At 70.2% G+C, this 56080-nt stretch carries 55 protein-coding genes (2 of these 55 only partly in view); 31 read left to right on the top strand and 24 right to left on the bottom strand.

What is annotated here, in order from left to right; all coding sequences use genetic code 11:
* From STRCI_RS01315 to STRCI_RS01300, 4 genes are all read left to right on the top strand, one after another.
* Positions 1-86, top strand: the end of a protein-coding gene (locus STRCI_RS01315; RefSeq protein WP_269656912.1) for an oxygenase MpaB family protein. 1150 nt of this gene lie to the left of the window's left edge; 86 of the gene's 1236 nt are visible here — the last part of the coding sequence; its start codon lies beyond the left edge, outside the window; it ends in the stop codon at positions 84-86.
* A gap of 25 nt (positions 87-111) precedes the next feature.
* Positions 112-1359, top strand: a complete 1248-nt coding sequence (locus STRCI_RS01310; protein ID WP_269656911.1) for an oxygenase MpaB family protein — start codon at positions 112-114, stop codon at positions 1357-1359.
* 145 nt (positions 1360-1504) lie between these two features.
* Positions 1505-3811 (top strand): molybdopterin cofactor-binding domain-containing protein, encoded by a 2307-nt coding sequence (locus STRCI_RS01305; RefSeq protein WP_269656910.1) that lies wholly within the window; start codon positions 1505-1507, stop codon positions 3809-3811.
* Positions 3812-3825: 14 nt separating this feature from the next.
* Positions 3826-4302, top strand: coding sequence for a (2Fe-2S)-binding protein (locus STRCI_RS01300; protein ID WP_269656909.1), 477 nt, complete (start codon positions 3826-3828; stop codon positions 4300-4302).
* A gap of 53 nt (positions 4303-4355) precedes the next feature.
* On the opposite strand, the gene STRCI_RS01295 is transcribed toward STRCI_RS01300, so the two are convergent.
* Positions 4356-5393, bottom strand: coding sequence for a porin PorA family protein (locus STRCI_RS01295; RefSeq protein ID WP_269656908.1), 1038 nt, complete (start codon positions 5391-5393; stop codon positions 4356-4358).
* Positions 5394-5607: 214 nt separating this feature from the next.
* On the opposite strand from STRCI_RS01295, the gene STRCI_RS01290 reads away from it, so the two are divergent.
* Positions 5608-6243, top strand: coding sequence for a TetR/AcrR family transcriptional regulator (locus STRCI_RS01290; protein WP_269656907.1), 636 nt, complete (start codon positions 5608-5610; stop codon positions 6241-6243).
* 22 nt (positions 6244-6265) lie between these two features.
* On the opposite strand, the gene STRCI_RS01285 is transcribed toward STRCI_RS01290, so the two are convergent.
* Positions 6266-7399, bottom strand: coding sequence for a helix-turn-helix domain-containing protein (locus STRCI_RS01285; RefSeq protein ID WP_269656906.1), 1134 nt, complete (start codon positions 7397-7399; stop codon positions 6266-6268).
* 169 nt (positions 7400-7568) lie between these two features.
* Here STRCI_RS01285 and STRCI_RS01280 point away from each other — a divergent pair, with 169 nt between their 5' ends.
* Positions 7569-9005: an FAD/NAD(P)-binding protein gene (locus STRCI_RS01280; RefSeq protein ID WP_269656905.1), complete on the top strand. Its 1437-nt coding sequence runs from the start codon at positions 7569-7571 to the stop codon at positions 9003-9005.
* A 36-nt stretch (positions 9006-9041) separates the two neighbouring features.
* Here the strand turns inward: STRCI_RS01280 and STRCI_RS01275 are convergent, their stop codons facing one another.
* The 7 genes from STRCI_RS01275 to STRCI_RS01245 form a co-directional block, all read right to left on the bottom strand.
* Positions 9042-9356: a hypothetical protein gene (locus tag STRCI_RS01275; protein ID WP_269656904.1), complete on the bottom strand. Its 315-nt coding sequence runs from the start codon at positions 9354-9356 to the stop codon at positions 9042-9044.
* Positions 9337-9783, bottom strand: coding sequence for a MerR family transcriptional regulator (locus tag STRCI_RS01270; RefSeq protein ID WP_269656903.1), 447 nt, complete (start codon positions 9781-9783; stop codon positions 9337-9339). Before STRCI_RS01270 ends, STRCI_RS01275 begins: the two co-directional genes overlap by 20 nt.
* On the bottom strand, positions 9780-10112 hold the full coding sequence (locus STRCI_RS01265; RefSeq protein WP_269656902.1) for a hypothetical protein: 333 nt from the start codon (positions 10110-10112) through the stop codon (positions 9780-9782). Before STRCI_RS01265 ends, STRCI_RS01270 begins: the two co-directional genes overlap by 4 nt.
* A 481-nt stretch (positions 10113-10593) precedes the next feature.
* On the bottom strand, positions 10594-10725 hold the full coding sequence (locus tag STRCI_RS01260; protein ID WP_269656901.1) for a hypothetical protein: 132 nt from the start codon (positions 10723-10725) through the stop codon (positions 10594-10596).
* A 143-nt stretch (positions 10726-10868) separates the two neighbouring features.
* A complete protein-coding gene (locus tag STRCI_RS01255) occupies positions 10869-11303 on the bottom strand; it encodes a DUF2637 domain-containing protein (RefSeq protein ID WP_269656900.1) in 435 nt (144 codons plus the stop codon).
* A gap of 1053 nt (positions 11304-12356) precedes the next feature.
* Positions 12357-12671 (bottom strand): DUF6980 family protein, encoded by a 315-nt coding sequence (locus STRCI_RS01250; protein WP_269656899.1) that lies wholly within the window; start codon positions 12669-12671, stop codon positions 12357-12359.
* Between the two features lie 64 nt (positions 12672-12735).
* Entirely contained in the window at positions 12736-13143 is a 408-nt protein-coding gene (locus STRCI_RS01245) for a MerR family transcriptional regulator (RefSeq protein ID WP_269656898.1), read from the bottom strand.
* A gap of 49 nt (positions 13144-13192) precedes the next feature.
* On the opposite strand from STRCI_RS01245, the gene STRCI_RS01240 reads away from it, so the two are divergent.
* On the top strand, positions 13193-14077 hold the full coding sequence (locus STRCI_RS01240; protein WP_269656897.1) for an NAD(P)-dependent oxidoreductase: 885 nt from the start codon (positions 13193-13195) through the stop codon (positions 14075-14077).
* On the opposite strand, the gene STRCI_RS01235 is transcribed toward STRCI_RS01240, so the two are convergent.
* The gene (locus tag STRCI_RS01235) at positions 14055-14666 is read right to left on the bottom strand and encodes an RBBP9/YdeN family alpha/beta hydrolase (protein WP_269656896.1); all 612 of its coding nucleotides are present in this window, start codon (positions 14664-14666) and stop codon (positions 14055-14057) included. The genes STRCI_RS01240 and STRCI_RS01235 overlap by 23 nt on opposite strands.
* A gap of 61 nt (positions 14667-14727) precedes the next feature.
* On the opposite strand from STRCI_RS01235, the gene STRCI_RS01230 reads away from it, so the two are divergent.
* On the top strand, positions 14728-15072 hold the full coding sequence (locus tag STRCI_RS01230; RefSeq protein WP_269656895.1) for a MerR family transcriptional regulator: 345 nt from the start codon (positions 14728-14730) through the stop codon (positions 15070-15072).
* 340 nt (positions 15073-15412) lie between these two features.
* Here the strand turns inward: STRCI_RS01230 and STRCI_RS01225 are convergent, their stop codons facing one another.
* Together STRCI_RS01225 and STRCI_RS01220 are read right to left on the bottom strand one after the other, a co-directional pair.
* Entirely contained in the window at positions 15413-15634 is a 222-nt protein-coding gene (locus STRCI_RS01225; RefSeq protein ID WP_269656894.1) for a hypothetical protein, read from the bottom strand.
* A gap of 217 nt (positions 15635-15851) precedes the next feature.
* Positions 15852-16718 carry an AraC family transcriptional regulator gene (locus STRCI_RS01220; protein ID WP_269664463.1) on the bottom strand — a complete coding sequence of 289 codons (867 nt, stop codon included), beginning with the start codon at positions 16716-16718 and terminating at the stop codon, positions 15852-15854.
* Positions 16719-16947: 229 nt separating this feature from the next.
* Between STRCI_RS01220 and STRCI_RS01215 the strand changes: the two genes are divergently transcribed.
* From STRCI_RS01215 to STRCI_RS01165, 11 genes are all read left to right on the top strand, one after another.
* Positions 16948-18210, top strand: a complete 1263-nt coding sequence (locus STRCI_RS01215) for a hypothetical protein (protein ID WP_269656893.1) — start codon at positions 16948-16950, stop codon at positions 18208-18210.
* Positions 18207-19436, top strand: a complete 1230-nt coding sequence (locus STRCI_RS01210; protein WP_269656892.1) for a Dyp-type peroxidase — start codon at positions 18207-18209, stop codon at positions 19434-19436. Before STRCI_RS01215 ends, STRCI_RS01210 begins: the two co-directional genes overlap by 4 nt.
* 37 nt (positions 19437-19473) lie before the next feature.
* Complete coding sequence (locus STRCI_RS01205) at positions 19474-20886, top strand: hypothetical protein (RefSeq protein ID WP_269656891.1); 1413 nt, start codon at positions 19474-19476, stop codon at positions 20884-20886.
* On the top strand, positions 20883-22331 hold the full coding sequence (locus STRCI_RS01200) for a radical SAM/SPASM domain-containing protein (RefSeq protein ID WP_269656890.1): 1449 nt from the start codon (positions 20883-20885) through the stop codon (positions 22329-22331). The genes STRCI_RS01205 and STRCI_RS01200 overlap by 4 nt, the downstream gene beginning before the upstream one ends.
* 37 nt (positions 22332-22368) lie before the next feature.
* Entirely contained in the window at positions 22369-24273 is a 1905-nt protein-coding gene (locus tag STRCI_RS01195; protein ID WP_269656889.1) for a ferritin-like domain-containing protein, read from the top strand.
* Positions 24274-24280: 7 nt separating this feature from the next.
* Entirely contained in the window at positions 24281-25375 is a 1095-nt protein-coding gene (locus STRCI_RS01190) for a hypothetical protein (protein ID WP_269656888.1), read from the top strand.
* A complete protein-coding gene (locus STRCI_RS01185; protein WP_269656887.1) occupies positions 25318-26103 on the top strand; it encodes a class I SAM-dependent methyltransferase in 786 nt (261 codons plus the stop codon). Before STRCI_RS01190 ends, STRCI_RS01185 begins: the two co-directional genes overlap by 58 nt.
* A gap of 162 nt (positions 26104-26265) precedes the next feature.
* Complete coding sequence (locus STRCI_RS01180; protein ID WP_269656886.1) at positions 26266-27606, top strand: ferredoxin reductase family protein; 1341 nt, start codon at positions 26266-26268, stop codon at positions 27604-27606.
* A 76-nt stretch (positions 27607-27682) separates the two neighbouring features.
* Positions 27683-28120: a VOC family protein gene (locus STRCI_RS01175; RefSeq protein ID WP_269656885.1), complete on the top strand. Its 438-nt coding sequence runs from the start codon at positions 27683-27685 to the stop codon at positions 28118-28120.
* 108 nt (positions 28121-28228) lie between these two features.
* Positions 28229-28540: a CU044_2847 family protein gene (locus STRCI_RS01170; protein ID WP_269656884.1), complete on the top strand. Its 312-nt coding sequence runs from the start codon at positions 28229-28231 to the stop codon at positions 28538-28540.
* The gene (locus tag STRCI_RS01165) at positions 28537-33018 is read left to right on the top strand and encodes a trypsin-like peptidase domain-containing protein (protein ID WP_269656883.1); all 4482 of its coding nucleotides are present in this window, start codon (positions 28537-28539) and stop codon (positions 33016-33018) included. Before STRCI_RS01170 ends, STRCI_RS01165 begins: the two co-directional genes overlap by 4 nt.
* 133 nt (positions 33019-33151) lie before the next feature.
* Here STRCI_RS01165 and STRCI_RS01160 read toward each other — a convergent pair whose 3' ends face one another.
* Genes STRCI_RS01160 through STRCI_RS01150 form a run of 3 tightly spaced genes read right to left on the bottom strand, consistent with a single transcriptional unit; the run spans position 33152 to position 35347 of the window.
* Positions 33152-34111, bottom strand: coding sequence for an AraC-like ligand-binding domain-containing protein (locus STRCI_RS01160; RefSeq protein ID WP_269656882.1), 960 nt, complete (start codon positions 34109-34111; stop codon positions 33152-33154).
* A gap of 59 nt (positions 34112-34170) precedes the next feature.
* Positions 34171-34914, bottom strand: coding sequence for a VOC family protein (locus tag STRCI_RS01155; RefSeq protein ID WP_269656881.1), 744 nt, complete (start codon positions 34912-34914; stop codon positions 34171-34173).
* A gap of 37 nt (positions 34915-34951) precedes the next feature.
* Positions 34952-35347, bottom strand: a complete 396-nt coding sequence (locus STRCI_RS01150; protein WP_269656880.1) for a RidA family protein — start codon at positions 35345-35347, stop codon at positions 34952-34954.
* 132 nt (positions 35348-35479) lie between these two features.
* Between STRCI_RS01150 and STRCI_RS01145 the strand changes: the two genes are divergently transcribed.
* The gene (locus tag STRCI_RS01145) at positions 35480-36454 is read left to right on the top strand and encodes a helix-turn-helix transcriptional regulator (RefSeq protein WP_269656879.1); all 975 of its coding nucleotides are present in this window, start codon (positions 35480-35482) and stop codon (positions 36452-36454) included.
* Between the two features lie 7 nt (positions 36455-36461).
* Here the strand turns inward: STRCI_RS01145 and STRCI_RS01140 are convergent, their stop codons facing one another.
* On the bottom strand, positions 36462-37370 hold the full coding sequence (locus tag STRCI_RS01140) for a phytoene/squalene synthase family protein (protein ID WP_269656878.1): 909 nt from the start codon (positions 37368-37370) through the stop codon (positions 36462-36464).
* Positions 37371-37449: 79 nt separating this feature from the next.
* On the opposite strand from STRCI_RS01140, the gene STRCI_RS01135 reads away from it, so the two are divergent.
* From STRCI_RS01135 to STRCI_RS01115, 5 genes are all read left to right on the top strand, one after another.
* Complete coding sequence (locus tag STRCI_RS01135) at positions 37450-38034, top strand: hypothetical protein (protein WP_269656877.1); 585 nt, start codon at positions 37450-37452, stop codon at positions 38032-38034.
* A 177-nt stretch (positions 38035-38211) separates the two neighbouring features.
* On the top strand, positions 38212-38796 hold the full coding sequence (locus STRCI_RS01130) for a hypothetical protein (protein WP_269656876.1): 585 nt from the start codon (positions 38212-38214) through the stop codon (positions 38794-38796).
* An 8-nt stretch (positions 38797-38804) separates the two neighbouring features.
* Positions 38805-39218: a hypothetical protein gene (locus tag STRCI_RS01125; protein ID WP_269656875.1), complete on the top strand. Its 414-nt coding sequence runs from the start codon at positions 38805-38807 to the stop codon at positions 39216-39218.
* Between the two features lie 258 nt (positions 39219-39476).
* A complete protein-coding gene (locus STRCI_RS01120; RefSeq protein ID WP_269656874.1) occupies positions 39477-39716 on the top strand; it encodes a hypothetical protein in 240 nt (79 codons plus the stop codon).
* Complete coding sequence (locus STRCI_RS01115) at positions 39716-40093, top strand: toxin Doc (protein ID WP_269656873.1); 378 nt, start codon at positions 39716-39718, stop codon at positions 40091-40093. Before STRCI_RS01120 ends, STRCI_RS01115 begins: the two co-directional genes overlap by 1 nt.
* Positions 40094-40114: 21 nt before the next feature.
* Here STRCI_RS01115 and STRCI_RS01110 read toward each other — a convergent pair whose 3' ends face one another.
* Genes STRCI_RS01110 through STRCI_RS01100 form a run of 3 tightly spaced genes read right to left on the bottom strand, consistent with a single transcriptional unit; the run spans position 40115 to position 42522 of the window.
* Positions 40115-41023, bottom strand: a complete 909-nt coding sequence (locus STRCI_RS01110; RefSeq protein WP_269656872.1) for an SDR family NAD(P)-dependent oxidoreductase — start codon at positions 41021-41023, stop codon at positions 40115-40117.
* A gap of 58 nt (positions 41024-41081) precedes the next feature.
* The gene (locus STRCI_RS01105) at positions 41082-41828 is read right to left on the bottom strand and encodes an SDR family oxidoreductase (protein ID WP_418953448.1); all 747 of its coding nucleotides are present in this window, start codon (positions 41826-41828) and stop codon (positions 41082-41084) included.
* Between the two features lie 13 nt (positions 41829-41841).
* Positions 41842-42522 (bottom strand): TetR/AcrR family transcriptional regulator, encoded by a 681-nt coding sequence (locus tag STRCI_RS01100; protein ID WP_269656870.1) that lies wholly within the window; start codon positions 42520-42522, stop codon positions 41842-41844.
* Between the two features lie 130 nt (positions 42523-42652).
* On the opposite strand from STRCI_RS01100, the gene STRCI_RS01095 reads away from it, so the two are divergent.
* From STRCI_RS01095 to STRCI_RS01085, 3 genes are all read left to right on the top strand, one after another.
* Positions 42653-43354, top strand: coding sequence for a 2-phosphosulfolactate phosphatase (locus tag STRCI_RS01095; RefSeq protein ID WP_269656869.1), 702 nt, complete (start codon positions 42653-42655; stop codon positions 43352-43354).
* 42 nt (positions 43355-43396) lie between these two features.
* Positions 43397-44389, top strand: coding sequence for a hypothetical protein (locus tag STRCI_RS01090; protein ID WP_269656868.1), 993 nt, complete (start codon positions 43397-43399; stop codon positions 44387-44389).
* A gap of 88 nt (positions 44390-44477) precedes the next feature.
* Positions 44478-45326 carry a PhzF family phenazine biosynthesis protein gene (locus tag STRCI_RS01085; RefSeq protein ID WP_269656867.1) on the top strand — a complete coding sequence of 283 codons (849 nt, stop codon included), beginning with the start codon at positions 44478-44480 and terminating at the stop codon, positions 45324-45326.
* Between the two features lie 12 nt (positions 45327-45338).
* Here the strand turns inward: STRCI_RS01085 and STRCI_RS01080 are convergent, their stop codons facing one another.
* Together STRCI_RS01080 and STRCI_RS01075 are read right to left on the bottom strand one after the other, a co-directional pair.
* Complete coding sequence (locus tag STRCI_RS01080; RefSeq protein ID WP_269656866.1) at positions 45339-45524, bottom strand: Lrp/AsnC ligand binding domain-containing protein; 186 nt, start codon at positions 45522-45524, stop codon at positions 45339-45341.
* 48 nt (positions 45525-45572) lie between these two features.
* Positions 45573-46739 carry an NAD(P)/FAD-dependent oxidoreductase gene (locus STRCI_RS01075; RefSeq protein ID WP_269656865.1) on the bottom strand — a complete coding sequence of 389 codons (1167 nt, stop codon included), beginning with the start codon at positions 46737-46739 and terminating at the stop codon, positions 45573-45575.
* Positions 46740-46773: 34 nt separating this feature from the next.
* On the opposite strand from STRCI_RS01075, the gene STRCI_RS01070 reads away from it, so the two are divergent.
* Entirely contained in the window at positions 46774-47754 is a 981-nt protein-coding gene (locus tag STRCI_RS01070; RefSeq protein WP_269656864.1) for a threonine ammonia-lyase, read from the top strand.
* A gap of 33 nt (positions 47755-47787) precedes the next feature.
* On the opposite strand, the gene STRCI_RS01065 is transcribed toward STRCI_RS01070, so the two are convergent.
* From STRCI_RS01065 to STRCI_RS01055, 3 genes are all read right to left on the bottom strand, one after another.
* Positions 47788-48333: a hypothetical protein gene (locus STRCI_RS01065; RefSeq protein WP_269656863.1), complete on the bottom strand. Its 546-nt coding sequence runs from the start codon at positions 48331-48333 to the stop codon at positions 47788-47790.
* A gap of 382 nt (positions 48334-48715) precedes the next feature.
* The gene (locus tag STRCI_RS01060; protein ID WP_269656862.1) at positions 48716-49726 is read right to left on the bottom strand and encodes a LacI family DNA-binding transcriptional regulator; all 1011 of its coding nucleotides are present in this window, start codon (positions 49724-49726) and stop codon (positions 48716-48718) included.
* 200 nt (positions 49727-49926) lie between these two features.
* The gene (locus STRCI_RS01055; RefSeq protein WP_418953299.1) at positions 49927-51873 is read right to left on the bottom strand and encodes a glycosyl hydrolase family 28-related protein; all 1947 of its coding nucleotides are present in this window, start codon (positions 51871-51873) and stop codon (positions 49927-49929) included.
* Between the two features lie 454 nt (positions 51874-52327).
* Here STRCI_RS01055 and STRCI_RS01050 point away from each other — a divergent pair, with 454 nt between their 5' ends.
* Positions 52328-55705 (top strand): CARDB domain-containing protein, encoded by a 3378-nt coding sequence (locus tag STRCI_RS01050; protein ID WP_269656860.1) that lies wholly within the window; start codon positions 52328-52330, stop codon positions 55703-55705.
* Between the two features lie 81 nt (positions 55706-55786).
* A protein-coding gene (locus tag STRCI_RS01045; RefSeq protein ID WP_269656859.1) for a discoidin domain-containing protein crosses the window boundary here: on the top strand, positions 55787-56080 show its 5' portion. The gene runs 3984 nt beyond the window's last position; only the first 294 of its 4278 coding nucleotides appear in the window; it begins with the start codon at positions 55787-55789; its stop codon lies beyond the right edge, outside the window.

Genomic DNA, 56080 nt, shown 5'->3' with positions numbered 1-56080 from the left:
CACGCCAGTACATCCTGTTCTACCTCACCAAGGGGCAAGGCACCGCGATCGAGATCCCCGACACCAACCGGCCTGTTTCCAACTGATCCGATCCAAGGAGGAGTTCACGCGATGAACGGGTTCAGCAGTCGATCCGGACACGAGGTCGGCAGGCGCAAGCTGCTGCTGACGGGCGGCGCCCTGGGCGCCTTCGGGGCGATCGCCGCGGCCTCTCCCGCGGCCGCGCGCTCCCTGTGGACGTGGTCGCCGAGCGCGTCGGTGGCGGGCGCGGGAGCGGGCATCGACCCGGAATGGGTCTGGGACGAGGAGGCGGACCCGGTGCTCGCCGCCGTGCTCGACCGGGGCGATGTGCCGAGGATCAACGAACTGCTGCGGCAGTGGACCCGCAACGATCAGGCCCTGCCCGACGGACTCCCCTCGGATCTGCGGGAGTTCATGGAACACGCCCGCCGAATGCCGTCCTGGGCGGACCGGGCGAAGCTCGACCGCGGCGCACAGTTCAGCAAGACCAAGGGAATCTACGTCGGCGCCCTCTACGGACTCGGCAGCGGCCTGATGAGCACCGCCATCCCCCGCGAGTCGCGCGCCGTGTACTACTCCAAGGGCGGCGCCGACATGAAGGACCGCGTTGCCAAGACCGCGAAACTCGGCTACGACATCGGCGACCTGGACGCCTACCAGCCGCACGGCTCGATGATCGTGACCGCCGTGAAGACCCGGATGGTGCACGCGGCCGTACGGCACCTGCTGCCTCAGTCCCCGGACTGGACCCGCACCAGCGGCGGTCAGACCATTCCCATCAGCCAGGCGGACGTCCTCGTCACCTGGCACAGCCTGGCCACGTTTGTCATGCGCAAGCTAGTCGAGTGGAAGGTCCGGATCAGTGCCGCCGACGCGGAGGCGTACCTGCACGTGTGGCAGGTCAGTGCGGCCATGCTCGGCGTCAACGACGAGTACATTCCAGCCACTTGGGACGCGGCGAACGCCCAGTCCAGGCAGGTCCTGGTCCCGATCCTGGCCCACACCCGTGAGGGCGAGGCGCTGGCCGAGGTCCTCCTCGACATCGTGGCCGAACTCGACGCCGGCGTGACGCGTCCCCTGATCAGCGCGTTCTCCAGGTACACGCTCGGTGACCGGGTCGGCGACATGATCGGCCTGTCGCAGGAACCGGTTCTGAAGCCCGTGATCGCCGCCGCCTGGCCGCTCCTCGTCGCCTTCCGCGAGGGCCTGATCCCCCTCCCCGGCATCCCGACGGTCGCCTGGACCCTGGAGGAGGCCCTGCGCCGGTTCGTCCTGCTCTTTCTCGCCGAAGGGCAGCGGATCGCCATCGACATCCCGGACATGAACCGCCCATCATGACCCGTGGCGCGCCAGGGGCGATGACCGTCACCCCTGGCACCCTCCCGCCGAGCCCCCACTCATCGGAGCCGAGCCGCCTCATGCACCTACCGAACAGACCGCGCAGCAGCACGACGACACGGCAGGGCGACGGGGGGAACCGCCCATGAACGGAGCCGAGGCAGAGCAGGGCCCCACCGTCGGCAGACGGCGCTTCCTGGGCTACGTACTGGCGGCCCCCACCCTGGTGTCCGCGGCCCACCTCCTCCCCGCCCCGCAGGCCGCCGCCGACACCTCCGCGACCGGCGTTCCGTCCGCGGACATCACCGAACTGGTGGCCCTCAACGACGTCATGACCGCCGCCGCGCTGCCGACCTCCGGCCTGATCACGATCCAGGTCGACAGCGACGGCACCGTCTCCTTCGCCCTGCCCCGCGCCGAAGTGGGCCAGGGCATCACCACCTCCACGGCCATGCTCATCGCCGAGGAAATGGACGTACCCCTGGACCGGGTGCGGGTGACGCTGGCCGACGCCCGCCCGGAACTGGTCTTCAACCAGCTCACCGGCGCCTCCAACACCACCGTCTCGACCTACACCCCGGTCCGGGTCGCCGCCGCCGTCGCGCGCGGACGGCTGCTCCGGGCCGCGGCGAGCGAACTCGGTGCCGCCGAAGGCGAACTCACCCTCGAGGCGGGAGTGATCACCGGCCCAGGAGGCAGGACGATCGGCATCGGCGTGCTCGCCGAGAAGGCCGCGGGCCAGCGGACCGAGCAGGTGTCGGTGGAGCTGAAGCCGCGGGAGAGCTTCTCCGTCATCGGCACCCCGCGCGGCCGTATCGACGCGCTCGCCGCGGTCACCGGGCGCAAGAAGTTCACGATGGACCTCGACATACCCGGCGCGCTGCCGACCATGGTCTGCCGCCCGCCGACCATCAACGGCAAGGTCGGCTCGGTGGCCAATCCGGCCGAGGTCCGTGCCATGCCCGGCGTCACGGACGTGGTGGTGATCTCCACCGGGGTGGCCGTCCGCGCGGAGACGTTCGGGCAGTGCATCGACGCCGTACGCGCCCTGCAGGTGACGTGGCGGGCCGGTACCGCGGAAGGGCAGTCCGACGAGTCGGTGCTCCAGGACCTGCGGTCCGCCGAACTGCCCATGGGCCTGCCGCCGTTGACGCCGAGGGTGGAGGGAAAGTTCACTTTCCACTTCCGTGGCAACAGCGCGCTGGAGCCCAACTGCGCGATAGCCGACGTACGTTCTGACCGTGCCGAGATCTGGTCCAGCCTCAAAGCTCCCATCGTCGCCAAGGAGATGATCGCCGCCGCGCTGAAGCTGCCGCTCGACGCGGTCGAGGTGCATGTCACCGAGGGCGGCGGCTCGTTCGGGCGCAAGCTGTTCTTCGACGCGGCGCTGGAGGCCGCCGAAGTGTCGAAGAAGATCGGCAAGCCGGTCAAGCTGCTGTGGCACCGCGCCGACGACGCCCGCCAGGGCCGCGTCCACCCCATGGCCACCTCACGGGTCCGCGTCACCCACCTCGGCGGCACCGTCCTCAGCTACCAGCAACGGCACACCAGCGTCGCCACCGACCTGAGCCACGGTTTCGGCGAACTCCTCACCGCCATGGCCGCCAGGCTTCCGGTGGCCGACCTCGGCTTCTCGGAGACCTTTTTCCAGCTCTCCCAGTCGATGCCCTACGACTTCGGCGTCGGCAGCCGGCTGCTCAACGAGACGAACAAGAGCTTCAACACTGGCAGCATGCGCAACGTGTACTCGCCCGACACGACCTGCGCTCGCGAGCTGATCGTCGACCAGGTCGCGTCCAGGACGGGCAAGGACCCCTACCGCTTCCGGCGTGACGTCCTGCGCGACGACCGCTCGAAGGCGGTGCTGGAGAAGGTCGCCGAGGCCGGCGAGTGGGGCCGGACCATGCCCGAGGGAACCGCGCAGGGCATCGCCTTCCACTCCGAGTACCACTCGGTCAGCGCCGCGCTGGTGGAGATCGACTGCCGCCCGGAGACCGTGAACCGGCCCGTCCGCGACGGTGTGACCGGGCCCCGCGTCACCAAGGCCGTGTTCGCCGTGGACGTCGGCCTCGCCGTCAACCCCCGTGGCCTCGAAGCCCAGATGATGGGCTGCGTGATGGACGGCATCGCACTGGCCCTGACCTCCAGCCTGCACCTGCGCGACGGCCACTTCCTCGAAGCGAGCTGGGACAACTATTTCTACACCCGGCAGTGGAACACCCCGCCGGAGCTCCGGATCATCGTCGTGCCGACGAGCACCGGCGAACCGGGCGGGGCGGGTGAGTTGGGCGTCGCCGCGTCGATGGCCGCGGTCGCCTGCGCCTACGGCCGGGCGACCGGCACCATGCCCACCACCTTCCCCATCAACCACGGCACGCTCTCCTTCACCCCCAAGCCCACCGTCCCACCGGTCCCGCCGTCCCCGACCGACGGCCTGGACCACGCCCGCTGACCCGAGGAGACCTCGTGCCCGAGCACACCTTCCGCCTCAACGGCGAGCAGGTCACCGTCGAAGTGGCCGACGACGTACGACTGTTGTGGGTACTGCGTGACCTCCTCGGCGTCACCGGCCCCAAGTACGGCTGCGGCATCAACGTCTGCAAGGCCTGCACCAGCCATCTCAACGGCAAGGCCGTCAACCCCTGCGCGATCCCGGTGAAGGACCTGAAGGAGACCGACGAGGTCACCACCATCGAGGGGCTCGCGGCCACGGTGGACGCGGAACTGCACCCGATGCAGCAGGCGTGGCTGGAGCAGGACGTGGCCCAGTGCGGCTACTGCCAGCCGGGCCAGATCATGGCCGCGGTCGCCCTGGTCCGCCGGGTCGCGGAGGAGGGCCGCGAGATCACCGACGCCGACCTCGACGCCATCCGCAACGTCTGCCGCTGCGGGACGTACTTCCGGATCCGTGCGGCGATCAGGGCCGGCGCCGAGCGCATGTGACGGAGCCTGGCCGTGCGGCCTCCGCCGGGGTGCCGACGGAGGCCGCAGGGCGTTCACGCGGCCGGTGCGGTGACGTTCTCGCCCTCGTCCGCCGGGCTGGGCTCGGCCGCCCGGCGCCGCGTGAGCCAGACCGCGAGGACCGTCAGCAGGATGGCGGCCCCGAGCAGGCCGAGCGGACCGGCCGTCCTGAGCAGCCACAGCAGGCGCTCCGTGGTGGCGGCATCGGCGGCCTGGCCGTCCACCGAGGCGTCCGTGCCCTTGACGTCGACGTCGGTCACGGGGAACAGCGCCACCGGGCCGTCGGGGCCCTGGGTCCGGGCGACGACGGTCTGGTGCAGGGCACCGTTCAGGGACAGGCCGGTGTCCGCGTCGACCCAGCCGCGCCGCTCGGTGGTGGAGGTGTAGGTGAGCGGCACGGTCTCGGGCAGGGCGGCGAGCACGGACTGCTCCGGGCGCTGGTCCGCGGGCAGCGCGGCGGAGAGTCCGGCCACTGCCTCGCGCGGCAGGGCCTTGGGCAGGGACCGCAAGGTGGCGGGGTCGGAGAGCGGGCCGTCGGCCTCGACGGCGTACACATAGGCGCTGCGGTCGGCCACGGTTGTCCTGCCCTCGTACCGGGCGGGTACCGCCCGCTGGGTGGCGGTGTCCCAGAACCGGTAGTCGCGCGGTTCGGGTTCCAGGGGCCAGGCGATGACCAGCCCGTGGTGCTGCGTGGCGCCGGAGCCCTCGGGGACCGGGCGGTCGGCGAGCGTCCGCCGGTCCACCGCCCAGACCTGCCGGGAAGCGGACAGCTTCTTGCCCCCGGGCCCGCGCATCACGGCCTCGTCGGAGACGACGGCGGTACGGCCGTGGGTGTCCCGCACCTCGACACGGCGGTCCAGGGTGATGGGGACGTCGCGGAGGTAGGGGTCGGCGCCCTCACCTGCCTGGAGGGCGGACGCGTTGAGCAGGGTGGCGGTGCCCTGGTAGCGGAACGTGCTCTCGGAGTCGGCCGGTACCTGATGCAGGGCCGGGTAGACGGTGAACCGGGTGAGGGCCGAGGCGGCCACCAGCACCACCGCTGATCCGCTCAGAACCCAACTGCTGTTGCGCATGGCCTCTCCTCGGGGCGGGAGTCGGCAGGTTCGCCGCTCGATACTTAGCGAGCGCTAGATAAGCTAAAGGCGGTCGAAGTAGGGGTCAATACTGCCGAGTTGGCGATTCCGTGCCGGATTGCTTCCTTGGCGGAACTGATCGCGTACGCCCACCGCCGAGCACGCACGAGTGATCGATAGACTCGCCGCCAGGAGCGGGCGGAGGGCAGAGGTCATGGCGGAGGTTGCGGCGGCACTGCGCGCGGACGGGCACGAGGACTGGCGGGTGTACGGGCCGCTGGAGCTGCCGCCCATACTCGACGCCGCCCTGACGGCGTTCGACGAGCACGGCTACCACGGCACCAGCGTGCGGGACATCGCGCGGCGCATCGGGGTCACCGTGCCGACCCTCTACTACCACTTCGAGAACAAGCAGGCGATGCTGGTCGAGCTGCTCATGGGCTCGATGCGGGCGGTGCTCGGCCGCTGCCGCGATGCGATCGGGGACGCGGACACCGACCCGGTGGTCCGCTTCAGGGCGCTGGTCGAGTGCATCGTTCTGTACATGGCCCAGCGGGCGCCGCTGGCCTTCCTGGACACCGAGATCCGCAGCCTGGAGGCGGACAACCGGGAGCGCTACGTCGCCCTGCGCGACGAGTTGGAGGCACTGCTCCGGCACAGCGTGCGCGACGCCGTGGACGTGGGCGCCTTCACCACTCCCTACCCGGTGGACGCCGCGCGTGCCGTGCTGACCATGTGTCAGGGAGTGGCGAACTGGTATCGCGCCGACGGCCCTTTGACCCCGTCCGCCCTGGCCGACCGGTACGTGGAGATCGCCCTTTCCACCGTCGGCCACCGCGCGCGGGTTTGAGGGCCGTACGCGAGGCTGTCCGCTAGGAGGGAACCCGGACCTGAGCCGGGAGTCCACCGGGGTGCTGGACCTGGGTCGGCTCCGGCAGTGCGGGCCAGTAGTGCTCGGTGAACAGACGGGCGACCAGTTCGCCCCGGCTGGAGACGTGCGCCTTGGCGAAGACGGTCTTGAGGTGGTCCCGGACGGTGTGCGGGGAGATGAACAGCGTCGTGGCGATCTCGGCGGTGGTCATCCCGCGTGCGATGAGCTGAGTGATCTGAAGCTCTCGTGAGGTCAGTCCGTACGCCTCGGCGACCAGCACCGCCAGGTCCGTCGGGGTGGCGGGCTCGATGACGAGAGCCACCGGGCCCGGCCGGCCGGCAGGTCCGGTGAGGGAGGAGGCGTGGCAGTTGAGCCAGCGGCCCTCGGTGGTCCGGATGCGCATCCGGGCGTTGCCGTGGTCACGGCCGTCGGCGATCGCGCGCGCCTGGAGGACGGTTCCGATCACCCAGATCGGCAGCGCCAGCCCCAGCGGCGAGGGGAAGGACGGCCCTTCCGGCAGCGACGCGAGGTGCTGACGTGCCTCGTCGTTGACCGACATGGCTTCGCCTGATTCGTCGAAGAGGATCAGGCCGGGCGCGGGGGAGTCCGGCTGGGGTGCGGACTTGGGCGGTCTGGCGAACCCGCGCAGCCGCGAGGCCAGCGGTCCGGACAGGTCGGCGAGCAACGCGACCTCGTCCGGACGGAAGGCGTCGGTGGTGCGGAACAGGCTCACCAGCCCCCAAGGCCGGCTGCCGATCCGCAGTACCGCGCGCAGTTCGTCGTGCACGCCCTGGCTGCGCAGCAGGCGCCGGAAGCGGGCACTGCGGGCGGGCAGCCCGTCGGTGACCGCGCGCAGCCCGGCCGCCGGCACGGGCGCGCGGGCCAACTCGCGGAAGGGTACGACGTTCTCCTCCAGCAGCTCGCTCTCCCAGTACGTGGCACAGCCCTCGCCGGAGCCGAGGTTCTCGACCAGCATCGGGGCCGTGATCAGGCCGGTCTCGGGGTCGGCGGCCGTCCACACGGCGGAGTGGAACGGCACCAGCCGGCGTAGCCCGGCCGAGGCCCGGCTGAACAACTCGGCGGCATCGGCGGCCTGTTCGGCGGCCGACAGCAGCGGCCGGCACGGTTCGGTCATGCGTATCCCCTCCGTGGATCAGCCTGCCCGACCCCTCCGCACGGCGCCAACCCCTCAATCGAGGGGGTTCGTTCCGGGCCGTTCGCCCCAGGCGGGGGATGGGGATCCGGGGCGGCTTCGACGAAGGTCGATGACACACGATCACCGGACAGGAAGACCGAGGAAGATCATGGACATCGCGATCGTCGGAGGAGGTTCGGCCGCGGTCGGACTGCTGGACGCGCTGGCCGCCCCGGACGGCGTCACCACGGCCGGGGGCGAGACCGGCACGATCACGGTCTTCGAGCCGTCCCCGCACCTGTGGCGGGGGCGGCCGTACGGCCCGGACCTGGACACCGTGCTGGTGAACTCGCCCCCGGCCCTGATGTCGATCCGCAGCGGCGACTTCGGCCACTACGCGGCCTGGCTGGGAGAGCGGGGCGCCGAGCACGTCGACGAACTCCTGGGCCGGCCGCTCGTCCCGCGTGCGCTCTACGGCGACTACCTGGTGCACACCGCCGAGAAGGCCATCGCGGCTCTGGGCGAGCGGGGTTGGCTCGTACGCGTCGTGCCCGCCGGGGTGGACGGGGTCGCCCGCCCCGGAGCCCGTCTCGTGCTGCGCACGAACGGCGGCGAGGAGCACGAGGCCACCCACGTGGCGCTGTGCGTGGGCGGAGGAACACCCCCCGACCTGTACGGTCTCGCCGGCCACCCGGGCTTCACCGGCGACCCCTACCCGATGGCCGGCACACTCGACCGCATACCGGCCGAGGCCGATGTTGCGATCATCGGCAGCGGTCTGACCGCCGTGGACGTCGTCGTGTCCCTCGCCGCGCACGGGCACCGGGGCCGGATCACGCTCCTGTCCCGCAGCGGAGTGCTGCCCTATGTCTGGCAGCGCCCGCACGACCTGCGCCCGCGGCATGTGACCGCCGACCGGGTGGCGGTGCTTCACCAGGCACGGGGGTTTGTCACGCTCGACGACCTCACGGGGCTGCTGCGTGCGGAGTTGGCGGACGCGGCGGAGGATTTCGACGAGCTCATGGCGGAACTGCGGGACACGGAGACCGAGGACCCGGTGCGGCGGCTCCGCCGGCAGCTCGACGCCGTCGACGACCCCCGGATCGGCCGACGCGTGCTCCAGCAGACGGCACACACCGTCGGACCGTACGCCTGGCGGCTGTTGCCCGCATCCGACCGAGCGTGGCTGCGGAGCCACCGCCGCACGGCCACCAGCGTGGCCTCGCCCATGGTTCCGGTGAACGCGGCAGTCCTGATGCGGCTGTTGGACTCCGGCCAACTCGACATCACGTCCGGCGTCCACGCGGTCGAGCCGGTCAACGGTGGGTTCCGGGTGAGGGCCGGTGACAGCGAACGCACCGCGGATGCCGTCGTCAACGCCGTGAACCCGTCCGCGCAGGCCGTTCCGCTCGCGGCCCGGCAACTGGTCCGGTCCCTGGCCGGCACCGGCCTGGCCACACTCCACCCCTCCGGCGGCCTGATCCCCGCCGACCCGCGTGTGCACGTGGTCGGCGACCTGACCGGCGGCGGTTCGTACATCACCTCCAGCATCCCCGGCATCGCCGCGCAGGCGTCCAGCACCGCTCGGGCGCTCGGTACGCCCTGACAGCCGCGACACGTCGTCTCCCCTGGGGGCGTCTACCTATCCGCGGTCCACCCGCGTGATCCTCAGCGGTTCCGCGGACGGCTCGCAACCGCACCTACGTCCGCCCGCGGTCTCGGGCGCGCAGGAGCAGGGGCGGAGGCGTCGGCCGAGCCACCAGGTTCCGGCGGCGAGCACGGCCAGGACCACGGCGAGGCCGGGCAGCCAGCCCACCATCGCCCCGGCACCGCCTCCGACGACGCCCGCCGTGATCAGCAGGGGCAGCGCGCAGCACGCCACACAGGCCAGGGCGGCCAGGCCGCCGAGGGCCTTGGGCGCGCGGTGGGGGCGGGGGTCAGCAGCAGGGGCCGGCATGGCGGTTCTCCTGGGCGAGGTCGGTGAAGGGGATGGGGCAGCAGGCGCTTCCGGCGCAGACGGTCAGGTCGTCGCAGCCCGCCTCCACCGCGGCGGCCAGGGCCGTGCGGATGGTGGTCAGGTCGGCGATCCTCGCGTCGACCTCCACCAGCTTGGCCGCGGCGCGTTCCTGGAGTCCCGCGACGGGTCGGCCGTGGCGGTGGCGGCCGGTCTCCAGGAGTTCGGCGACCTCCTCCAGCGTGAACCCGAGCCGCTGGGCGGCCTTGATCACCCTCAGTGCGGTCACCGCCTCCTCGGGATAGAGGCGGTGACCGCCGATGCTGCGTTCCGGCTCGGCCAGCAGGCCGCGCCGCTCGTAGTAGCGCAGGGTCTGGACGTTCACCCCGGCCGCCTCGGCGACCTGCCCGCTGCGCAGGCCCGCGCTCATTGCTGCTCCCCGGCGGCGGTCCGTGCGGCGAGCGCGTCCAGAACCGCCTCGTGCGCCGGGTCGACCGCGATGTCCAGGCCGATCAGGTCATCCCCGGAGGTGGTGGTGAAGGTGAAGAACGAGCAACAGCCGCGCTCCCGCTCCACCAGATCCCGCACGCGCTCCTCCACACCAGGCCCGCCCGTCAGCTCCAGACGCAGTCGCAGGGGCTCCGGCCTCGACAACGAGGTCAGCCGCTCACGCAACAGCCCGTCCCACGCCGCGACCCGCAGGGGCCGCTCCTCGGTGGGCAGCGTGCAGGACTCCGGCGCCCACACCTGATCACTCATGGCACTCACTCCCGTCGTCACGCCCCGCGGGCGGGGACATCTCCAACGTAAACCTGTACCTGGGTACCGATTGCAAGAGGGAGCGCCTCGGTTCGGGGAGAGGCACAGCTCCGCCAGGCGGTGGCGATGGCCAGGATCACGAGGCCGACGAGGGCCGCCGTCGTGGCGAAGACCCAACGGGTGAGGGCGCGTACGCGCATTTCGCCGGCCGCCCGCACCGACCGTGGCCTGCATCTCGGCGGCGGCCTCCTCGACACTGAGCTCCAGGCCGTCGCACAGCAGCGCCGCCCGGCGTTGCCACGGCGGAAGCACCAGGAGGGCGCGCACCACCGGGTCTGTGGGCAGCGGTCCGGGACGGGTGAGGACCTGCCGCACCTGGTGCCAGGGCGAGAGCGCGTAATCATGGGCCCGCGCCCGCACCCATCCGACCGAATCGGGATCGCGCGCTGCCGTCGCCTCGCCTTCGAGGCTGCCGAGCCCGTCAGTACGTGCGCCTGCTGGACGAGACCGGGTGCTGCCAGGCGCCGGCCAGGGTGGCGAACTCGCTCAGCGGCGTCGAACTGGACGTCGTCACCGAGGCGTTCATCGGCCGGCTGAGTGGGGCGTGGACCATGGTGGATGTTCCTGTGTGAGTCATGGGGCAGGTTCCAGCACCCGGTGTGCAGCCGCACGCCTATGCGTACGGCTGCACACCGGGGGCTGTGTCGGTAGGGACCGGAGGCCACGCAGGCGCGCCAGAGCCCGCCCGTGGTGCGGTCAGCCCTTGGAGCGCTGCTGCGCGTGGGCCCCTTTGCGGGCGCGGTGCTTGGAGGAGAGCTGGCCGACGAGTTCCCAGAAGCACACCAAGGCGGTGATGGGTGGAATCCCGAGCGTCACGAACGCCAGTGCCGAGTGGGAGGAGTGACTGACGCACAGGGCCACGGCCAGGGCGGAGGTCACCAGGAGCACACCCCAGGAGCGGGGCGCGGGCTGGTGCTGAACGGTCGCCCGAAGGATCGAGAGAGCCGCGACGAACCAAGGGCCGTACACGGTCAGCGGCCACCACAGCGCCAGCTGTGCCGGCAGGACGAACTCGGCGATCGTGCGGAGTTGGCCGTAGGTGTAAGTGATGGACCAGCCCAGCAGACACGCGGCACACACCGCGATGGCGGCGAACAGGACCGTCACATGACTGATGCGCTGCGCTGCCACGAGGATGGGCGGTTTCGACCGCATACGCCTGCGGTCACTTCGGGACAGCGTCTGAACGGCCGGCTCCGCGGATGCCTTCGGAGCCGAGGCCGCGGACAGCATCTCGGCCAATTCCTCCTCAAGGCCACCGCGGCTCAGCGGGGTGTCGAGGCCGACTCCTTCCCAAGTCTGTTGAGCGGGGATGGGAGCGCTGTCGTACAGGTCCCGGGTGTCGTGCTCCGACCTCCGGGGATACTGCGGAACATAAGCGCTTTCCCTGTTGTACCAGTCCATCCGGATACCCTCGTACTGTTACTCGAATTATTCTGTCGGAGTGCGGAACCCGGACGGCGGTGTCGATTCGGTTCTCATCGTCCTGAATCTCGATCGGACCATCATTCGATGGGTCGGTAAGACCTACGTGACTGGTCAACTGCGCACCGGACGTGACCGGCGGGAGAATCCTTTCTCCATAACTGCCTACCCCTTTCACGTCCACCTAACGAACGAGATCGGAAAAGGGGATGCAGGGCAACCGGGTGATTGCGTCACACGAATGAGTTATACGAAACTTCGAGTCAAACGTTTGCCCGATAATTGATGGGCGTCTATGCGCAAGCCGCGATCTCACCCCACCGAGGCTGGGTGAGGTCAGTCAGCCGAAGGGGTCCGAGGGTCCGGGCGGGAGAGCGTCTCGGACAGTGCCAGCCCGTCCCTTGCGGCTACGATCCGACGCACCCGCAGTTCGGCGCGTGTCCGCGGGCGGTACTTGGGCTCCTTGTCGCACCCGCAGACAGACCGCCCCTCGTAGCGCAGCCCTTCCCCCAGGACCGCGGCCACCACAGACCAACCACGGACGTCACGCCGTGGCGGCGGGGCGAAGTCGTGGCCGGCGCAGATGAGGGGCCGCGCGCAGTTCGGGCACAGGTGCTTGCGCAGGGGATCCGCATGCCGCTTGAAGCTGACCCGGCACGCGACGCATGCGTAGTGCAGCTTGTAGTCGGTCTCGGCGTAGAAGCACACCCCGTCACCGTACCGAACAGACCTTCCACCAGGTCGGGTTGGTCGGCCTGGTCAGTCCCGAGGCGGTGTGGCCAGCCAACGGTCGTCCTGGAACTCGGCCGGGATCTCGCCCTCCCAGGGGTCGATCCCGCGTCGCTCCAGTTCGTCGAACCAGCGGTCTCGCTGCGACTGGGGGAGCGCTCGCCCGCACCATGGGCAGAAGTGGATATCGACGCTCGATGTGCCGCCGTCGTGGACGATCAGCCCATACTCCTGGAACCTGGCGTCGAATCCGATCAGCGCGTCCGGGCAGACAGAGGTGCCGTGGTGCTGGTCGCAGCGTGCGTCGACCTGGCGGACCATCGCCTCGCAGCAGTGGTCAGTCATGAAGTCGGCTTCTGGTCCATCGGTGCCATGGCCCGAAGTAGATCACAGTCACGTGGCCAAAGGATCAGGCGGGAGCGGGCGCCAAGTCGGCGTTCTCGAAGGGCGGGTAGTTCTCGCTGCCCGTGCGCTCGGCCGCGTCGATGTACTCGGCAAGCGCGCCGCGGGACTGCGCGAGCCTGGCCATCTGGTCGTCCAGCCGCTGCAACCGTGACCGCATCGCGGCCAGCAGCTCCGGGCACCCGGGCAGCTCTGGGGCCGCACCGACCGCGCAGGGCAGCAGATAGGCGATGTCCTCGGAGGACAGTCCCGCGCCGAGCAGGTGCCGGATCTGGCCGACCCGCAGCACGGCGTTCTCGTCGTACTCGCGGTATCCGTTCCCGGCACGCTCCGCCTCCAACAGGCCCTGGGCCTCGTAGTAGCGCAGTTGGTGGGTATGGACGCCCGTCCGGCGACTGAGTTCCCCGATCCGCATCGAAACCTCGCTTGACCTTCATACCGGTATCAACGTTGACGATGCTGCCATGAACGACAACTCGCAAACACCTGTGACAGTCATCGGACTTGGTCTGATGGGCCAGGCGCTCGCCGGCGCGTTCCTGAAGGCCGGCCATCCCACGACCGTGTGGAACCGCACGTCGTCCAAGGCAGACCGGCTGGTGGCCGAAGGGGCGCGGCTGGCACCGACGGTCGGCGAAGCGATCAAGGCAGGCTCTCTCACGATCATCTGCGTCACCGACTACCCGGCCCTGCACGAGCTGCTCGACACGACTGAAGTCGAGCTGGCCGGCACGATGTTGATCAACCTGACCTCGGGCGACTCCGCCCAGGCCCGGGAAACCGCGCGCTGGGCCGAGCGGCGAGGCGCCCACTACCTGGACGGCGCCATCATGGCCATCCCGGCGGTCATCGGCACCGACGAGGCGCTGATTCTGCACAGCGGACCGCAGTCGGACTTCGAGGCGCACCGGTCCACGCTCGACGCCCTCGGCACGGTTACTCACCTTGGCGCGGACCATGGCCTTGCGTCCCTGTACGACGTGGCCGGTCTGGCGATGATGTGGAGCGTTCTGAACGCATGGCTCCAGGGCACCGCCCTGCTCAGGACGGCCGGTGTGGACGCCGCGACATTCGCGCCGTTCGCACGGCAGATCGCTGCCGGAGTAGCTGATTGGCTGCCGGGGTACGCCGAGCAGATCGACAGCGGCTCCTTCCCGGCCGTGGTGTCGGCGCTGGAGACCGACGCGCGGGCGATGGCGCACTTGATCGAGGAGAGCGAAGCGGTGGGCGTCAACGCCGAACTGCCCAAGCTGATCAAGGAGATGGCCGACCGCGCGATCGCTGCCGGACACGGGGGAGAGCAGTACCCCGTGCTGATCGAGGAGTTCAGCAAGCCGAGTGGCGGCTGACCGGTTCAGCCCCTGACCTGCCCTGCTCGGCGATGGCCTCACGGACCTCGTGCAGTGCAGTGACACCGTCGGAAGCGAGGAAATGCCCTGCTCCAGGGACTACTTGGGCGGAGATTCCGAGCAGATCGGCAAGGCGGTCGGTGTGACCGGGCGGTACGTACGGGTCCGCGTCCGACCGGATGATCGTGAGGCGGTCGATGTGGTTGCTGAGCCCCGTCAGGTCGCAGCCGTGTCCGATGTGGTCGTCGAGGTCCGGGAGCGCGGGGAGTCGGTCGACGAATCCGGAGACCAGCACGACGGTGCCTAGACGCCACGGGCGCGGGAGCGAGCGCAGGGCACGCAGCACGGTGAGGCAGCCCAGGCTGTGCGCGACGACGATCGAGTGCTCGTCGGGTGTTCCCAGGTCGGCGCGTACGGCTTGCGTCCACTGTGCGGCGTCCGGGGAGTGTGGGTTCGGAAGGGCCGGGACCGAGGCTGGGATGCCGCTCGCCCGGAGCTGTGCGGCCAGCCAGCCGAACCAGTGGTCCTCGGGGGTCGCGCCGTAGCCGTGGATGATCGAGGCACGCCGCTGGGTTGTTCCAGTCGTCATGTCGCAGGACGGTACGGCTTCACGTCAGCGTGAAGGTCAAGCCCATGAGGAGGAACCGACGGTGCTGATCAGCGAACTCGCCGAGGTGACCGGTGTGAGCGCGCGAGCGCTACGGCACTACGAGGACCGGGGGCTGCTGGTCCCGGCTCGCAACAGCAGCGGGTACCGGGAGTACTCCGAGGCCGATGTCACGCGTGTGGCCCAGATCAGGACGATGATCGCCGCTGGTCTGGGCACCGCGACGATTCAGCGGTACTTCGACTGCGTTCGAACCGGCGATCACGGCATGTCACTTGAGATGTGCCCGAACCTGCGGGCCGAGCTGGACGCCTTGGCCGGACGCCTCCAGGCGCAGCAAGCCGAACTCCGCGAGACGCGGCGGCGATTGAGTGAGCTCGCATCGTAGGACGAGCTTGGCCCCCCGCTCAGCGTGCTGAGCGGGGGTACGCCCGCAGCAGGCCAGGTACCGCCCACCGCTCAAGTGGGCAGCGCTCAGGCAGCCTTGGGTCGCGCCGCGCGCCTGTCCGGGGCGGGCTCCTGCGTCTCCTCGGACCAGGAGATCTCTTCTTCCCCGAAGTCCGGGGCCTGGAAGGGGTTGGTGGCCGGAGGGGGCGATACGGCGGTGGAACGGCGGGGTTGCCCTTCCAGGGCGGAGAACAGCGACGTCACGTCGATGACAGGTCTGCCTTTCGGGACAGGTCCCCGAGAAAGGGGACCTGGCGTGCCGTGACCGGCACGGTGTGGTTCTACAGCTTGGTCATCTTGGCGTACGGGCTCAAGATCCGCATCTGAGTTGAACCGAAGTCCACGAGCGCCGCGACTCCGTCCTCGATGCCGATGACCCGGCCCAGGCCGTACACATCGTGCGTGACCTGGTCGCCCATGTCGAAGTGCTTGGGAGCCGGGGGGACCGGGGCCTTGAAGGGGCTGGTAGGCAAGTGACGCTTGGGTGCCGCAGGCTTTGTCATAGCTCAGTATGAACCTACGCGTAGCCCGCTCGCTGTGGCCATCGGCACAGATCTGGCCGGAATCCCTCGGGGCACGCCTCTGACCTGGCAGTTCGTGACCTCGTGAGGTCAAACCTCAACCGCATAACTTTTTTCGTGACGGTGGCTACCCACGGCGTCTTGTGTGGTTTGCCACTGATGTGCATGAGTACGTGCCCCAAAGGATCTACGCCATGATTCAGCCGTGCTCGGGCTCCACCGGCAGCCACAGTTCGGCGTCCGCCTCGGTCTTGTCCGGCGACAGTCGGGTGCGCAGGATTTCGGGGCCTACGCGGCTACGGTACGGGTTCGAAGGGAACCACTCGGTGAACACGTCCCGCCACAGTTCCTGGATGGCCTGTGGCGCCGGCCCGGAGGTGGCGAAGACGGCCCAGGTGCCGGCCGGGACGGCCAACGCCGTCGTGCCCTCGGGAGCGGCCGCGGAAGTGATCACACCTTGGTAGTAGTCGAGTTCGGTGCCCTCGGCCCGGCTGGGGTCCAAGTCGTCGCAGACCGAGACGACGCCGTGCGGCTCCTGGTCCGAGAGCTTCTCCAGGCGCTCCAGGGTCTGCGGGTCGATCCCGCGGACGAAGTCCATGATCGCCTGGTTCGGCCCCGCGTGCACCAGCGGCACCCGGGCCTTGAGCCCGACGACAGTGAAGTCCGTTTTGTCTGCAATGCGGTATCGCATACTGCTGCTTCCTTCGATGGTGAGGCGGAAGGTCATCCGGGACTGTGAGCTGAGCGCAGCGCCGGTACGCCGGGCCTCGCCCGGTCCGATGCCGTGCATGACACGGAACGCCCGCGCGAACGCCTCGCCGGAGCCGTATCCGTAACGCATCGCGATCTCCAGCAGGGTCTCGCTCCCCGCGAGCACTTCGGCTCCCGCGAGCGTGAGCCGGCGGCGCCGGATGTACTCCGAGAGCGGTATGCCGGCGAGCGCGGAGAACATCCGGCGCAGGTGGTACTCCGAGGTGGCCGCGATGCGTGCCAGCTCACCCGCCTCGATGTCCTGGTCGAGATGGCTCTCGATGTGCTCCATGGCCTGGTTCAGCCGCTCCAGCATTCCCGGTTCCTTCCTCTTGACGATCACCAGGCTAGGCAGCGCCTGGCAGGCCGGACCCGACATCTTGTGCCCGATCGGGTCGGGTGTCCCGGGGTGCCCCGGGTTCGCGGCGAGCGACATCGCGGCGCGCCCATTGTGACTCTGCGTATTCATTCGATACGTTGCGTGGCGATCTCGTGTGTGCCCTACGTCGCCTGCGGGTCCCGCCGACCCGCCGGGAGGTGCCGACATGCCCTCATCGTTCTCCGCCCCCGGGTTCGCCGACGAGCTGACGCCCGGTGTTCTCGACCGCTGGAACCGAGTTGTCGAGGATGAGTTCCAACGCCTCGAACCCCTTCAAGGAAGCCCGTACTTCACCCTCGAACCCGGCGATCCGGACCCCCAGCGGGTGGCCGTCACCTGGTTCGGGAACCCGGCCGAGCCGGAGTTCTGCTTCGACGAGACGACCGCCCGCAAGCTCTCCGACTGGGGCGTGCGCGGACGGCGCGCGCTGCACAACGAGTACTGCGAGTACGCGGTGGTCACCGCCCCCGACGCCCAGGGCAGGCTGCGCCCCAAGCGGGTCCAGGTCACCACCGAACTGGCCGAGTACTACCAGGTGCTCGCCGAGGACGCCCCGGACCTGCTGCGCGAGATCGTCACCGACACGCTCGGCGGCGAACCTCCTCGCTGGGAGGAGCTCTACGGTCCCACGGTCGCCAACCCGAAGCTGCTCAGCCCCGCACAGCGCCGGGTGGCGTTCGCCCGGCAGCTGACCGGGCACGGAGGACACACGGACCTCCAGGACGCCGGTGTCCCGGGCAATCCCGTGGGCTCCCTGAACGCCGTCAACGCGCTCTTCATGGCCCACCCCATCAACGGGCTCGACGATCTCCTCTACATCGTGATGTTCGGTGCCAAGCCCTACGCGCGCCGTACCGCCACTGGCGCGCTGGAACCGGCCGGGCGTGACCAGATCTTCCGCCAGGACCCCCCGCTCGCCGCACTGGCCTGCCGTAACGCCGATCCGGCCGCCGCGCTGGCCGCGGCGGGCGCCGCCTTCGACGGGCGGACCGTGTCGTTCGCCGACCCCATCGGCATGTACATCCACGCCTTCACCTCCGAGGTCTTCCAGTTCCAGAGCGGTCCGGTCCCCGATCCGTGGATCCGGCTCAGCCGCGGCCGCCAAGGGCTCCACCAGCGGCTGGAGTTCGGCCCCGGGGACGCGGACCCGCACTTCCTCGACGAGATCACCGTGGTCGAGGGAGAGTCGGAAGAGCCGCTCACCGGCGGCTACCAGGTCGTACGGCATGTCCAGGTGGGGCCGCTGGCAGCGCTCGGCGCACCCAAGGACGTCCCGCCGGACGACTTCGTGGTCCTGCCCGATCCGCCCGGCCCGATCCGGTGCCGCGATGCGGGCGTGTGCGGTGACGTCGTACGGCCGCTGAAGGAGGCGTTCGAAGCCGCTACCGGACAGCCCGCCCAGCCCGCGGGCCCGCGCGGCCGCCGATGAGCACCCTCCAGGACGGGATCTACCACGGTCCCGGCCGCCGCCCGCCCGGGCACCTCGCGTTGGTGTTCCTGCGCGCCGACCCGGCGGCGGACGCCGCCGTGGTGGACGGCGTGCTGCGCGAGGTGGCCGGAACGCTGGGGGGCCTCACCGAGGGGCGCGTCGGCGAACTGCCCGGCCATCCGGTCCCCACCGGCGACTTGGAGGTGCTGCTCGGCTTCGGACCCAAAGCCTTCGACGTCCCGGGCGCCCGCGTCACCTGCCCCGCCGCGCTGGGCCCGCGCTTTCGCTTCCGCTCACCGCTGCCCACCGGCGGCGGCCCCGTGCTCATCGGCGCGAGCCTTCCGTACGGCGCGGACATCGTGCGCAACGACGCCACCGAGGAGTTCTGCCTCCAGCTCACCGCCACGACCCAACTCGCGGTGTCCCGCGCGGTGGTGGAACTGTGGAAGCTGCTCGACGGCAGAAGAGACAGCCGTACCCAGATGGCGCCGCTGGAGATCGCGGGCATCCATACCGGCTTCCAGCGCGACGATCAGCGCAGCTGGATCGGCTTCCACGACGGCGTGTCCAACCTGGAGAGCAGCGTCCGGGAAGGCGTCATCTCCATCGGTGACGCCGAGTCCGGCTCCGACCCCTGGACCGTCGGCGGCACCTACCTCGTCTTCCTCCGGCTCGCCGTCGACCTCGACCAGTGGCACCATCTGCCTCGCGCCCAGCAGGAGTTGCTCGTCGGCCGGGACAAGCTCACCGGTGCCCCGCTCACCGGCACGGACACCGACGGACAGCCTGTGCCGGCGGCCGGCTGTCCGGTGGCCGGGACCACCGAGGTCACCCAGCCCGGCAACGAGGACTTCATCGAGCCCGGTCCCACCGACGACCCCGTGCTGCTCGCTGCCCATGTCCGCCGGGCCAATCTGACCGGCGGCGACGCCGCCGACCTGACCGGCTCGCTGCGGATGTTCCGCCAGGGCTACGAGTTCTTCCAACCCGTCGCCGCCGCCCCCGGCTTCCGCGTCGGCCTGAACTTCATCAGCTTTCAGGACCACCCCGAGCGGGTGCTGCGCGTCCTCACCCAGCGCGGCTGGCTGGGCGGCGTCAACTTCGGCGGGCAATCCGGCGAGGACGGTCCGGCGGGCCGACTGCTGACCGTACGGGCCGGCGGCACCTACCTCGTCCCGCCGGCGCGGGACGCCGCTCCCTACCCGGGAGCCGAGGTCTTCGGGTGAACACACCCCCTCTCCCCGATGGAAACGGAGACACACGGTGATCGAGAAGATGTGGCTCTACCCGCCGCTGGCCTTCGCCCGGCTGGGTCCGTCCCCGGAGCCCTGCGAGAACTACCGCTACGGGCCCAACGACCTGACCCCCCGCGGCACCGGCAAGACCGTGGCCGTACCCGCGCCCTCGCTCGTCGTCGCTGCCGACGGCACCCTGACGGAACGCCCGCCCCAGGGCAACCGGGTCAGATTCAAGGACGCGCGTGGATGGCGGCCCATCTGCCCGTTCTTCGAAGTGCACGGCACCTGGGTCATCGACGGGGTGCGGGACGACGGCCCGATCACCACCGAGGTCCTGGACGCCTTCGGCCTCACTCCTGCCGATGTGCAGTGGAAGGTGGAGGTCGCCAACCTCAAGGCACACCAGTGCAGCCGCGCCGAGGACGACCGGATCGACGCCGCGGTGGAGGTCGCCGGGAACCAGCACGAGAAGAGGCCGTTGGAGGGACGCTCTCCCCAGGGGGCGGCCAGGCCCTTGGTGCCTTCCGGACGGCATATCCCACTGGGCGCTGTGCAGATCCCGCGGCCGAGCGCCGACTTCCCCGAGCTGCGGATGCGGTTCACTCCGGCCGCCGGACTGGTCTACGGGCCCACGGACCTGCTCCAGCGCACCGACCGGTATCCGCTTCCGGCCGAGCGGCTGTTCCTCTCCGCGAACTCCCGCTGGTGTGAGTTCAGGGCCGTCCGCTTCGACCCGCGGACCGCGCCGTCCGGCCTGTACGCCGGGGCGTCGCTCCAGGACGGAGGCACCAGCTTCGGGCTCGTGGACGATGTGTGCGACGGCCTGGTCACCGTCACCGTCGGCGAGCTCACCGCCCGGGCCCGCGTGGTCGTCACTCCGCCCGACTTCGCGCCCGACCGCAGGCCCTTCACCTCCCTCGCTGACGGCCTGACCGACCGGGTCAAGCGCGCCGAGGTCCGCGAACCCGCGTACATCTCCCAGAACCCGCAGCTCACCGCGCTCGAGGTGCGCGACCTGTTCGAACGGGCCCTGGAGGCCATGGACGCCGTCAACGTGGACGCCCAGAACCAGCGCGCCACCAACGAGAACATCGACAACGCCCAGGGCGAGGGAAGTCCGATTGCCGAAGCGCGTGCCCGCACCTTCCCCGAACCGGTGCCGCTGGCCGGGATCACCCTCGCCCTCACCGAACGCGGGCGCCGCAAGCACCGCCGCTTCCCGGCCCTGGAGGTCCTGGAGGACCTCATCCGCGAGCAGCCCGACTTCATCCAGCGGTTCGTCAGACCGCCGGCCACCGAGGATCCCTGGTACGACCGCCGTATGCCCGTGGCCGTCCGCGGGTCCGACGCCTTCCCCATGCACCTGACGCGCCGCCAGTACGACCTGCTCGTGGCCTGGGCCCGCTCCGTGCGCGCCAACGTGGAGGAGGGGTCGTGAGCGTTCTCCTTCAGATCGGCCGTCGCCCCCCGGAACCGGAACCGGGCCCGGACAGCGCCCGCCCCGGACTGCCCGCCGAGATCCGGGTCTTCCGCAGCGCCCACGGAGCCCACCTGTTCGTGGCCGACGGAAGCCGCGTCTACGACCTGCCCGAGGCCACCGCCGCCCGGCTGGAGGCCTGGACGGCGGCCACGTCCGCCGCAGCCCACGACCCGGCCGCGGACGCCGCCCTCGCCGCCGAACTGGGGCTGCCCCTGTGGGGCGCGGCGGGCGTCCCCGCTCCCCGCATCGACGGCACCCCCGCCGCCGTACCCCCGCTCGCCTCGCTCTCACTCAACGTGATGCAGGCCTGCAACCTCAGCTGCGGCCACTGCTACGCGGACGAGGGCCGGTTCGGCGGCAACGCCCGTGCCATGCCCCGCGAGACCGCCTTCGCCGCCGTGGACCGGCTCATCGCCGAAGCAGCACCAGGAGCCGGAGTCGTCGTCGGCTTCATGGGTGGCGAACCGCTCCTCGCCCGCGAACTCGTCCACGACGTGGTCGACCACGCGACCCGGGCGGGCGCCGACACCGGGCACGCGGTGCGCTTCGCCCTCACCACCAACCTCACCACCGTCCGGCCCGAGGACGCCGAGTTGTTCGCCGCGCACCCGTTCACCGTGGCCGTGAGCCTCGACGGCGACCGGGCCGGCCACGACGTGCTGCGCACGGCGCCCGGCGGGGGCAGCGCGTACGACAGGCTGCGCGCGGGACTCGATGTACTGAACCGGCACGGACGGCCGCGCCACCTGTCGGCCCGGGTCAGCGTCACCCCGTACACCGGGCGGCTCAAGGACGTACTGGAGCACGGGATCGGCCTCGGCTTCGACGAGGTGGGCTTCGCCGCCGTGGTCAGCGCCCCCGATCCGGCCTACGAGATCGGGGCGAGCGCCTTCGCCGGGTTCCTGGAGCAGATGACCGAATGCGGGGAGACGGCGCTGGCCGAACTCGCCGCGGGACGGCCTTACCCCTTCGGTAATTTCCAGACCGCGATGTACGAACTCCACACCGGCGGACACCGCCCCTACCCGTGCGGGGCGGGTGCCGGTTACCTCAGCGCCTCGGCCGAGGGCGGCCTGTACGCCTGCCACCGGCTCGTGGACGACCCGGCGTTCCGGATGGGCTCCGTCGCCCAGGGGCCCGACCAGGGCGCGCGGGCCGAGCACCTCGCGGCCCGCCACGTGGACCGGGCGGAGCCCTGTCGGTCCTGCTGGGCCCGCTACCTGTGCGGCGGCGGCTGCTACCACGAGGTCGCCCGGCGCGGCCGTCCCGGCTGCGACTACATCCGCGGCTGGCTGGCGTTCTGCCTGCGCGCGTACGTCGAACTCAGTGAGAGCGCACCGGAGTTCTTCCGCCGTACCACCCCGTCCGACCTGCCCGGTGACCCCGCCGGACTGGCCCGCTGACCGTGCCTGTGACCCCACCCGGACGAAGGAGCCGACCGTGAACAACCCGATCCCCGGCAGCGTGGACCTCCCCGTACCCGAGGGGAAGATCTTCCCCCGCAACCTCACCGCACGGGCCGACTACGCGGTCCCGGGAAACCCCTCCGGCTCCCGCCCGGAAAGCGGTGTGGACAACTGCTTCCCCGGTCTTGAGTTCGACCAGCGCAACCTGGAGAAGGCCTTCTTCCCCGGGCTGCTGTTCGACTTCCACCACGGCGGCGGCTCGCGGCTGATCGGCGTCACCGAGGGCGCCCCGTCCGTACTGGACCTCACCGCCGCCGACCTGGGCGCGGGCGTCCAGAGCGACCCGTGGCGGCTGCACCTGTGGGCCGTGTGCGGGCGTACCACCGTGGACCAGACGGAGTCCGAGGCTCCCGTGTTCAACGCCACCTCCCGCAGCGGTCTCGCCCTCTGGCGCCGCGTCCACGACCTGCTGCCGGGCCGGATCGCCATCCTGCTCGGACCCACCCCGGGCATCCAGTCCCCGGGCGCGGACGTCGTGCCCGGCGGCCTCAACGCGTGGCGCATGAACAACGACACCACGGTGCAGCGCGACGACGACGGGAGGGTCGAGGCGGCCGTCCTGATCGCCGACCGGGCCGCCTACCTGGACTCCGAAGGAGTCATCGACCCCGACCTCTACCTGCCCGGTGACCTCACCCGCAGCCTGTGCGCGCCCTGGCAGTACGACTTCCGCGAATGCGGCTGCTACTACTGGGCCGCTTCCAAGCCCGACATCTCCGCCAGCCCCGACGGCCGCTTCCATCCGCTCAACTTCCAGCGCTCGGACCGCACTCAGCCGCCCAAGCTGGACACCCCGAACATCGCGGAGCGGGAAAGACAGGAACTCGACCACCCCGATCTGATCACCAACTGGAACGTGCTGCCCGTCGTCCTCAACGGCCGCGAGGACGACGTCCTGGGCCCCGGCACCCTGTTCGACCTCACGGAGATGCCCCGCGAGGAGGTGATCGAGCGACTGGAGCGGTTGGCCGACATCGAGCACGCACTGTGCCTGGAATACCTGTACGCGCACTACTCGTTGGACGCCCCGACCACCCTCCCGCCCGGCACCAACCCCCAGTCGCCCATCGCGCAGTTCCACGCGGCCGCGGCCGAGGTGTTCTCGGTCGCGGTGGACGAGATGCGCCACCTGCGATGGGTCAACGAAGTGCTCGGAGTGCTCGGCAGGCCGCACCGGCTCGACCCGCCACCGCTTGGCATGATCATCCAGCAGCAGACCGGGCACGCCTTCGAGCTGAAACCGCTCACGGCCGCCCAACTGGACTGGTTCATCGACGTGGAGAAGACCAGCGACGAGCTCAATCCGGACGGCATCGATGGGATGTACATCCGCCTGCACCACACCATCGTCGAACGCCCGGACCTGTTCCCGCAGTCCGACCGGCTCGCCCATCTGATCAAGCTCATCATCGACGAGGGCGTGAACCACTTCGAGCGGTTCCAGGCGGTCAAGGGGCACCTCGCGGAGTTCTCCGAGGACGAGTACCTGCGCCGGCTCGACAAGACCCCGGACGCGATGGACCGGCAGCTCCTGCAACTCGCGGACCTCAACTACGCCGTGCTGCTCGGCACGATGAAGGAGACCCTGGACCGGGGCGACCGCGCCGGAGGCGTACTGATCGAGCACGCCCGGCGGGCCATGCACAACCTCCACGAGGTCAACCACCTCCTCGCCTCCCGCGACGTGGCCCCCCGCTTCCAGACCCCCCAGCCCGGCGTCGGCATGCCGCTCGCCGACGGCCAGGCCACCCTCGCCGCCGCCCGGGCCGCCCGGCAGCTGCAGGAAGCCATCAGCTCGCTCGACGGGACCGACCTGCGCGCCATGATGACCCGCCACCGGGCCACCACCGAGGCCCTGATTGCCGACCTCATCCTGTGAGGGTCCCGTGAGGCCGACCACCGTCACGATCGCCGGATCCGGACTCGCCGAACTGACCTGCGCCTGGCTGCTCGCGGCGCACGGCCACCGGGTCCGGCTCCGGCCCCGCCCGCCCGGCGGACCCCGCCCGCTGCTCCTGGGCGACGACACCCTTGCCCTGCTCCACGCCCTGTGGGACACGGAGCCGGCGAGCGGTCCGGCCGCAGACAGCCACCGCCTGACCCACCGGCACGCCCGCTGGACCCCCGACCGCGACACCGATCCGCCCCTGCCGCAGCCGGCGGCAGTCGTGGACGGCGCGCGACTGACCGAGCGTCTGCTGGCCCGCCTCGCGGACCGCTACCCGCAGGCCGTTTCGGAGCAGACGGGGCCGTATGGCCGGCAGCCCCGGTCCGACTCGCTCGTCCCCCAGTGGACCGTCACCGCCAACCCACCTGCCCAGGACGGCGGGTACCGTACGGCTGGCCGACGGCATCTGCTGGCGGGGGAGGCGCCCCTGGCCACGGGGCAGGACGACGCCACCGCCCGCCTGGAGTGCACCGACGACGCCTGGCTCCACCTCACCCCGCTGGGCGACGGCAACGCCCTGCTCCAGGCGATGGTCCCGGGCCCGGTCGAGGACCCGGCGGGACACCTCGGCCGCGTTCTCGCACGCAGCCCCCTGGCGGCGCGACTGACCGGGCCGCCCGCCATCGTCGTCGCCCTGCCCGCCGCGCCTCGCCTGCACCGGGCCCCGGCGACCCCGCCGAGCGACCGCACCCCGGGTCTGCTCCTCGTCGGCGCGGGCGCCATCCGCTACGACCCCCTCAGCGGCACCGGTACCGCCCAGGCCCTGCGTACGGCCGTCCTGGCCGCCGCCGTGATCGACTCCGCAGCCGCGGGCACCCCGGCGGACCGGCTGTGCGCCCACTACACGGCCCGCCTGCACACCGCGTTCCGCGACCACCTCACCACCTGCGCCCGGCTTTACCCCCAGGCCTTCGCCACCCCCGCATGGCAGCACGAACTCGAAGCCTGCCGGTGGGGGGTCGGTACCGTCGGGTCATGGTCGAGACATCAACCGCGCGCTTCTACGACGATCTGGCCGACGACTACCACCTGATCTACCCGGACTGGGAGACGAGCGTCCAGCGGCAGGGGCAGGCCCTGGATGCTCTGATCGGTCAGGATCGTGCGACAGTGCTCGACTGTGCTTGCGGTATCGGCACTCAGGCCATCGGTCTGGCCTCGCGCGGGCACCTCGTCACCGGGACCGACCTCAGTGCTCGCGCTGCCGCCCGTGCCGCTCGGGAGGCTTCCCGCCAGGGCCTCAGCCTGCGGGCGGCCGTCGCGGACATGCGGCATCTCCCCTTCCTCGACGGCCGGTTCGACGCTGTCGTCTGCGCCGACAACTCCCTGCCGCATCTGTTGACGGAACAGGACGTGCACGCGGCCCTCAGCCAGATGCACCGCGTGCTGCGTCCGGACGGCGCGCTGCTGGTCAGTACGCGCCCCTATGACGAGCTGCTGCGCGACCAGCGCCCCGCTTCGACGCCTCCCCAAGTCCACCGGATCGTCGACTCCGCCCCCGCCGATGGCGAAACGCGTACCGTCACCTTCCAGCTCTGGCACTGGCACGACGACGGTGAGCACTACGACGTGGAGCACTTTCAGCTCCATCCGGCAGGCGGAGAATGGCAGGTCAAAGTCCGCCGAACCACCTACTGGGCGCTCGGCCGGGACCGGCTCGCGGGCATCGCGGCCGAGGCAGGATTCGTCGATATCCAGTGGCGGATGCCGCACGAATCAGGCTTCTTCCAGCCGCTGCTCGCGGCCCGCGCCGACAAGTAGGTGCAGCCGCGGTCAGATTGGTCGGTTCCGGGGTGAACGGATCGGGGCCGGGCGCCGTATCCTTTCCCGATCGAGGTTCGCATTTGGCTGAATTCCTCGGTCTTCATGGGGTTTGTGCACACGGGCCGCGCGTAGTGCGGCCCCGGGGGAGAGGGGCCGACCATGATGGCGACGAGTGACACGGTGCGGACGGGTACGGTGCTTCCGGTCGATGCGGCGCGCTGGGCGATGTGGACCTTCGTCATCGCCAACGTGGCGGTCGTGGAAGGGCTGTTCCTCAGCGCCGGTGAGGGCAAGAACGACGTGCTCACGGTCGCGAAGTGGTTCGGACTGCACGCGGCCCTGCTGCTGATGTTCCAACTGCTGCTGGTGGCGCGGCTGCCGTGGCTGGACCGCCGCATCGGGATGGACCGGCTCACGGTGTGGCACCGCTGGGTCGGCTTCACTCTGCTGTGGACCATCCTCACCCACGCCACGCTGGTGGTGCTCGGCTACGCCACACTCGACGACACGTCCATGGGGAAGACCTTCGTCGCACTCAGCGGTGTTCCGGCGTCCCTGCTGGGCATGCTCGCCGCGTCCGTCATCGTCGTGGTCGCCGCGATCTCCACCCGGGCCGTGCGGCGTCGGCTGCCGTACGAGGTGTGGCACGGGCTGCATCTGCTGCTCTACGTGGCTCTGGGCCTGTCGTTCGTCCACCAGTTGCAGGAGACGACGACGTTCACCTCCTCCGCGTTCGCCGAGGCCTACTGGTGGTGCCTGTGGCTGTTCGCGTTCGGCGCGCTGCTGACCGGGCGCATCGCCCTGCCGCTGTGGCGCAACGCCTACCACCAGTTCCGCGTCGTCAACGTCGTACCGGAGTCGCTGAACGTCGTCTCCGTGTACGTGAGCGGACGGCACCTGGACAAGTTCCCCGCCCGCGCGGGCCAGTTCTGCATCTGGCGGTTCCCCGGGCACAACAACTGGTGGGTCGCCAACCCCTTCTCCCTCTCGGCCGCGCCGGGCGGCCAGGGCCTGCGCCTGACAGCCAAGGCGGTCGGCGGCACCAGCGCCGGGCTGCGGAACGTCCCGGTCGGCAGCCGCGCCTTCGTCGAAGGACCGTATGGGGCCTTCACCTCCCTCCACCGGACCCGGCCCGGCGCCCTGCTGATCGCCGGCGGCGTGGGCATCACGCCCGTGCGGGCCATGCTGGAGGAGCAGCTGACGGGCGACGTCGTCGTCCTGTACCGGGTGCGCAGCGAGGCCGACGCCGTGCTGCTCAACGAGGTGCGGCACCTGGTCGGGCTACGGGGCGGACGGTTGCACCTGATCACCGGCAGGACCGGCGAGAGCGGCGTCCCGCCGTTCGGCCCGGGCAATCTGCACCAACTGGTCCCCGACATCACCGACCGCGACGTCTACGTCTGCGGCCCGCCCGCCATGACCACGGCCGTCCTCTCCGCCCTGCGAGATCTGCGGGTCCCCACGCGCCAGGTGCACTCGGAGAGGTTCGGCCTCGCCTGACGCGAACCCGGGCCGGTGACGGGCCACTTGGGCCGACAGTGCCGAACGCAAGATCGCGCGTCTCTATGATGGGCCGATGACGTCGATCAAGCAGGTCCAGATCACCTTCGACTGCGCGGAACCGGAGCGTGTCGCTCGATTCTGGGCCGAGGCGTTGGGGTACGTGCTGCCGCCGCCACCGGAGGGGTTCGCGAGCTGGGACGACTTCGATCGCGCGGCGCCCGCTGAGCACGTGGGTCCGGCCTCCGCGGCCTGCGCCGATCCCACCGGTGTGGGACCGCGCCTGTACTTCCAGCGCGTTCCCGAGGGCAAGGTCGTCAAGAATCGGGTGCATCTCGATGTGCGGGTCGGCACCGGGCTCGTCGGTGAGGAGCGGGTGGCCGCGCTGGAGGCCGAATGCGCACGACTGATCGCTTTCGGCGCGGTACGCCTGCGACTGCTGCGTGCCGACGGGGTCAACGAGTCGTGTCTGCTGATGCAGGACATCGAGGGCAACGAGTTCTGTCTCGACTGATCGCGGTCATCTCGTTGTTGGTCACCCGGGCGAGCAGTCCTGTCGATACGCTGCGTTGAGCTGCCAGTGCTGAGGGTGGGCGGCGACGGCGCGAGGAAGGCGAGCAGGGTGGCATCACAGATCGTCTCGTACGAAGTCGACGACGGTACGCGGATCCGATTCGAGATCGAGCCGACCGACGAGTGGCACCAGGTCAGCTCCGAGGAGAGCCTCGGCCGGATCAGGGCAGCGGTGGCCCCCGCCGTCGAGGGCGCCCGGGCGGTACTGGAGCAGGTGAAGGCACTGCAACCCGGCGAAGTACAGGTCAAGTTCGGAGTGAAGGTGACCGGCACGGCGAACTGGCTCGTCGCCAAGGCGGCGACCGAGGCGAACTTCGAGATCACCCTCACCTGGCCCGGGCAGTCCCAGAACACCCCATGAGCACGGCCGACGACAGCCCAAGACCCGGCTCCGCCACCTGGGTCGCGTCGATCCACGCCCTGGAGAACGACCGCCGCCCGCTCGGATCCGGACTTCTCATCGACGGCCGACGGGTACTGACCTGCGCACATGTCGTCTTCGACGGGGGGTGTCAGAAGCCTGAACTCTGGGTTGCCTTCCCCAAGGCGCAAGGCACGCGCTACCGGCGGGTCCGCGTGCAGAGCGTCGTCGCGCCCCCAGCGTACAAGCACGAGTGGGAGGACGTAGCGGTCCTGATCCTCGAGCGCCCCGAGCCCGAGGGCTACGCCGCACGATTACGGCAACCGGAGAACGAGAGCCTGATACACCGCCGCTGGTGGGCCTTCGGGTTCCCGGACGGCATGCTGGGCAACTCCTCCGACGGCGTGGTGGGGGAGGAGCTCTCCTACGGCTGGATCCGCCTGGACACCGGCTCCCGCTACCCTGTGAAGTCGGGCTACAGCGGGGCCGCCCTCTGGTCGCCCGACTACCAGGCGGTGGTCGGCATCGTCGGCCAGGCCCAGGGCGCGAACGGAGACGCCCGCGCCCTCACGATCCGGGCCGTCGCCGAGTACCTGCCCGACGAGAAGCTGCACCTGCTGACCGGCTGGACGGCCGAAGCGGCCGACGAGGGCGCGCTGGCCGCCTGGGGCTGGACCCTGGACAAGGATCCCGAGGCCGGACTGCACTGGCGGCCCCGGGCCCGAGGAGTGCACAAGGGCAGTGACCGTGGATTTCGCTTCCGCGGCCGCACCGCGGCGCTGACCGTGATCCGCGACTGGCTGGTGGCGGTGCAGCCACAGCGCCAGGTGCTCGTCGTCACCGGCTCGCCCGGAGTCGGCAAGTCCGCCGTGCTCGGCAGGATCGTCACCACCGCCGATCCCGGCGTCGCCGCGTCCCTCCCGCGCAGCGACAACGCGGTGCGCGCCGTGGAGGGTTCGGTGGCGTGCGCCGTACACGCCAAAGGCAAGACGGCACTGGAGGCGGCCACCGAGATCGCCCGCGCGGCCTCCGCGAGACTGCCCGCGGAAGTACGGGACCTCCCCCTGCATCTGCGTATCGCGCTGGAACGGACCCACCGCACCGGCTTCACGGTGATCATCGATGCCCTCGACGAGGCGGCCACCTCCGGGCAGGCCCGCCAGATCATCCACGAGATCGCACGCCCGCTCGTGGAGGAGCTCGACCACCTCGGCGTCCGCGTCGTCGTGGGTACCCGGGGCAAGGACGGCGACGGGTCCCTGCTGGAGGCGTTCGGCAACCCGCGCGTGGTCGACCTCGACACCTCGGAGTACTTCGCCCAGGCGGACCTCGCCGCCTACGCCCTGGCGACGCTGCAACTGCACGGCGACGAGCGTCCGGACAACCCCTACAACGACACGAGGGTCGCCGAGCCCGTCGCAGAACGGATCGCGGAGCTCTCCGACGCCAACTTCCTCGTCGCCGGCCTGGTCGCCCGGGCCCGCGGAATGCACGACGAACGGCCGGTGAGCGTCTCGGCGCTGACGTACACACCCCAGGTCGACGACGCGCTGAAGGGCTATCTGTCCATGCTCCCGCTGCTCGACGGGGTGCCCGCCGCGGCACTGATGACCGCCCTGGCCTACGCCGAGGCACCGGGCACCCCCATCGACCTGTGGCAGGCCACCATCGCGGCCCTCGGCCACGCCGCTCCCAGCGCGGAACGGCTCGCGGCCTTCGCGCAGTCCTCCGCGGCCAACTTCCTGGTGGAGACCAGCGCCGACCCCACACCTGTCTTCCGCCTCTTCCACCAGGCCCTCAACGAGGCCCTGGTGCGCCACCGCAACGTCGACGAGGACGAAGCGGCGATGGCCCGTGAGCTGTTGCGCATCGGCCAGGAACGCGGCTGGAGTCACGCCCCCGCCTACCTCCTGCGCTCCTTGCCGGCCCATGCGCAACGCGGTCGTGTCATCGACGATCTCCTGCGGGACGAGGTCTATGCCCTGTACGCGGACCTCAGCCGCCTCATTCCCTCGGCCACGGACGCCTCCGAACCGGCCACCCGGCAACGGGCTCAACTGCTGCGCAAGACCCCGAGGGCCGTCAACGCCCCTGCCGCCGAACGCGCCGCCCTCTACAGCGTCAGTGAAGCCCTGCACGGCCTCGGCTCGGCCTACCGCGACCTCGATCACCACGCTCCCTACCGGGCCAGATGGGCCGTCGCCCAGCGCAGTGACGAGGAAGCCCTGCTGGACGGTCACACCGGGCAGGTGACCGCGCTGTGCCGGGTGAGGACGTCCGAGGGCCGCCTCTTCCTCGCTTCCGCGTCCGACGACCGCACCGTACGGCTGTGGGACCCCACCACCGGCTCACAGCACCGCCTGCTGGAAGGCCACTCCGCGGGCGTGAGCCGGCTGTGCGCCGTGGCGACCGCCGACGGCCGCGTGCTGGTCGCTTCCGCGTCCCACGACCGCTCGATCCGCCTGTGGGATCCCACCACGGGCGCACAGCACCACCTGCTGCAAGGCTTGTCAGAAAGCGTCAGCACCCTGTGTGCGGTCCCGACCGTCGACGGCCGCACCCTCCTGGGAGTCGCGGCCGGCCGCATCGTTCATCTCTGGGACCCGACCACCGGCACACCATGTCCGCCCCTGATCGGCCATGCCGGACCGGTGACCGCGCTGTGCGCCGTGGCGACCGCCGACGGCCGGATACTTGTCGCCTCCGCGTCGGACGACGGGACGACACGGTTGTGGGATCCGGTGACCGGCGCCTGCGAACGCCGGCTCGCGCCAGGTCCCTTCTCGCACAAGGGCGTGACGGCGCTCTGCACGGTCCCGCAGGAGAACGGGGCGGACCTGCTGGCCACGGCGTCCTCCCACGGCGGGATATGGCTGTGGGACCCCACCACCGGCACCTTGGAACGGTGGTACACAGGACACACGGGATCGGTGGCCGTGCTGGGCACGGTGGAGACCCTCAACCGCCGCCTGCTGCTTGTCTCCGCCTCCGACGACCACAGCGTCCAGCTCTGGAAACCGCTGCCCAGCAGCCCGAACCACGTCCCCAGACGTTTCCTGGGCTGGGCCAGGGGACAGCCCGTGGCCCGACCGGCCGACGAGGACCCCTACGCCGCCGGGAAACGCCGGGAGCGTCGATGGAGGATTCCGACGTCCTCTCCCGAGGACGTGCTCCAGGGCCACACGGACGCGGTCGGCGCGCTGTGCGTGATCGAGACGGCCGACGGACACACGCTGCTGGGCTCCGGGTCCGACGACGGCACCGTACGGCTGTGGGACCCCACCACCGGCACCCAGCACCACTTGCTCGAAGGCCACACCGCAGCCGTCAGCGCCGTGTGCGCGGTCGAGACCTCCGACGGCCGGAGGCTGGTCGCCTCCGCGTCCCGCGACCACACCGTCCGGCTGTGGAACCCCGCCCCCAGCACCCAACAGCCCGCCTTCGAGCGTTTCATCGGGTGCGTGGACGCACTGTGCACCATGGAGACACCGGACGGCCGGACCCTGCTGGGCTCCGGATCTGCCGACGGCACCCTGCGGCTCTGGGACCTGGCGAGCGGCACCCATGAACGCATGCTGAAAGGCCACAGCGGCCCGGTCAACGCACTCTGCACGATCAACACCCCGGACGGCCAGACCCAGTTGGGATCCGCCTCCGACGACGGCACCCTGCGGCTGTGGAACCCCGCCACCGGCGCGCGCGGAAGCCGGCTGAAGGGCCACACAGGGCCCGTGACCGCCGTATGCGTGGTGCCCGTCTCCGGGGATCAGGTGCTCCTCGCGTCCGCGTCCCACGACATGACGGTCAGGCTGTGGGACCCCGTCACGGGACAGGAGCTCCGCCTGCTGGAAGGCCACACCGGAACGGTCACCGCCGTCTGCACGATCCCGACCTCGGACGGCGTGCTCCTCGCCTCGGCGTCCGACGACCACACCGTCCGGCTGTGGAACGCCGACACCGGCGTACAGCACCACCTGCTGAAGGGCCACAGCGGTCCTGTCGGTGTGCTGTGCCCGGTCGAGGCACCCGACGGCAGCACGCTGCTCGGATCCGGGGCCGACGACGGTTCCGTGCGGCTGTGGGATCCCGCCACCGGCAGACCGCGGCATCCGCTGTCCGGCCACTCCCGGAAGGTCAACGCCCTCTGCGCGGTGCGCACGTCCGACGGGCACGTCCGTCTCGCCTCGGCCTCGCACGACATGACGGTCAGGCTGTGGGACCCCGCCACAGGTGCACAGCACCGCCTGCTGGAAGGCCACACCGGACCCGTCAATGCCCTCTGCACCGTGCCCGCCTCGAACGGCGTGCTCCTCGCCTCTTCGTCCCACGACCGCACCGTGCGGCTGTGGAACGACATGGGGACGACGGTGGCCCGGATCCCCGTGGGAGCGGAACCGAGACGACTGATCGCCGCGGACTGCCTGGTGATCTCCCTCGACCGCGGGCTCCTCGCCGTGGACGTGACCGCGCCCGGGTGAACGAACGCACGGGGCGGTGCGGACAGGGGCCCCGGACGGTGCTTCCGTTCCAGTGGCCGGGCCCCCTGTGCTCCCCTCGCTGCCTCCTATCGTGGCGCCTGACGTCGGCCGTGAGTTGGTGATGCGTGCGGCGTTACTTGTTGTTCAGTGCCGCCTGCCGGAACTCCCGGGGTGTCATGGCGTACGCGGCGCGGAAGGCCCGGCTGAACTCCGCCGGGCGCAAGAACCCCCACCGGGCGGCGATGGCGCTGATGGGCCGTCGGTGCAGCCGGGGGTCGGTGAGGTCGGTGAGGCAGCGTTCGAGGCGGCGTCGGCGTATCGAGGCCGCGACGGTCTCCCCCTGCTCCTGGAAGAGCGTGTGCAGGGAGCGCAGTGAGATGTGGTGATGGGCCGCGATGTCCGCCGGTCGAAGGTCGGGATCCGTGAGGTTGTGGTCGATGAAGGCGTTGACGCGGGCCAGCATGGCCTGTCGGCGGGTCTCGGCCGGAAGGTCGTCGTAGGCGTCGAGATGCTGGGCCATGCAGGCACCCGCCAGGTCGAGCGCGATCGCCCCTAATCGGGTCAGGTCGCGCGGGTCGCAGTCAGGGCCGTAGGTGTCCAGAGTGGTCAGGAACCGGGCGAGGATGGCTCCCATGCCGGTGCGGGTCGACAGCGGCTGGGCCAGGAGCCGGTGGACCTTGTCCGGTGGCAGCGGCAGCTCCTCGCGGGGCACCTGCATGATGACCACCTCGGTGTTGATGCCCCTGTCGGGCACTTCGCCCTCGAACGGCTGCGAGAGGTCGAAGAGCACCATGTCACCGAAGACCAGCCCGGAGTCCTGGCGCCGCTGAGTGATCCACAGCGGGCTGCCGGAGACGAACGTCAGCTGGTACGTGCCGGGGTCGGACCGCCGGATGTCCGCCCAGGTACGTCTCAGGTGTGCGGGCGGGTTGTTGAACGCGGCCACGCGCACGGAGTCGAGGTCGAGCACCGAGGCCGACGCGGTGAAGGGCCCCGGGTTTGCGCTGGTGAGGGTGAGGGGTGCCAGTTCGCGCGAGACCAGCTCGGCCCAGAAGGGCAGTTGCTCCTGCGCGGGCAGATCCTTGTTCGACATCTTCTGCCACATTCCGCCCCCTCGGATCCGACAGTGCTGAACAGCGCTCCCTTGTCCGGTCAGGACGGGGCGAGCACGCAGAACTCGTGGCCCTCCGGGTCGTTGAGGCAGGTCCACGGGACGTCGCCCTGGCCGAGGTCGAGATCGGTGGCACCGAGGGCCCGCAGCCGGGACACCTCCGCCGCGTGGTCGTCGCCGGGGTACGGCAGCAGGTCGAGATGGACGCGGTCCGGCACGGTCTTCGCGCCGGGCGTGCGGAGGAATTCGAGATACGGGCCGACACCCTTGGCGGAGCGCAACACCGCCGAATCATCGGTCACTTCATGCACGTTCCAGTCCAGCGCCTCGCCCCAGAACCGGGCCATGGCTCGTGGATCCGCACAGTCGACCACCACCGCGGCGATCGGCCCGGTGTCCCGGTAGACGTCCCGAGGCTCCAGCACGCAGAACTCGTTGCCCTCGGGGTCGGCGAGGACCGTCCACGGCACAGTGCCCTGCCCGATGTGGGCGGGCGTTGCCCCGTGAGCCCTCAACCGTGCCACCAACTCCGCCTGATGGGCCGCGGAGGTGGTGGCCAGGTCGATGTGCACACGGTTCTTCGTTGTCGTCTTGGGTGCCGCGACGGGAACGACGTCGATGCCGAGGGCGGCCGGGTCCGGCGGCCAGACGAGGCCGCCGGAGGGTCCGACGTAGGTGGTCACGCCGGGACTGTAGGCAGTCCAGCCGAGCGCCTCCGCCCAGAACCGGCCGATCGCCGGCGCATCAAGAGCCTTTACGTTCACCATCACAGGACGCAGTGCCATGTCGGCAATCCTATGCAGCGGAGGCGGCGAGGTCGGTCTAGGCGACGGCGGTTCCTTCGAGCTCGACCAGCTGACCGGGGATCGCGAGCCGTGCCACCCCGAGCATGGTGGTGCTCGGGGCGACCCGGGCGGCGCCGAGACGCCCCGCGAGCACGCCGTAGTGCTGGAAGAGCAGATCGACGTCGGTGGTGTAGACGTTGAGCCGGACGAGGTTCGCCAGGGACATGTCGGCCTCGGCGAGTACGGCTTCCAAATTGGTGACGCTCAGCGCCAGTTGTGCGGCCATGTCACCTTCGTGCTGGGGCTTGCCGTCACTGCTCATCGCGGTCTGCCCGGAGCAGTACAGGGTCCTGGTGTGTCCGGAGACGAGCTCACCCTGGTTGAACCCCAACTCCACCGACCATGTGACCGGGTTGACTGCTGTTCGTTCCATTGCCGTATCAGGTCCCTTCGATTCATGGGGAGTTCGCGCGTCCGTCGGCCGGTCGCCACCGGTGACGTCGCGTGAACGAGCCTGCCAACAAATCACGACATCCTTCGTCATGTATGTGGCTAGACTTTTCGCATGCGCGCCGACCGGCTGGTCTCGCTTGTGTTGCTGCTGCGCCAGCGCGGTCGGCTGACCGCGGAGACGCTGGCCCGCGAGCTGGAGGTGTCCACCCGCACGGTGCTGCGCGACATCGAGGCACTGTCCGCGGCAGGGGTCCCGGTCCATGCCGAACGCGGAAGGCACGGCGGCTTCGCATTGCTGCCCGGCTTCCGGACCGAGCTCACCGGGCTCAATCACGACGAGGCCCTGGCCGTACTGACCGCCGGATCGGCGCGCGGAGAGCAGGTGTTCGGTCTCGGCTCGGCGCTCGCGTCGGCCATGCGCAAGGTGGTCGACGCGCTGCCGGACAGCCACCGGGTCTCCGCGAGCGACGCGGCCCAGCGGCTGCTCGTCGAGCCGGAGACGGACCTGCTCTCACGTCGGCCGGTCACGGACGAGGTGCCCGGCACCACGATGGTCGAGGTCCGGCGCGCGGTCCTTGCCGGACGCAAGCTGCGCATCCACTACGCGGCCACGGGCCAGGCCCCGCAGTGGCGCACGGTGGACCCGATCGGCCTGGTCACCGTCCGCGACGTGGCGTATTTGCTGGCCACGAGATCGGGCGAGGACCGCACCTACCGGCTGTCGCGGGTGCTGGCCGCAGAGGAACTGCCCGAACCTGCACAGCGACCGGACCGGGTCGATCTGGACCGGATCTGGCGTGAACGCTCCGCGCGCTTTCTGTCCGGCGGCGACCACATCACCGTGCTGATACGGATGAACCCCGCCCGGCGTGAGGAGTTGCTGGACACCGCGCTGGCCGTCCGGGCGGAAGAGCCCGACGCGGACGGCTGGCTTCGGCTGGAGGTGACCTTCCAGGACGCACGCCATGCCGAATGGGCGCTGTGGCAGCTCAGCACGGACGCGGAAGCGCTGACCCCGCAGTCGTTGCGTACCCTCCTGCGGGAGCGCGCCGCCGCGATCGCCGCCCGCTACGCGGACTCACCCTGAACGTCGATCAGCGCTGTCGCCGTGCGGCCCGGTACTGACGTGCCAGGACTCCCAGAAGGGCGGGCACGGCCGGTCGGACGCCTCCGTCGGCCAGGCCGCCGCCCTTGCGGTGGACCGCGCGCAGCCGGAGTTCCTGCACCTGGAGCAGGGCGGTGATGAACGGGCGCGTCGGTAGCGGCACCAGGGTCACCAGTGGTCGGCTCGCGGTCAGCCGCAGCCGTGCCAGTTCGGACTGCTCGTGGACGAGTGACGTGAGCGACGAACGGACCTCGTCCGTGGGCGAGTTGAGGCTCGCGACAGAAAGACCGTGTCGTTCGAGCTCTTTGGCAGGGATGCCCACGTGGCCCTGTGCCGCGTCCTCCGCCAGGTCCTCAAGGAAGTCGACGCGCTGCATCGCCTCGATGAGGTCACGGCATCGGTGCTCGAACTCGTCGTCGACCGGTTCGATCAGGCAGGCCAGAAGCATGAAAGCGGGCAGAGAGTACCCGTCCACATAGGACTGCAGTTCGTCCTCGGTCTCGAACCCGGCGTACTCCACCTCATGTCGCGCACCGTCCAGGAACGCCTCGACCCGCTGCCTGAGCTGCGGATTTCGCACCGCCGCGTCCCCGAGCGCCTTGAGGGTCGTGTCGGTGGCGGGAGTGCCGTGGAGCGCCTCCTGGGTGGCGGTCGCCCACTGGGCCAGTGCTTCCCTGCGGGTGTGGGTGGCGCCGGTGTCGACGCGCTGGTCCGTCTCGTGCATGAAGGCGACCGTGGCGATGACCGCGGGGTGCAGATGTGCCGGCAGCAGCAGCCGGACCGTGGCGTACTCCTCGATCTTGAACTTCCGGACACACCTGCGCTGTTGGCCGTATGCGGCTTGCAGATCCGGCTCGGCGATACCGGCCTGACGCAGCGTGCGGGTCCATGTGGGCATGTAGGAGACTCTAACGGGCCCTGCTTTGCTGGACGGTGAGAACCTGGTGCGGCCTCGGGGGCGCTGCCATCATGCGTTCATGGCGTACGGGCTGGCCAATGGGCCATGGGGGAGCGCGGCGAATGCGGCACTGGCCGCGGGGGCGGCTGCCATCGTCGGGGCGGCGGCGCTGGTGGTCCAGGAGTGGCTGGCTCGGCGCAGCGCGCACGTCCGACGCAAGCGCGGGATCGAAGAGGCGACGGCGTATCTGGCCTTTCTGGAGCAGTGGTTGACCACCTACGAGGCGGTCAGGCCAGGGGCAGAGATCGACCGGACCCGAGAGGCCGTGGCTGGGTCCTTGGACACGGTGCTGCGCGAGGTCGAGGCGCTGCTCGAAGAGACCCGCCGGGCAGCGCACACATCGTTCGGGGATCGGGCCAAGCGGGCACTGCTGCTCTATGAGTCACGGTCTGTCGGGGCCCGAAGAGTCAAGATCGCCTTCTACTTCAACGGCTCGCTCTGGCTCGGCGCGTCGCTCGGCTACGCCTTCGACAGCAGCATGTCGGCGCAGGAGCGGATCAGCCAATCACTTGGCTGGGGGCTGTGGGGCGTGGTGACCACGGTGGCGTTGGGGTTGTGGGCCACGCACCTGGATCGGGGCGGGCGGGCCGGGCCTGCTGCCTAGTAGTGCTTACTCAGTTCTTGGCGTGAGCGCTGATCAAGAGATTGCTGGGAGTGCCGACGCACATGAAGTTGCCAGTCCCTCAATGGGCCGTACAGGGTGCTCAGCATCCCGAGCAGGAAGTAATGTCCTGTTTTGAGACGCGGGGGACACGGCCGGGGGCCGGGACGTGTGGGCAGGGTGTATTTGCTGCTGTCGGTGCTCGGGGCGACCGCGGCGCTCGTTGTGGCCCACCGCTTCGATCTCGGCACGCCCGAAACAGTTGTGGATGTGCTGGTCGGGCTGGCGTCGGCCTACCTGGCCTGGGCGGCGTTCCGTGCCGACCGGGTGGAGGCCGGCCCGGTCGATCTGGGCAAGGTCATGGGCGAGTTGGCGGTAGCAGTGAAGAACCAGTGGGACAGTGAGGCGGAGGTGCGCCGGGTCAACGACCCCTACCCGCTGCCCGTCGCCTGGCGGGCCGCCGACGACTTGACGGAGTCCTGGCCACTGCTCGGGGACCTTGCTCGCGCCTGGCCAGGCGGCCCTCCAGGTGATCCGGCCTTATGGCCACCGGATGCCGCCGGGCTGGCAGGCCAGGATGCGGAGATCGGGCAGGTGTTCTCAGGGCGGGTTCCCACGCGGCGCCTGGTGATCCTGGGAGAGCCCGGTGCGGGCAAGAGCGTGCTGTTGATCCGGCTGCTGCAGGACCTCATTCACGCCGAAGTGACGGCGACCCTGTACCGGTACTGTTTTCCCTGGCCTCCTGGGATCCCCGCCAGTCACTGAAAACATGGATGGCCAACCAGCTACGCCGCACCTACCCCGGCCTGGCCGCCGAGGCTCCGTCTTCGGTCACCCTTCCTCATACCGCTGGCAACAGGTCCAAGGATCTGGCCACGTCCTTGCTGAACGCGGGCCTCATCCTGCCGCTGCTTGACGGCTTGGACGAGCAGGGCGACTTCGTCGCGGCCGTCCGGCGGATCGATCGGGGATTGGGGCACGCACCAACCGAGCTCACCCTTCGCGCGGCCGGGGCCGCCTACCGAGCACGGCTCACCGGCTCGCCTGCCGAACTGAGTGAACTCATCGAGCTGGCACCGGATCTGCCGAACGGTTCGTACCGTGGCGTCCTGAGCGACGTCGTCTGTGCCGGTCCCGCCCTGCCGGCCGGACTCGTGGATGCGGCCCGCCGCGTACGGAACAGCTGAGGCCGCGCCTGATCGCGGGCAGCCGCTTGACCTCCCGTGGGGAGACGGGAGGTGCGGCGGGCCCGCCGCGCACGCGGCTCATGGCAGGGCCCCGCACGGGAACCTCACCCGGGGGACGGGGGGATCGGGGTGGTGCCCGCACGAAGACCATGCACCACAAACCAGCCACTGCGATAGATCACGGCTGGAACTTGTCCATGTTCAGTGGCGCCGACGAAGCCATCGCCAGGCCGGTACCAAGTAGGTACCATCGGAGGCATGCCATCCCTGAACGTGTCCTTCACCGACGAGGAGCTCGAGGGCGTGCGGGCCGCGGCCGCGGCGGAGGGCAAGAGCCTCAAGCAGTATCTCCACGACCTCGGGGTCCGCGAGATGCAGCGCAAGCAGTTCGTCGCCGGGGCCGCCGCGTGGGCGGACCGGCTGCGTGCCGAGTTCGACACAGCCTTCCCCGACGAGATGCCGCCCGGCCGCCGCGGCAAGGGAGCCGCTGCCGCCTGATGCATCTCCACATCGACGTCTCCTGGCTGCTCGACGTCCAGGAGGCCGCGCTCGGCACAGAGGATCTCGTCGTCTCGGACTACTCCGCGCTGGTGGCCGCCGTCGCCCGCCACAAGACCCGGCTCCCCACACTGGCCGCCGCCGATCCGGACGTGGCCTGGCGCGCGGCGGCCCTGATGCACACCATCGTGCGCCTGGAGCCCCTCCCGCACCGCAACAGCCTCTACGCCGCGTTGATCGCCGCCCAGTACATGGCCCAGTCCGGAGAGGGCATCGATCCTCCCTACGGCGCCCTGTCCGACCTCGTCCGCAAGATCCGGGACACTCGCATCGGCGTCCAGGACGTGGCGGACCAGCTACGCGACTGGAAGCTGTAGACCGGGTACGGGCGCCGGCGTTCAGATCACAGGCCGGCCGTGTGCGGGCAGCAGTTCCTGGATGCCGATGCGGTGGTAGAACTCGGCGCGGATACGGTCGTAGACGACGGAGACGACCTCGCTGCCGTCCCTGCTGGGGTCGACGTGGGTCCGGAACGGGCGACGGCCCGCGGGGAGGCCGACCACCCGCACTATCTCCTCGGCGACTTCGGTGGCGTCGTGTCCGTCGGGGAAGACCTCGGCCAGGGCACCGGCCATGGAGTCGCGCAGTGCGCCGTAGCGGGCGTCATACGCGCGGGCGGTGTCGTGGTCCCCTGGGGCGCCGGCGTGGGCGAAGTGGTTGGTGCCGCTGGTGTACGCGCCGGGCACGACGATCGTGGTGTCGATGCCGTAGGCGATGACCTCGGCGGCGTAGCTCTCGGCGAGGGCGTCCATGGCCGCCTTGGCGGCGAAGTACGGGCCCAGGAAGGGCGGGTGGCCGCCGCGGGTGGACGAGGAGCCGACCCATACCAGCAGGCCGCTTCCCTGGGCCCGCAGATGGGGCAGGGCGGCGCGGTTGACGCGCTGGGTGCTCAGGACGTTGACGTCGTAGGCGTCGGCCAGCTGCTCGGGGGTGAAGGCCTCGGTGGGGCCGAGGACCATGTGCCCGGCGTTGTGGATCACGGTGTCGATGCGGCCCTGCTCGTCGATGACGCGGGCGACCGCGGCGTCGACGGACGCCTGGTCCTGCACGTCCATCTCGATGCCCCGGATGTCCGTCTTCTCGGCGGCAGCCAGGTCGGCGAGCTCCGCCACCCGAGGGGCGTTGCGGCCGGTGGTGGCACGCATGCCGGCGTAGACGGTGTGGCCGGCGGCGGCCAGAGCGCGGGCGGTGAGGTTGCCGAAGCCGCTGGAGGCACCGGTGATGACGATGGTCTGAGGCGTGCTCATGGGGCCGTGTCCTTTCGTGGCGCGAAGGCGTGCGGAGGGGGGCGGCGGGGGCGGGCCGTCAGGCGAGGCCGCCGTTGGCGAAGAGGGTCTGTCCGTTGATCCAGCGGGCGGGTCCGGCGAGGAAGGCGACGGCCTCCGCGATGTCCTCGGGCTGCCCCAGCCGCTCCAGCGGGGCCGCCTTGGCCAGCTGGGCGACGGTCTGCTCGTCCTTGCCGTCGAGGAACAGCGGGGTGGCGGTGGGGCCGGGAGCGACGGTGTTCACGGTGATGTCGCGGCCGCGAAGTTCCCGGGCCAGGACCGGGGTCAGGGCTTCGACCGCGGCCTTGGAGGCCACGTAGGCGCCGTAGGCGGGGAAGCTGGTACGGGTGACGCTGGTGGAGAAGTTGATGAGGGCGCCGCCGCGGCGCAGTCGCCGGGCCGCCTGCTGGGAGACGACGAAGGTGCCGCGGATGTTGGTGCGGTGCATGCGGTCCAGCGCGTCCAGGTCGAGTTCGGCGATCGGCGAGAGGAGCATGATGCCGGCCGTGTTCACCACGACGTCGATGCCGCCGAAGGTGCGCTCGACCTCGTCGAAGAGCTCGGTCATGGCCGCCTCGTCGGCGATGTCGCCGCCGACGGCGACGGCACGTCCGCCCGCGGCGGTGATCTCCTCGACCAACTCCTCGGCGACGGCCTTACGGCCGGCATAGTGGACGGCGACGGCCATGCCGTCACGGGCGAGGCGCAGCGCGGTGGCGCGACCGATGCCGCCGGTGGCTCCGGTGACCAGGGCGATGCGCGGGCTGGTGTCGCTGGTGGTGGTCATCATGGATCCCTTCTCAGCTGGTGGGCTTTTCGAGGCGGCCGAGCCATTCGTGGAGCAGGGCGGCCTCGACGGGGGTGAATCCGGGCGGCGGGGTCTGTTGCAGTCGGGTGCGCAGGGTTGTCGCCGGTGAGGGGGCCGTGTCCGGGGCGGCGGCTCGCGTGGTGATGGCGGCGATGACGGCCTCGCGCATGCTGTCCGACAGGACGGGGTCCTGGTTGACCTCCGGCCGGTAGAGCAGTGAGAGGGCCAGGCCGACGTTGGCTGCCATGACCATCTGCGCCGCCCGGTCGACCGGGACGCTCAGCCGGCCCGCGACCGCGATCCGCTCGATCACGCTCGTCAGCATCCGGTGGGCTTCCCTGGCGGCCTCGGGCCGGCCCGCCAGTGCCGGGGAGTACATGAGCTTGTAGCAGGCGGGCTGCGCGAGGGCGAAGGCCACATGACTGTCCCACCCGTCGCGGAGGTCCCGCACCGGGTCCTCCGACGGAACCGCGGCGCGCTTGGAGGCCAGGTACTGCTCGAATCCGTGATCGACGACCGCGGCCAGCAGGGCGTCCTTGTCCTCGAACAGTCGATAGAGGGTCGGCGCCCCGACCTGGGCGGCCTCGCACACCGCGCGGATCGAGATGTCTCCCGCGGGAGACTCCACGAGCAGCGCCGCGGCCGCTTCCAGAATCCGTGTTTCCGTATTCACGTGAACAACGTTACCCCACGGACAGCGATGTTTCAAGAATGCCGATAACGCCGTTACATACTGAGGTGGGCGGTGTGACGCGTACCACTGTCCAGACGCATCGCGTCGGACCTACGCGATCATGATCGGAATGGACGCTCGTTTCCTTGGTATCGAAGAGCTGGACGAAGTCCCCTCCGTCGCGGTCGTCGTCGACGTGATGCGCGCATTCACGGTCGCCGCCTGGGCCTTTGCCCAGGGTGCGGAGCAGATCGTCCTCGCTGAGTCGCTGGACGAAGCCCTGGCGCTCAAGGCCCGCCACCCGGATTGGGTGGCGCTCAAGGACGGCCCGCCCGCGCCCGGGTTCGACACCGTCAACTCGCCCGGCATGCTGCGGTCGATGGACCTCGCCGGACGGACCGTTGTGCAGAAGACCACGGCGGGCACGGTCGGCGCCCTGGCGGTCAAGGAAGCGTCGCTGGTGCTGTGCGCCAGTTTCGTGATCGCGGAGGCGACGGCTCGGCTCCTGCGGACGCGCGCATGCAACAGCGTCACCTTCGTGGTCACCGGCGAGGACGGACGCGCCGACGAGGACCTGGCCTGCGCTCAGTACATCGCCCGGAGGGCCACCGAGGCCGGGACGGACGCGGCCGTTTTCCTCCGTCGCGCCGCCGAATCGCGCGCCGCTCGCGAACTGGCGGAGGGGGTGCGACTCGGAGTCCATCCCGATGACATCGCACTCTGTCTTGAGCTCGACCGCTTCCCCTTCGCCATGGTGGCGACCCCGGAGGACTCGCTCATGATCCTCCGCCCGTACGCCGTGCCTTCACTGGGCGACGAGACGTCGAACTGATCGCTGCACCCCGAATGTTCTGATTCGTGATAGATACGACCTGTGCCGCACCGGGATAGTCCGAACACGCCGGGTGCCCGCAAGGAGTCCTCCCTCGGGCGCTCGCTGCTGGCGTCGATCGTCAGGGAACCGGGGTACCTTCCCGAACTCCTCGCCGACTTCGCCGTCCGCCGTGTCGGTCCTGCTGTGCCCGGGGCGGTCGAGCGGCTCCGGCAGGGGCATCCCGACGCCACCGAAGCGGAACTCCGCGCCCTGGTGGTGGCTCGCGGTCGCCGGGCCGTCGTAGCGGAGGGAGCTTTCGTGGGCGGTCCTTTCATCGTGGTCATTCCCGTCGCGTTCTGCACGGCACTGCTCCGCCAGGCACGCACCGTCCTGGAACTGGCCGCCCTCGACGGCCGCGACCCCACAGCGGGCATCCGCGCCGCCGAACTCCTCGTTCTCCAGGGCGTGTACGAGGACACCCGGCAGGCGCAGGACGCGCTCGCCCGGGCGCCACGCGTCGCCGAGGCCCCCGTCCGCTGGAGGCGATGGTGGGCGCTGTGGGGTGTCACCCTGCGCATGGCCCATGTCCTTGGCGTGCTCGCGCCGGGCGACGGGGGCGAGGAGGCGGGCGGGCGCCTGCGCAGGGGCGTCGTCCAGGCCTGGCGCTGGCTGCTCCTCGCCGTGGTGTTCCTGGTCGGACTGGTCGCTCCCCTCGTCTGGCTCCCGTACATGGCGGTGAACTACCGGCGCTCCGACGCCCGCCTGGCACAACGGGTCCTTGCCTACTACTTCGGCGCCACCGCACCCGCCCCCACGCAGCGCCACCGGATCTCCCGCCCCCAGCCCGAAGCCCTGGCCGCCGCGCTCCGCGCGCTCCTCTCCCTCCTTGTGCCGCTCGCCCTGACCGTCGTCACCCTCCTGGCCGGTCTGCGCATCGCCGGCAGCCACTGGCCGGTCCTCGGCATCGCCCTCGCCACGGCGTCCGCGGTGGTCGGCGGACATTGGTACTGGCGCCGCCACCGCGGCCGCGAGCCGTCCGCCGGCGTGCGGTAATCAGTCCACTCGGCCCTGACTGGCCCTGTCCCGGCCGCCGTGGCGGCGGGTGGGATGGATGTGCTCCCAGCCGCTACGGAAAGGCCCGATGACGATGCCGCGTACACGCTCGTTCGTACAGGTCGACGTGTTCTCCACGACCCCTTACTCCGGCAATCCGGTCGCGGTCGTCCTGGACGGGACGGACCTGAGTGACGAGGAGATGCAGGGTCTGGCGCGCTGGACGAACCTGTCCGAGACCACGTTCGTGCTGCCCCCTACCGTCCCGGAGGCGGACTACCGGCTGCGGATCTTCACCCCGGGGAGCGAGCTGCCGTTCGCCGGGCACCCGACCCTCGGCTCGGCGCGCGCCTGGCTGGACGGTGGGGGTGTGCCGCGGCACGCCGACCGCGTCGTGCAGGAGTGCGCCGCGGGACTGGTCACCGTGCGGCGCGGTGAGGACACGCTGTCCTTCGCCGCCCCGCCCCGGGTCCGCGACGGCGAGCTCGACGACGAGTATCTGGACCGGATCGTGGCCGCGTTCGGCATCACGCGGGACCGGGTCGTGGCCCATCAGTGGGTCGACAACGGTCCTGGCTGGGCCGTGGTGCGGTTGTCGACGGCCGAGGAGGTGCTCGCGCTCGAACCCGACTTCTCCCTCGTCCCGACCGCGATGGTCGGTGCGATCGGTGCTTACCCCGAGGGCTCCGAGTACGCCTTCGAGCTGCGCACTTTCGCCCCGGGTGCCGGAGTGCCCGAGGACCCCGCGTGCGGCAGTATGAACGCCTCCGTCGGGCAGTGGCTCACCTCCACCGGCGCCGCGCCCGCCGCGTACCGGGTCTCCCAGGGCGTGCGCCTGGGACGGGCCGCGAGCATCGAGGTCACCGCTGACGCGGACGGTGCCGTATGGGTCAGCGGCGCCGCCACGGTCTGCGTCCGCGGCGCCATCACGATCTGACCGGCCCCGACGTCAGATAGGGGTGGCGGACAGCGTCTTCATGGTGACGTAGCTGGTCACCGTGGCCACGCCGGGCAGGGCGGCCAACTGGTTGGCGTGGAAGCCCTCGTAGGCCGGCAGGTCCGCCACCTCGACCTGGAGCAGATAGTCGAAGTTGCCGGCGCGCAGGAGGATGAGGTCGGCGTCCTTGCCGGGCATCTGGCTGCTCGCGTCACGCGACCGGATCGCGGCGGCCGCGGGCGGTGGCTACTGCTCGCCCAGCGTGGTGGCGCGTTCGTCGACCTCGGTGTCGGCGCGCCGTACGCCGGTGAATCGGGTGGGCCGGAAGGGCCGTAGGAGGTCCTGCTCCTGGTCGGTGGTGATCTCGCTCGCGGCCAGGCGTCCCAGAATCGGTGCCAGGGTGATTCCGCTGTGCGACACCAGGCAGTAGACGCGGGACTGCGCGGAGGCGTAGCCGACGATGCTGTGGCCGTCCGCGGGCAAGGAGCGGAAGGCGATGCGCAAGTCGAGGGTCGGTGCCCGGCGCGGCTCGGGCAGCAGGTCCAGGAGTCGCCTGACGAGGGTGTGTGCCAGGTCCCCGTCCGCGGACGGCGGGTCTTCCGGATCGACGTCCGCATTGAGGTCCAGGGCCTGGAGGACGGTCCGGCCGTCGGTCGCGGGGCGGAGGTTCAGGTCGGGGGTGTGGAGCACGCAGCGGAGGTCGAGTTCCGGAGTCCTGGCGTAGCCGAGCAGGCCGACGGTCTGCGCTCCGCGGCTGGTGTCCGTCACCATGGGAATGTCGAGCCCGGCCCGTGCGGCCAGGCGTTCCGTCCAGCGGCCTGCTGCTAGCACGACTCGGTCGCCGTGGAGGGTTCCGCCTCCGGCCAGAGCGACGGACACTCCGTCAGCTCGGTCGTCGATGCCATCGACCTTGTCGAGTACCAGCCGGGCGCCGTGTTGTTCGGCGTCGGCCAGCAGGTTTGTCACGAAGGGTTCCGGCAGGACGTATCCCTCGCTGGGGAAGTGGGAGAGGGACGTGATGGTCTTCGGGATGCGGAGGCCGCCTGCGCGGCGCAGTGCTTCGGCGGGCGTGATCCACTGCGCGGGGTAGCCGAGGGACCGCAGTCGTTCCACGTTGTCGGCGAGCCACTGCTCAGTTGCGGAGTCCGCCCACTGCATGGCTCCGCTGGGGAAGTAGTAGGGAGCGCCCGGCAGTTGCTCGGCGAGCCTGGTGTGCTCGTCCATGCCCGCGAGGTTGAGCCTGTGGTAGTCCGGGTCCGGCTTCCGGCTGGAGTTCGTCCAGGCGAACGTGGTCGCGGTGGTACCGCGACCCGCGCCCCACTGATCCACCAGGAGAACGTCCGCGCCGCTGACGGCAAGCGCCCTCGCGGCGGCTGACCCCAGCACACCGGCACCGATGACGACGACCTTCATGGTTCGCGTACTCCTTTCCCTAGGCTGCTGTCCCATGCAGCAGACGCGCCTCGACATCGCCCGCATCCGGGCCGCTCGCCAGGTGATCGACCCGGTGTTCCTCGACACTCCGCTGTACCGCTGCGAGGCGCTGGAGTCCAGCCTCGGATGCGCGGTGAGCATCAAGCTCGAAACGGCGAACCCGGTGCGCAGCTTCAAGGGCCGCGGCACCGAGGTCGTCGCGGGCCTGCTCGCCGAGCACGGACCGCGAGCCGTGGTGTGCGCCAGCGCGGGCAACCTCGGCCAGGCCCTCGCCTGGTCCGGTCGCGGCCGGGGACTCGACGTCACCGTCGTGGCATCCCGGTTCGCGACCGCGGCCAAGCTCGACCGCATCCGCGCACTGGGCGCCGGGCTGGAACTGGTGGACGGCGACTACGAGTTGGCACGCGAGCGGGCGGCTGCCATCGCGCGGTCCGAAGGCATCCGGCTGGTCGAGGACAGCCTCGACATCGAGACCTGCGAGGGCGCGGCGACCATCGGCCTGGAACTGGTCGGCAGCGCGACGCCGTTCGACGCCGTCCTGATCGCTCTCGGTGGCGGGGCCCTGGCCACCGGCGTGGGGCATGTGGTGAAGGCCCTGACACCGGGAGCCGAGGTGATCTGCGTCCAGCCGCTGGGCGCACCGGCGATGACGCTCTCGTGGCGCCGGCGGCGCGTTGTCACCACCGAGGCGGCCGATACCATCGCCGACGGTGTCGCGGGGCGGTGTCCCATCCCGGCCGTCCTGAACGACCTCCTCCTGGCCGCCGACGATGCGGTCCTGGTCCGGGAGGAGTCGATCATCGCCGGTATGCGGATGCTCCTCGACCACTCCGGCCTCGTGGTCGAACCGTCGGCCGCGCTCGGCATCGCGGCGATCCTCGAGGACCGCGACCGCTTCGCCGGCCGACATGTGGTCACCGTCGTGTGTGGCAGCAACGTCGACCTGGACGTCTATCGGCGTTGGGTCGGTGCGGCCCCGGGTGACGGGTTGTGACCATCGCTCCGGCGGTGGCCGGGACGCGGTCCGTCACGTCAACGGGAAGCCGCGGGCCGGGGTCGTGGTGGGCGGTGGGGGTAGGTGCGGGTCGTGGTGGGGTGCGTCGCGATGGCGCGGGGTTCCGTGGGTACGGGCCAGTTCGTGCATGGCCTGGTGCAGGGCCAGTTCGAGGGCGTCGGGTGAGTTGAGGGTGCCGCTTCCGTCGGGTGGGCAGATCCAGCGCAGCTCGCCCCAGCGGCAGTGCGGAGCAGGGGTGGCGATCCACCCGCCCGTGGTGAGATAGCGGATGTCGTGTCCGGCCCAGATGCTCGCGGGGGAGGGCGGCAGGAAGAAGCCGATGTGCTGGCGCCTGCTGTCCAACAGGGCGGGGCCGGGTTCGAGGCGGGGCAGGTCGGCCAGGATGTCGGCCGCGTGCAGGCCGAGGCAGGCCGGGACGATCAGTACGTCCCAGAACCGTCCGGCGGCCAGGAGATGGACGCCCGTTGTGCCTCGCTGCCAGTCGTTCTTGCATGATCGGGGGTCGGTCGCGGCGGCGGCCAGCCACTCCATCGCGTTCGTCCACTGTGTCAGTGCCATCACAAACCTCCTGCGGCGTGTCGGGCTGAAGGCCCGGCAGGTCAACGGCTGATCCGACCGATCACGATCACCTCGGCCACCTGGGGTGCAGGCAGGATGTGGGAGGAAGCGGTTCCCTGACTCCGTCCCTGGCGCTCCGGGTGATTGCGGTGACTGTTGTGTGCTGGTTGGTGACTTGGGTTGAAAGGGAGCGAGAGCTCAGTGAAACGGGGCGTGTGAGGTGCGGCCAGGGGAGGGGCGTGCAGTTCACCGCATGGAGCGAGCGCCAGCGCGAAGAGGGGGCAGATATATGCGGGCAAGCGCTCTTGGGCGCCCTCCCCGCGCCTTTGCGCTGGGTGGGCGCCGTGTGCTGATGTTTCGATACGACCCGACGAGCCGGCCTCTAGACGGCGCCGGCCTGCCCGGTGGAGCCGCGGACGACGAGCTCGGGTTCGTAGAGGAGTTCACCCATGGGCACCTCGCTGCCCTGGATCTGGGCGACCAGGAGGTCGACGGCGGCCCGGCCCATGGCCTCGATGGGCTGGCGGACCGTGGTCAGAGGCGGCTCGGTGCAGGTCATGAACGCGGAGTCATCGAAGCCGACCACCGAGACATCGCCGGGGACGCTCAGGCCCTTGCGGCGCACGGCGCGGACCGCGCCCAGGGCGAGCGGGTCGCTGGCGCAGACGATGCCGGTCACACCGCGTTCCAGCAGGCGTGCGGTGGCGGCCTGGCCGCCTTCCAGAGCGAACAGGGTCCGCTCGACGAACTCGTCGGGCAGCTCCCGGCCCGAGTCCCGCGCGGCGCGCTGTGCGGCCGCCAGCTTGCGCCGTGAGGGCATGTGGTCGCTGGGGCCCAGGACCAGGCCGATGCGTTCGTGCCCGAGCGAGACCAGGTGGCGCCAGGCCTGCTCGACGGCGACCACGTCGTCACAGGACACGCAGGGGAAGTCCAGGCCCTCGGTCGGCGCGTTCACCAGGACCACGGGGATCCGGCGCTCGGCGAGCAGCCGGTAGTGCTCGTGCGAGGCGTCGGCCTGGGCGAACAGGCCGCCCGCGAACACCACACCGGACACCTGTTGCTGGAGCAGCAGTTCCACGTAGTCCGCCTCGGACACGCCGCCCTTGGTCTGGGTGCACAGCACCGGCGTCAGCCCCAGTTGCGCCAGCGCGCCCCCGATCACCTCCGCGAACGCGGGAAAGATCGGATTCTGCAGCTCCGGCAGCACCAGTCCCACCAGACGCGCACGCTCACCGCGCAGCTGCGTCGGCCGCTCGTAGCCCAGCACGTCCAGTGCCGTCAGCACCGACTGGCGAGTCGCCTCGGAAACCCCCGGCTTGCCATTGAGGACCCGGCTGACCGTGGCCTCGCTGACCCCCACCTTCTTCGCCACCTGAGCAAGTCGTCGCGTCATGCGCGCAAGCCTAGCGCAAACGATGCAAGTGGCTTACCTCTTGGAATACTCTCGTAGTTCTCGGGTGGAGGGCCCCGCAAGGGGCCCTCCACCCAGGGCCTAGGCCCGCTCCTGGTCAGCGGCACGTCATGCTGGGGCGCAAAACTCGACGCCATGCATGAAATTGTTGCGTGACCGGCTGAAGGCGTGGAGTCCGGTGCTCACCAGGGCGATGGGGCGGGCGGCGGAACCACCGGCGGACGGTCGTCACAGGTGATGGTGTTGGGCAGCAGCCACTCAGCCAGCCATCCGCCGTCATTGCCTCCACGGTCGGCCAGGCCGAACTCGGAACCCGTCGCGGGGAAGTTGAACGAACCGCAGTTGTTCACCCCGACGGCGCCGACATGGCGTGCGTCCACGTTCTCGAACGTGGCGGAGCCCTTGACGCGAGCGCTCACGACCGAGGTGCCGGTGCCGTCCACCCGTATGTCCTTGAAGTGGACGTTCGGGATGTCGTACCGGTCCTTCACGGAGTACTCGCTGACCAGCATGATCGCGTAATAGGTGCTGTCGAGGTAGTGATCGCCGGTCACCCGCACGTCCGCGTCGATGCTCTTGTCGAGCGCGTAGAACCAGATCGAGCCCAGTCCGATCCTCCAGTTCAGGTCGAGGGTGCCCGCGCGGACGGTGGTGTTGTCGGTGAACTCGAGCGCTCCGGTGAACGCCTCGGCTCCGAACCGCGCACCGGCGTGCAGGCCGCTGCCCTCGCGCACGGGGTCGGCGACGAGGTTGCCGCTGACGGTGTTGTCCTTGCCTCCGTAGAGGGCGATGCCGTTGGCGAGGGTGGGGGACTGGACGGTGTTGCGGGAGAAGACGTTGTCGGCGTTGGCCGACTTCTCGGACCACATGGCGAGTCCGTCGTCACCGGTGTTGCGGATGAAGTTGTTGTGCACGAGCGAGCCGGTCACCCCGGTGTGGAAGTTGAGCGCGTCGGCGATCTGGTCCGTGATGACGTTGTCGGTGACGCGTACGCCGGACATGGGACCGTCGAACCACAGGCCCACTTTGGTGTGGTGGATGTACAGGCCGCTGATCGTCGAGTCGCTCATCGCGCCGCCGATGGCGTTGACCTGGTCGGTGTCGATGCGCTCGCGTACGTCGCCCTCGATGGTGAAGCCGGAGAGGTGGACGTTGCGGCTGCCGCCGTCGGCGGCGCTCCGGCCGTAGAACCCGACACCGGTGTGCAGCGATCCGTCGGGGGCGGGTTCGTCCAGTTCGACCTCTCGGCCCTTGATGACGGTGTGCCAGTTGCCGGCTCCCCTGATGGTCACGTCGTCGACCACGATGTGCCGGTCGACGCGGAAGGTGCCGGCGGGGATGTAGACGCCGCGGCCCGTGTGCCGGGCCACGTCGATGGCGCGCTCGATGGCCGGCGCGGCGTCCCTGCGGCCCTTGGGGTCGGCGCCGAAGTGAAGGACGTTGACGCCCCGTCGGTCGACGTAGGCGGGCTTCACCAGTTGGGAGTCCAGCAGGTCGACGACCGTCCAGGCGGCCGGGCTGTCGGCGGGGACGGTCAGCCGTACCCGCTCACCGGCGCGGAAGGTCTGGCCGAGGAGCACGCGCTGCTCGTCGTAGAAGTGCATGGGCCGGAACGGCTTGGCGAACTGCGGGGGCACCTCGGCCTGCGCGGGCACACAGGAGCACTCGGTGACCCACCAGTCGGGGTGGAGCAGGTCCGCCTGGGGGTCGTTGGTGAAGGGGTACTGGTTGTAGAGCCAGGAGTACTGGGAGGTGAGCGTCATGGACGCCTGCTGCCTGCCTGACACCGCGACCCGCAGCGGGGAGGTGATGCCGCCGCCCCGGGGTGCGTCGGGGATGCTGTAGCGCACGGTCAGCGCGTTCGCGGCCCGCGGCAGGACGAACTCGACGTGCTGGCCGGGCAGCAGTTTGACGGCCTTTCGGCCCGACGCCTCGGAGGGAAGCGTGTACGGGGACCGCTCGGGTCCGATGATCTCCCCGTCGGTCCTGGCGTTCTCCGCTTCCTGTTCCTCGAAGTCCACGTCGGCCCCGCGGCCCGCGACCAGCGCCGGGTCGAGGGCGGCGCGGGTGACGACGGGTGCGCTGTGCACGCTCGCCTCGGAGCGGCCACCGGGCGAGGCCGATGCCATGCCGTGGACCAGGGCGGCCGAGGCGAGCGTCGCGGACAGGAGAGCTGCTGCTCTCCTGCCGCTGGCCGACCGGCGTTGAGAGCGGCTCCTGAACATCGTGGCTCGCTTCTGTTGGCGGGAGGGGCACTAGGGACAGCGCTGGGACAGTAGGCCCGGCGTACGCAAATGCACAAGGTATGTGCGTATTTTTGCGTGACTCTGCACGCAATATGCCACTGACTCATTGGTCTGTTGCGTCACGGCCGTTGACAAAGCTGTCGCCCGGTAGAAGCCTGTGCTTCGGATTGCAAAAGATTGACTGAAACTCTCAAAACTGCAAAGCGTGCACTGCTGATTCCTGCCAGGTAGATGTCAGGTACCTGGCGAAAAGCCCTGTCGTAGCCATACGGCGCCAGCGGGGCGTGTCTGGTGACCGCCGCGCCGACGCCCCAGGTCCTGGAACAAGAGGGTGTCCATGAGATTGAAGCGGCATCGCTGGCGACTACTCGTCAGTACGGTCATCGGTGGCATGGTCGCGGTCGGCCTGCTGCCTGTTACAGCGGAGGCGGCCGCCGGGCCCAACCTCGCGCTCGGCAGACCCGCCACCGCCGGCGGATCGCTGGGCGGCTACCCGGCCGCCAACGTCACCGACGGCAGCCAGGCCTCCTACTGGGAGGGGCCCTCGGGAGCGTTCCCGCAATGGGTCCAGGTGGACCTGGGCAGCAACGTGCCCATCAACGAGGCGTCCCTGAAACTGCCCACCGCTTGGGAGGCGCGCAGCGAGACCCTGAGCGTCCTCGGCAGCACCAACGGGACGTCGTTCGCCACGCTGGCGGCCTCCTCGGCCAGAGCCTTCAACCCGACCGGCGCCAACACAGTGAACATCACCTTCGCCGAGACCACCGTGCGATACGTGCGGGTCCAGGTGAGTGCCAACACCGGCTGGAACGCGGCCCAGCTCTCGGAGCTGGAGGTGTACGGGACGGGTGAGGACCCGGACGACCCGCCCCCGGTCGACGGCACCAACCTGGCCCGGAACAAGCCGATCGAGGCGTCGTCGACGACACAGTCGTACGTGGCGGCCAACGCCAACGACGACAAGGTCGGCACCTACTGGGAGTCCGCGGGATTCCCCTCGACGCTGACGGCGAAGCTCGGCGCCAACGCCGAGGTCCAGTCCGTGGTCGTGAAGCTGAACCCCGATGCGGTCTGGGGAGCCCGCACCCAGAGCATCCAGGTGTGGGGACGTGAGCAGTCCGCGAGCGGCTTCACCTCGCTCAAGGCTCGGGCCGACTACCAGTTCAGCCCCACGACCAACCAGAACACCGTGACCATCCCCGTCACCGGCCGCTACGCCGATGTGCGGCTGGAGTTCTTCTCGAACACGGGAGCCCCCGGTGGCCAGGTCGCCGAGTTCCAGGTGGTCGGAACCGCCGCGCCCAATCCTGATCTGACCGTCACCGACCTGACATGGACCCCCTCCTCGCCGACGGAATCCGACTCCGTCACCGTCAACGCCACGGTCCGCAACAGCGGCACCGCTACTTCGGGCGCGACGACCGTCAACGTGAGCCTGGAGGGCACAGTCGCCGGAACGGCCCAGGTCGGCACGCTGGCCGCGGGTGACTCCACCACCGTGCCGGTGAACGTGGGCAAGCGCCCCGCCGGCAGCTACACGGTGACCGGCGTGGTCGACCCCTCCGACACCATCGCCGAGCAGGACGACTCCAACAACAGCAGAACCGCCGCGTCGAAGCTCGTCGTCGGACAGGCGCCCGGCCCTGACCTCGCCGTCACCGGGATCACCACCAGCCCCGCCAACCCGGCGGTCGGCGCACAGGTCAGCTTCACCGTGGCCGTGCAGAACCGGGGCACGAGCGCGGTCTCCACGAACACCGTGACCCGCCTCGTCGCGGGCAACACCACCCTGAACGGAACCACGGGCTCGATCGCCGCCGGCGCCACGGTCCAGGTCCCCATCAGCGGAACATGGACCGCCACCAGCGGCGGAGCGACGCTCACCGCCACCGCTGACGCCACCGAGGTGCTCACCGAGACCAACGAGGGCAACAACGTGTTCGCCCGCTCCGTCGTGGTCGGACGAGGCGCCGCCGTGCCCTATGTGGAGTACGAGGCCGAAGCCGCCCAGCACAACGGCACGCTGCTGGAGAGCGACACCAAGCGGACCTTCGGGCACACCAACTTCGCCACCGAGTCCTCCGGACGCAAGTCGGTACGCCTGAACTCGACCGGTCAGTACGTGGAGTTCACCTCCACCAACGCGGCCAACTCCCTCGTGGTGCGCAACGCGATCCCGGACGCCGCGGCCGGCGGCGGCCAGTCGGCGACGCTCAGCCTCTACGCCGACGGCCAGTTCGTGCGCAAGCTGAACCTGTCCTCCAAGCACAGCTGGCTGTACGGGACCACGGACGACCCCGAGGGCCTGACCAACAACCCGGGCGGCGACGCGCGCCGGCTCTTCGACGAGTCCAACGCGCTGCTGACTCAGACCTACCCGGCCGGAACGAAGTTCCGTCTCCAGCGGGACGCCACGGACACCGCCTCCTACTACATCGTCGATCTCATCGACCTGGAGCAGGTGGCACCCGCGGCGACCCAGCCCGCGGGCTGCACCTCGATCACCACGTACGGCGCCGTGCCCAACGACGGCATCGACGACACGCCCGCCATCCAGCGCGCGGTGACCGCCGACCAGAACGGTGAGATCGGCTGCGTGTGGATCCCGGCGGGCCAGTGGCGGCAGGAGCAGAAGATCCTCACCGATGACCCGCTCAACCGCGGTACCCACAACCAGGTCGGCATCCGCAACGTCACGATCCGCGGCGCGGGCATGTGGCACTCACAGCTGTACACCCTCACCCCGCCCCACCAGGCGGGCGGCATCAACCATCCGCACGAGGGCAATTTCGGCTTCGACATCGACGACAACACGCAGATCTCCGACATCGCGATCTTCGGCTCGGGCACCATCCGGGGCGGCGACGGCGGGGCCGAGGGCGGCGTGGGCCTGAACGGCAGGTTCGGCAAGAACACCAAGATCAACAATGTCTGGATCGAGCACGCGAACGTCGGCGTCTGGGTCGGCCGCGACTACTCCAACATCCCCGAGCTGTGGGGGCCCGGCGACGGGCTGGAGTTCAGCGGGATGCGCATCCGCAACACCTACGCCGACGGCATCAACTTCGCCAACGGCACCCGCAACTCGACCGTCTACAACTCCTCCTTCCGCAACACCGGCGACGACGCCCTCGCCGTCTGGGCCAGCCGCTACGTCAAGGACCCGTCGACCGACATCGGCCACGACAACTCCTTCCGCAACAACACCATCCAGCTGCCCTGGCGCGCCAACGGCATCGCGATCTACGGCGGTTACGGGAACAAGATCGAGAACAACATCATCGCCGACACCATGAACTACCCCGGAATCATGCTGGCCACGGACCACGACCCGCTCCCCTTCTCGGGGCAGACCCTGATCGCCAACAACGCGCTGCACCGCACCGGCGGGGCCTTCTGGGGCGAGGCACAGGAGTTCGGCGCCATCACCCTCTTCGCCGCCGCCTACGACATCCCGGGCGTGACGATCAGGGACACCGACATCCATGACTCCACCTATGACGGCATCCAGTTCAAGAACGGAGGCGGATCGGTACCGGGCGTGCAGATCCAGAACGTCAAGATCGACAAGTCCAACAACGGCTCCGGCGTTCTCGCGATGAGCGGCGCCAGAGGCAGCGCGACGCTGACGAACGTCGACATCACCAACTCGGCCCAGGGCAACGTCCTAATCGAACCCGGGTCCCAGTTCGTGATCAACGGTGCCACGCCCTAAGGCGTGTTGAGCGCCGATCACCCCTTCCACTGAAGCGTGCCCCGTCGTCCGTTCGGGCGACGGGGCCGAGATCGGGGACAGATGAGAACCCAGCACTGGAGATCGCGGAGCCTGTGCGCCGTGATCGTGACCAGCCTCCTGGCCTTGGGCACCACGACACTGTCGGCCTCCGCCGCCGGAGGCCCCAACATCGCCCTGGGCGACCCCGCGACAGCCAGCGGCACACACACCGGCTACGGCGCCGCCAATGTGACGGACGGCAACCAGGCCACCTACTGGGAAGGTGCGGGCTCCGCCCTGCCCCAGTGGGTCCAGACCGACCTCGGCACCACCACCCGGGTGGACGAGGTCGTCCTGAAGCTGCCCGCCTCCTGG

Source organism: Streptomyces cinnabarinus, from assembly GCF_027270315.1.
GTDB lineage: Bacteria > Actinomycetota > Actinomycetes > Streptomycetales > Streptomycetaceae > Streptomyces > Streptomyces cinnabarinus.
The sequence above is the reverse complement of the archived record's forward strand: the minus strand, read 5'-3'. Positions and strand labels throughout refer to the sequence as shown.

Excerpts from the sequence above, each read along its gene's own strand:
- STRCI_RS01310 (WP_269656911.1), top strand. The coding sequence starts at position 112 with ATGAACGGGTTCAGCAGTCGATCCGGACACGAGGTCGGCAGGCGCAAG.
- STRCI_RS01305 (WP_269656910.1), top strand. The coding sequence starts at position 1,505 with ATGAACGGAGCCGAGGCAGAGCAGGGCCCCACCGTCGGCAGACGGCGC.
- STRCI_RS01295 (WP_269656908.1), bottom strand. The coding sequence starts at position 5,393 with ATGCGCAACAGCAGTTGGGTTCTGAGCGGATCAGCGGTGGTGCTGGTG.
- STRCI_RS01290 (WP_269656907.1), top strand. The coding sequence starts at position 5,608 with ATGGCGGAGGTTGCGGCGGCACTGCGCGCGGACGGGCACGAGGACTGG.
- STRCI_RS01285 (WP_269656906.1), bottom strand. The coding sequence starts at position 7,399 with ATGACCGAACCGTGCCGGCCGCTGCTGTCGGCCGCCGAACAGGCCGCC.
- STRCI_RS01280 (WP_269656905.1), top strand. The coding sequence starts at position 7,569 with ATGGACATCGCGATCGTCGGAGGAGGTTCGGCCGCGGTCGGACTGCTG.
- STRCI_RS01275 (WP_269656904.1), bottom strand. The coding sequence starts at position 9,356 with ATGCCGGCCCCTGCTGCTGACCCCCGCCCCCACCGCGCGCCCAAGGCC.
- STRCI_RS01270 (WP_269656903.1), bottom strand. The coding sequence starts at position 9,783 with ATGAGCGCGGGCCTGCGCAGCGGGCAGGTCGCCGAGGCGGCCGGGGTG.
- STRCI_RS01265 (WP_269656902.1), bottom strand. The coding sequence starts at position 10,112 with ATGAGTGATCAGGTGTGGGCGCCGGAGTCCTGCACGCTGCCCACCGAG.
- STRCI_RS01260 (WP_269656901.1), bottom strand. The coding sequence starts at position 10,725 with ATGGTCCACGCCCCACTCAGCCGGCCGATGAACGCCTCGGTGACGACG.
- STRCI_RS01250 (WP_269656899.1), bottom strand. The coding sequence starts at position 12,671 with ATGACTGACCACTGCTGCGAGGCGATGGTCCGCCAGGTCGACGCACGC.
- STRCI_RS01245 (WP_269656898.1), bottom strand. The coding sequence starts at position 13,143 with ATGCGGATCGGGGAACTCAGTCGCCGGACGGGCGTCCATACCCACCAA.
- STRCI_RS01240 (WP_269656897.1), top strand. The coding sequence starts at position 13,193 with ATGAACGACAACTCGCAAACACCTGTGACAGTCATCGGACTTGGTCTG.
- STRCI_RS01235 (WP_269656896.1), bottom strand. The coding sequence starts at position 14,666 with ATGACGACTGGAACAACCCAGCGGCGTGCCTCGATCATCCACGGCTAC.
- STRCI_RS01225 (WP_269656894.1), bottom strand. The coding sequence starts at position 15,634 with ATGACAAAGCCTGCGGCACCCAAGCGTCACTTGCCTACCAGCCCCTTC.
- STRCI_RS01220 (WP_269664463.1), bottom strand. The coding sequence starts at position 16,718 with ATGCTGGAGCGGCTGAACCAGGCCATGGAGCACATCGAGAGCCATCTC.
- STRCI_RS01215 (WP_269656893.1), top strand. The coding sequence starts at position 16,948 with ATGCCCTCATCGTTCTCCGCCCCCGGGTTCGCCGACGAGCTGACGCCC.
- STRCI_RS01210 (WP_269656892.1), top strand. The coding sequence starts at position 18,207 with ATGAGCACCCTCCAGGACGGGATCTACCACGGTCCCGGCCGCCGCCCG.
- STRCI_RS01185 (WP_269656887.1), top strand. The coding sequence starts at position 25,318 with ATGGTCGAGACATCAACCGCGCGCTTCTACGACGATCTGGCCGACGAC.
- STRCI_RS01180 (WP_269656886.1), top strand. The coding sequence starts at position 26,266 with ATGATGGCGACGAGTGACACGGTGCGGACGGGTACGGTGCTTCCGGTC.
- STRCI_RS01175 (WP_269656885.1), top strand. The coding sequence starts at position 27,683 with ATGACGTCGATCAAGCAGGTCCAGATCACCTTCGACTGCGCGGAACCG.
- STRCI_RS01165 (WP_269656883.1), top strand. The coding sequence starts at position 28,537 with ATGAGCACGGCCGACGACAGCCCAAGACCCGGCTCCGCCACCTGGGTC.
- STRCI_RS01160 (WP_269656882.1), bottom strand. The coding sequence starts at position 34,111 with ATGTCGAACAAGGATCTGCCCGCGCAGGAGCAACTGCCCTTCTGGGCC.
- STRCI_RS01155 (WP_269656881.1), bottom strand. The coding sequence starts at position 34,914 with ATGGCACTGCGTCCTGTGATGGTGAACGTAAAGGCTCTTGATGCGCCG.
- STRCI_RS01150 (WP_269656880.1), bottom strand. The coding sequence starts at position 35,347 with ATGGAACGAACAGCAGTCAACCCGGTCACATGGTCGGTGGAGTTGGGG.
- STRCI_RS01145 (WP_269656879.1), top strand. The coding sequence starts at position 35,480 with ATGCGCGCCGACCGGCTGGTCTCGCTTGTGTTGCTGCTGCGCCAGCGC.
- STRCI_RS01140 (WP_269656878.1), bottom strand. The coding sequence starts at position 37,370 with ATGCCCACATGGACCCGCACGCTGCGTCAGGCCGGTATCGCCGAGCCG.
- STRCI_RS01135 (WP_269656877.1), top strand. The coding sequence starts at position 37,450 with ATGGCGTACGGGCTGGCCAATGGGCCATGGGGGAGCGCGGCGAATGCG.
- STRCI_RS01125 (WP_269656875.1), top strand. The coding sequence starts at position 38,805 with ATGGCCAACCAGCTACGCCGCACCTACCCCGGCCTGGCCGCCGAGGCT.
- STRCI_RS01120 (WP_269656874.1), top strand. The coding sequence starts at position 39,477 with ATGCCATCCCTGAACGTGTCCTTCACCGACGAGGAGCTCGAGGGCGTG.
- STRCI_RS01115 (WP_269656873.1), top strand. The coding sequence starts at position 39,716 with ATGCATCTCCACATCGACGTCTCCTGGCTGCTCGACGTCCAGGAGGCC.
- STRCI_RS01110 (WP_269656872.1), bottom strand. The coding sequence starts at position 41,023 with ATGAGCACGCCTCAGACCATCGTCATCACCGGTGCCTCCAGCGGCTTC.
- STRCI_RS01105 (WP_418953448.1), bottom strand. The coding sequence starts at position 41,828 with ATGACCACCACCAGCGACACCAGCCCGCGCATCGCCCTGGTCACCGGA.
- STRCI_RS01095 (WP_269656869.1), top strand. The coding sequence starts at position 42,653 with ATGGACGCTCGTTTCCTTGGTATCGAAGAGCTGGACGAAGTCCCCTCC.
- STRCI_RS01085 (WP_269656867.1), top strand. The coding sequence starts at position 44,478 with ATGACGATGCCGCGTACACGCTCGTTCGTACAGGTCGACGTGTTCTCC.
- STRCI_RS01080 (WP_269656866.1), bottom strand. The coding sequence starts at position 45,524 with ATGCCCGGCAAGGACGCCGACCTCATCCTCCTGCGCGCCGGCAACTTC.
- STRCI_RS01075 (WP_269656865.1), bottom strand. The coding sequence starts at position 46,739 with ATGAAGGTCGTCGTCATCGGTGCCGGTGTGCTGGGGTCAGCCGCCGCG.
- STRCI_RS01070 (WP_269656864.1), top strand. The coding sequence starts at position 46,774 with ATGCAGCAGACGCGCCTCGACATCGCCCGCATCCGGGCCGCTCGCCAG.
- STRCI_RS01065 (WP_269656863.1), bottom strand. The coding sequence starts at position 48,333 with ATGGCACTGACACAGTGGACGAACGCGATGGAGTGGCTGGCCGCCGCC.
- STRCI_RS01060 (WP_269656862.1), bottom strand. The coding sequence starts at position 49,726 with ATGACGCGACGACTTGCTCAGGTGGCGAAGAAGGTGGGGGTCAGCGAG.
- STRCI_RS01055 (WP_418953299.1), bottom strand. The coding sequence starts at position 51,873 with ATGGCATCGGCCTCGCCCGGTGGCCGCTCCGAGGCGAGCGTGCACAGC.
- STRCI_RS01050 (WP_269656860.1), top strand. The coding sequence starts at position 52,328 with ATGAGATTGAAGCGGCATCGCTGGCGACTACTCGTCAGTACGGTCATC.